Source organism: Huintestinicola butyrica (assembly GCF_025567215.1).
Taxonomy (GTDB): Bacteria; Bacillota; Clostridia; order Oscillospirales; family Ruminococcaceae; genus Huintestinicola; species Huintestinicola butyrica.
On record NZ_JAOQKB010000003.1, the window covers coordinates 241,079 to 296,915 of the forward strand.

At 45.6% G+C, this 55,837-nt stretch carries 62 protein-coding genes and 1 pseudogene (1 of these 63 only partly in view); 39 read left to right on the forward strand and 24 right to left on the reverse strand.

What is annotated here, in order from left to right; genetic code table 11:
• The 5 genes from nusG to OCV68_RS05235 form a co-directional block, all read left to right on the forward strand.
• Positions 1–228 carry the 3' portion of a transcription termination/antitermination protein NusG gene (gene nusG, locus OCV68_RS05215; protein WP_022473982.1) on the forward strand. 309 nt of this gene lie to the left of the window's left edge, so only the last 228 of its 537 coding nucleotides appear in the window; the start codon falls outside the window, past its left edge; the stop codon is at positions 226–228.
• Positions 229–287: 59 nt separating this feature from the next.
• Positions 288–713 (forward strand): 50S ribosomal protein L11, encoded by a 426-nt coding sequence (gene rplK / locus OCV68_RS05220; RefSeq protein ID WP_022473981.1) that lies wholly within the window; start codon positions 288–290, stop codon positions 711–713.
• Between the two features lie 62 nt (positions 714–775).
• Positions 776–1,471 (forward strand): 50S ribosomal protein L1, encoded by a 696-nt coding sequence (gene rplA, locus OCV68_RS05225; RefSeq protein ID WP_022473980.1) that lies wholly within the window; start codon positions 776–778, stop codon positions 1,469–1,471.
• A 219-nt stretch (positions 1,472–1,690) separates the two neighbouring features.
• Complete coding sequence (locus tag OCV68_RS05230; protein WP_262571247.1) at positions 1,691–3,274, forward strand: alkaline phosphatase; 1,584 nt, start codon at positions 1,691–1,693, stop codon at positions 3,272–3,274.
• Between the two features lie 109 nt (positions 3,275–3,383).
• A complete protein-coding gene (locus OCV68_RS05235) occupies positions 3,384–4,523 on the forward strand; it encodes a YibE/F family protein (RefSeq protein ID WP_022473977.1) in 1,140 nt (379 codons plus the stop codon).
• Positions 4,524–4,562: 39 nt separating this feature from the next.
• Here the strand turns inward: OCV68_RS05235 and OCV68_RS05240 are convergent, their stop codons facing one another.
• From OCV68_RS05240 to OCV68_RS05255, 4 genes are all read right to left on the reverse strand, one after another.
• Positions 4,563–5,309, reverse strand: a complete 747-nt coding sequence (locus tag OCV68_RS05240) for a sporulation initiation factor Spo0A C-terminal domain-containing protein (protein WP_262571249.1) — start codon at positions 5,307–5,309, stop codon at positions 4,563–4,565.
• A gap of 625 nt (positions 5,310–5,934) precedes the next feature.
• A complete protein-coding gene (locus OCV68_RS05245; RefSeq protein ID WP_262571251.1) occupies positions 5,935–7,086 on the reverse strand; it encodes an aminotransferase class V-fold PLP-dependent enzyme in 1,152 nt (383 codons plus the stop codon).
• A 28-nt stretch (positions 7,087–7,114) separates the two neighbouring features.
• Positions 7,115–7,333, reverse strand: a complete 219-nt coding sequence (locus OCV68_RS05250) for a DUF3343 domain-containing protein (protein ID WP_022474651.1) — start codon at positions 7,331–7,333, stop codon at positions 7,115–7,117.
• A gap of 152 nt (positions 7,334–7,485) precedes the next feature.
• Entirely contained in the window at positions 7,486–7,713 is a 228-nt protein-coding gene (locus OCV68_RS05255) for a FeoA family protein (RefSeq protein WP_147622978.1), read from the reverse strand.
• Positions 7,714–7,878: 165 nt separating this feature from the next.
• Here OCV68_RS05255 and OCV68_RS05260 point away from each other — a divergent pair, with 165 nt between their 5' ends.
• Positions 7,879–8,604: an RsmE family RNA methyltransferase gene (locus OCV68_RS05260; protein WP_022474649.1), complete on the forward strand. Its 726-nt coding sequence runs from the start codon at positions 7,879–7,881 to the stop codon at positions 8,602–8,604.
• 397 nt (positions 8,605–9,001) lie between these two features.
• Here the strand turns inward: OCV68_RS05260 and OCV68_RS05265 are convergent, their stop codons facing one another.
• The 14 genes from OCV68_RS05265 to dnaA all read right to left on the reverse strand — a co-directional run bounded on the left by OCV68_RS05265 (position 9,002) and on the right by dnaA (position 25,047).
• Complete coding sequence (locus OCV68_RS05265; protein WP_262571255.1) at positions 9,002–9,796, reverse strand: glycoside hydrolase family 16 protein; 795 nt, start codon at positions 9,794–9,796, stop codon at positions 9,002–9,004.
• Positions 9,797–9,800: 4 nt separating this feature from the next.
• On the reverse strand, positions 9,801–11,699 hold the full coding sequence (gene mnmG / locus OCV68_RS05270; protein ID WP_262571257.1) for a tRNA uridine-5-carboxymethylaminomethyl(34) synthesis enzyme MnmG: 1,899 nt from the start codon (positions 11,697–11,699) through the stop codon (positions 9,801–9,803).
• Between the two features lie 49 nt (positions 11,700–11,748).
• Complete coding sequence (locus tag OCV68_RS05275; protein ID WP_022474646.1) at positions 11,749–12,141, reverse strand: cytidine deaminase family protein; 393 nt, start codon at positions 12,139–12,141, stop codon at positions 11,749–11,751.
• Positions 12,142–12,327: 186 nt separating this feature from the next.
• Positions 12,328–13,710: a tRNA uridine-5-carboxymethylaminomethyl(34) synthesis GTPase MnmE gene (mnmE, locus tag OCV68_RS05280; protein WP_262571259.1), complete on the reverse strand. Its 1,383-nt coding sequence runs from the start codon at positions 13,708–13,710 to the stop codon at positions 12,328–12,330.
• On the reverse strand, positions 13,707–14,627 hold the full coding sequence (locus tag OCV68_RS05285) for a putative ABC transporter permease (RefSeq protein ID WP_262571261.1): 921 nt from the start codon (positions 14,625–14,627) through the stop codon (positions 13,707–13,709). The genes mnmE and OCV68_RS05285 overlap by 4 nt, the downstream gene beginning before the upstream one ends.
• A gap of 1 nt (position 14,628) precedes the next feature.
• Positions 14,629–14,859 carry a hypothetical protein gene (locus OCV68_RS05290; RefSeq protein ID WP_262571263.1) on the reverse strand — a complete coding sequence of 77 codons (231 nt, stop codon included), beginning with the start codon at positions 14,857–14,859 and terminating at the stop codon, positions 14,629–14,631.
• Positions 14,860–14,921: 62 nt separating this feature from the next.
• The gene (gene gyrA / locus OCV68_RS05295) at positions 14,922–17,507 is read right to left on the reverse strand and encodes a DNA gyrase subunit A (protein ID WP_262571265.1); all 2,586 of its coding nucleotides are present in this window, start codon (positions 17,505–17,507) and stop codon (positions 14,922–14,924) included.
• Between the two features lie 46 nt (positions 17,508–17,553).
• The gene (locus OCV68_RS05300; protein ID WP_147622985.1) at positions 17,554–18,192 is read right to left on the reverse strand and encodes a YcxB family protein; all 639 of its coding nucleotides are present in this window, start codon (positions 18,190–18,192) and stop codon (positions 17,554–17,556) included.
• A 51-nt stretch (positions 18,193–18,243) separates the two neighbouring features.
• Positions 18,244–20,214 carry a DNA topoisomerase (ATP-hydrolyzing) subunit B gene (gyrB, locus tag OCV68_RS05305; protein WP_262571267.1) on the reverse strand — a complete coding sequence of 657 codons (1,971 nt, stop codon included), beginning with the start codon at positions 20,212–20,214 and terminating at the stop codon, positions 18,244–18,246.
• A gap of 71 nt (positions 20,215–20,285) precedes the next feature.
• Entirely contained in the window at positions 20,286–20,531 is a 246-nt protein-coding gene (gene remB, locus OCV68_RS05310; protein WP_262571269.1) for an extracellular matrix regulator RemB, read from the reverse strand.
• 11 nt (positions 20,532–20,542) lie between these two features.
• Positions 20,543–21,664 carry a DNA replication/repair protein RecF gene (recF, locus tag OCV68_RS05315; RefSeq protein ID WP_262571271.1) on the reverse strand — a complete coding sequence of 374 codons (1,122 nt, stop codon included), beginning with the start codon at positions 21,662–21,664 and terminating at the stop codon, positions 20,543–20,545.
• A complete protein-coding gene (locus OCV68_RS05320; protein ID WP_022474637.1) occupies positions 21,661–21,897 on the reverse strand; it encodes an RNA-binding S4 domain-containing protein in 237 nt (78 codons plus the stop codon). The genes recF and OCV68_RS05320 overlap by 4 nt, the downstream gene beginning before the upstream one ends.
• A gap of 15 nt (positions 21,898–21,912) precedes the next feature.
• A complete protein-coding gene (dnaN, locus tag OCV68_RS05325) occupies positions 21,913–23,019 on the reverse strand; it encodes a DNA polymerase III subunit beta (RefSeq protein ID WP_262571273.1) in 1,107 nt (368 codons plus the stop codon).
• 681 nt (positions 23,020–23,700) lie between these two features.
• The gene (gene dnaA, locus OCV68_RS05330; protein WP_022474635.1) at positions 23,701–25,047 is read right to left on the reverse strand and encodes a chromosomal replication initiator protein DnaA; all 1,347 of its coding nucleotides are present in this window, start codon (positions 25,045–25,047) and stop codon (positions 23,701–23,703) included.
• A gap of 500 nt (positions 25,048–25,547) precedes the next feature.
• Between dnaA and OCV68_RS05335 the strand changes: the two genes are divergently transcribed.
• The 11 genes and pseudogenes from OCV68_RS05335 (at position 25,548) to OCV68_RS05385 (ending at position 33,011) form a co-directional block, all read left to right on the forward strand.
• Positions 25,548–25,865 (forward strand): hypothetical protein, encoded by a 318-nt coding sequence (locus OCV68_RS05335; protein ID WP_262571275.1) that lies wholly within the window; start codon positions 25,548–25,550, stop codon positions 25,863–25,865.
• Between the two features lie 161 nt (positions 25,866–26,026).
• Positions 26,027–26,161 (forward strand): 50S ribosomal protein L34, encoded by a 135-nt coding sequence (gene rpmH, locus OCV68_RS05340; protein WP_022474633.1) that lies wholly within the window; start codon positions 26,027–26,029, stop codon positions 26,159–26,161.
• 142 nt (positions 26,162–26,303) lie between these two features.
• On the forward strand, positions 26,304–26,666 hold the full coding sequence (rnpA, locus tag OCV68_RS05345) for a ribonuclease P protein component (protein WP_147622992.1): 363 nt from the start codon (positions 26,304–26,306) through the stop codon (positions 26,664–26,666).
• Complete coding sequence (gene yidD / locus OCV68_RS05350; RefSeq protein WP_262571278.1) at positions 26,663–26,971, forward strand: membrane protein insertion efficiency factor YidD; 309 nt, start codon at positions 26,663–26,665, stop codon at positions 26,969–26,971. Before rnpA ends, yidD begins: the two co-directional genes overlap by 4 nt.
• Positions 26,972–27,017: 46 nt before the next feature.
• Positions 27,018–28,199 carry a YidC/Oxa1 family membrane protein insertase gene (locus OCV68_RS05355; RefSeq protein ID WP_262571280.1) on the forward strand — a complete coding sequence of 394 codons (1,182 nt, stop codon included), beginning with the start codon at positions 27,018–27,020 and terminating at the stop codon, positions 28,197–28,199.
• Positions 28,200–28,227: 28 nt separating this feature from the next.
• Entirely contained in the window at positions 28,228–29,013 is a 786-nt protein-coding gene (gene jag, locus OCV68_RS05360; RefSeq protein ID WP_262571282.1) for an RNA-binding cell elongation regulator Jag/EloR, read from the forward strand.
• Positions 29,014–29,096: 83 nt separating this feature from the next.
• Positions 29,097–29,349, forward strand: a pseudogene (locus OCV68_RS05365) (TfoX/Sxy family protein).
• A gap of 14 nt (positions 29,350–29,363) precedes the next feature.
• Complete coding sequence (rsmG, locus tag OCV68_RS05370; RefSeq protein WP_022474627.1) at positions 29,364–30,071, forward strand: 16S rRNA (guanine(527)-N(7))-methyltransferase RsmG; 708 nt, start codon at positions 29,364–29,366, stop codon at positions 30,069–30,071.
• A 120-nt stretch (positions 30,072–30,191) separates the two neighbouring features.
• Positions 30,192–31,031 carry a ParB/RepB/Spo0J family partition protein gene (locus OCV68_RS05375; protein ID WP_262571284.1) on the forward strand — a complete coding sequence of 280 codons (840 nt, stop codon included), beginning with the start codon at positions 30,192–30,194 and terminating at the stop codon, positions 31,029–31,031.
• 248 nt (positions 31,032–31,279) lie between these two features.
• Complete coding sequence (locus tag OCV68_RS05380) at positions 31,280–32,101, forward strand: ParA family protein (RefSeq protein ID WP_022474625.1); 822 nt, start codon at positions 31,280–31,282, stop codon at positions 32,099–32,101.
• A gap of 25 nt (positions 32,102–32,126) precedes the next feature.
• Positions 32,127–33,011 carry a ParB/RepB/Spo0J family partition protein gene (locus OCV68_RS05385; protein WP_262571286.1) on the forward strand — a complete coding sequence of 295 codons (885 nt, stop codon included), beginning with the start codon at positions 32,127–32,129 and terminating at the stop codon, positions 33,009–33,011.
• Between the two features lie 59 nt (positions 33,012–33,070).
• Here the strand turns inward: OCV68_RS05385 and gpr are convergent, their stop codons facing one another.
• Positions 33,071–33,940 (reverse strand): GPR endopeptidase, encoded by an 870-nt coding sequence (gpr, locus tag OCV68_RS05390; protein ID WP_262571289.1) that lies wholly within the window; start codon positions 33,938–33,940, stop codon positions 33,071–33,073.
• 345 nt (positions 33,941–34,285) lie between these two features.
• Between gpr and rpsT the strand changes: the two genes are divergently transcribed.
• Complete coding sequence (rpsT, locus tag OCV68_RS05395) at positions 34,286–34,522, forward strand: 30S ribosomal protein S20 (RefSeq protein WP_022474622.1); 237 nt, start codon at positions 34,286–34,288, stop codon at positions 34,520–34,522.
• 275 nt (positions 34,523–34,797) lie between these two features.
• On the opposite strand, the gene serS is transcribed toward rpsT, so the two are convergent.
• Positions 34,798–36,087 carry a serine--tRNA ligase gene (serS, locus tag OCV68_RS05400; protein ID WP_022474621.1) on the reverse strand — a complete coding sequence of 430 codons (1,290 nt, stop codon included), beginning with the start codon at positions 36,085–36,087 and terminating at the stop codon, positions 34,798–34,800.
• 162 nt (positions 36,088–36,249) lie between these two features.
• Positions 36,250–36,960, reverse strand: a complete 711-nt coding sequence (locus tag OCV68_RS05405) for a DUF6796 family protein (protein WP_262571292.1) — start codon at positions 36,958–36,960, stop codon at positions 36,250–36,252.
• 138 nt (positions 36,961–37,098) lie between these two features.
• Here OCV68_RS05405 and OCV68_RS05410 point away from each other — a divergent pair, with 138 nt between their 5' ends.
• From OCV68_RS05410 to OCV68_RS05420, 3 genes are all read left to right on the forward strand, one after another.
• A complete protein-coding gene (locus OCV68_RS05410; RefSeq protein ID WP_022474619.1) occupies positions 37,099–37,635 on the forward strand; it encodes a cysteine hydrolase family protein in 537 nt (178 codons plus the stop codon).
• Positions 37,636–37,722: 87 nt separating this feature from the next.
• A complete protein-coding gene (locus OCV68_RS05415) occupies positions 37,723–37,890 on the forward strand; it encodes a hypothetical protein (RefSeq protein WP_262571295.1) in 168 nt (55 codons plus the stop codon).
• 61 nt (positions 37,891–37,951) lie between these two features.
• The gene (locus tag OCV68_RS05420) at positions 37,952–38,752 is read left to right on the forward strand and encodes a class I SAM-dependent methyltransferase (RefSeq protein WP_262571297.1); all 801 of its coding nucleotides are present in this window, start codon (positions 37,952–37,954) and stop codon (positions 38,750–38,752) included.
• 80 nt (positions 38,753–38,832) lie between these two features.
• Here OCV68_RS05420 and OCV68_RS05425 read toward each other — a convergent pair whose 3' ends face one another.
• On the reverse strand, positions 38,833–39,174 hold the full coding sequence (locus OCV68_RS05425; RefSeq protein ID WP_262571299.1) for a helix-turn-helix domain-containing protein: 342 nt from the start codon (positions 39,172–39,174) through the stop codon (positions 38,833–38,835).
• A 182-nt stretch (positions 39,175–39,356) separates the two neighbouring features.
• Here OCV68_RS05425 and OCV68_RS05430 point away from each other — a divergent pair, with 182 nt between their 5' ends.
• From OCV68_RS05430 to OCV68_RS05440, 3 genes are all read left to right on the forward strand, one after another.
• On the forward strand, positions 39,357–40,079 hold the full coding sequence (locus OCV68_RS05430; protein WP_262571301.1) for a zinc ribbon domain-containing protein: 723 nt from the start codon (positions 39,357–39,359) through the stop codon (positions 40,077–40,079).
• A 65-nt stretch (positions 40,080–40,144) separates the two neighbouring features.
• Positions 40,145–40,372, forward strand: a complete 228-nt coding sequence (locus OCV68_RS05435; RefSeq protein WP_262571303.1) for a hypothetical protein — start codon at positions 40,145–40,147, stop codon at positions 40,370–40,372.
• Positions 40,373–40,401: 29 nt separating this feature from the next.
• Positions 40,402–40,602, forward strand: coding sequence for a hypothetical protein (locus OCV68_RS05440; RefSeq protein ID WP_262571304.1), 201 nt, complete (start codon positions 40,402–40,404; stop codon positions 40,600–40,602).
• Positions 40,603–40,669: 67 nt separating this feature from the next.
• Here the strand turns inward: OCV68_RS05440 and OCV68_RS05445 are convergent, their stop codons facing one another.
• Positions 40,670–41,290, reverse strand: a complete 621-nt coding sequence (locus OCV68_RS05445) for a cytidylate kinase-like family protein (RefSeq protein ID WP_022474611.1) — start codon at positions 41,288–41,290, stop codon at positions 40,670–40,672.
• A gap of 120 nt (positions 41,291–41,410) precedes the next feature.
• Positions 41,411–42,781, reverse strand: a complete 1,371-nt coding sequence (locus OCV68_RS05450) for an MATE family efflux transporter (RefSeq protein WP_317259202.1) — start codon at positions 42,779–42,781, stop codon at positions 41,411–41,413.
• A 451-nt stretch (positions 42,782–43,232) separates the two neighbouring features.
• Here OCV68_RS05450 and OCV68_RS05455 point away from each other — a divergent pair, with 451 nt between their 5' ends.
• The 15 genes from OCV68_RS05455 to OCV68_RS05525 all read left to right on the forward strand — a co-directional run bounded on the left by OCV68_RS05455 (position 43,233) and on the right by OCV68_RS05525 (position 55,554).
• Positions 43,233–43,520: a hypothetical protein gene (locus OCV68_RS05455; RefSeq protein WP_022474609.1), complete on the forward strand. Its 288-nt coding sequence runs from the start codon at positions 43,233–43,235 to the stop codon at positions 43,518–43,520.
• Positions 43,521–43,810: 290 nt separating this feature from the next.
• Positions 43,811–44,518, forward strand: coding sequence for a hypothetical protein (locus OCV68_RS05460; RefSeq protein WP_262571305.1), 708 nt, complete (start codon positions 43,811–43,813; stop codon positions 44,516–44,518).
• A gap of 368 nt (positions 44,519–44,886) precedes the next feature.
• Positions 44,887–45,747: a hypothetical protein gene (locus OCV68_RS05465; protein ID WP_022474607.1), complete on the forward strand. Its 861-nt coding sequence runs from the start codon at positions 44,887–44,889 to the stop codon at positions 45,745–45,747.
• Positions 45,748–45,832: 85 nt separating this feature from the next.
• Positions 45,833–45,988, forward strand: coding sequence for a hypothetical protein (locus OCV68_RS05470; RefSeq protein ID WP_262571307.1), 156 nt, complete (start codon positions 45,833–45,835; stop codon positions 45,986–45,988).
• A gap of 149 nt (positions 45,989–46,137) precedes the next feature.
• Positions 46,138–47,136 (forward strand): hypothetical protein, encoded by a 999-nt coding sequence (locus tag OCV68_RS05475; RefSeq protein ID WP_262571309.1) that lies wholly within the window; start codon positions 46,138–46,140, stop codon positions 47,134–47,136.
• Positions 47,137–47,243: 107 nt separating this feature from the next.
• A complete protein-coding gene (locus OCV68_RS05480; RefSeq protein ID WP_262571311.1) occupies positions 47,244–48,065 on the forward strand; it encodes a hypothetical protein in 822 nt (273 codons plus the stop codon).
• 212 nt (positions 48,066–48,277) lie between these two features.
• Positions 48,278–48,472: a hypothetical protein gene (locus OCV68_RS05485; RefSeq protein ID WP_147623006.1), complete on the forward strand. Its 195-nt coding sequence runs from the start codon at positions 48,278–48,280 to the stop codon at positions 48,470–48,472.
• Between the two features lie 30 nt (positions 48,473–48,502).
• Positions 48,503–49,774: an SPFH domain-containing protein gene (locus OCV68_RS05490; RefSeq protein ID WP_022474603.1), complete on the forward strand. Its 1,272-nt coding sequence runs from the start codon at positions 48,503–48,505 to the stop codon at positions 49,772–49,774.
• A 90-nt stretch (positions 49,775–49,864) separates the two neighbouring features.
• Positions 49,865–50,923 carry a TFIIB-type zinc ribbon-containing protein gene (locus OCV68_RS05495; protein ID WP_262571313.1) on the forward strand — a complete coding sequence of 353 codons (1,059 nt, stop codon included), beginning with the start codon at positions 49,865–49,867 and terminating at the stop codon, positions 50,921–50,923.
• Positions 50,917–51,654 carry a TPM domain-containing protein gene (locus tag OCV68_RS05500; protein WP_262571314.1) on the forward strand — a complete coding sequence of 246 codons (738 nt, stop codon included), beginning with the start codon at positions 50,917–50,919 and terminating at the stop codon, positions 51,652–51,654. The genes OCV68_RS05495 and OCV68_RS05500 overlap by 7 nt, the downstream gene beginning before the upstream one ends.
• Before the next feature lie 29 nt (positions 51,655–51,683).
• Positions 51,684–52,331 (forward strand): Crp/Fnr family transcriptional regulator, encoded by a 648-nt coding sequence (locus OCV68_RS05505; protein ID WP_262571315.1) that lies wholly within the window; start codon positions 51,684–51,686, stop codon positions 52,329–52,331.
• A gap of 22 nt (positions 52,332–52,353) precedes the next feature.
• Positions 52,354–53,166, forward strand: a complete 813-nt coding sequence (locus OCV68_RS14685; protein ID WP_317259203.1) for a YkvA family protein — start codon at positions 52,354–52,356, stop codon at positions 53,164–53,166.
• Positions 53,167–53,285: 119 nt separating this feature from the next.
• Entirely contained in the window at positions 53,286–54,497 is a 1,212-nt protein-coding gene (gene recA, locus OCV68_RS05515) for a recombinase RecA (protein WP_022474598.1), read from the forward strand.
• Entirely contained in the window at positions 54,497–55,126 is a 630-nt protein-coding gene (locus OCV68_RS05520) for a regulatory protein RecX (protein WP_262571317.1), read from the forward strand. The genes recA and OCV68_RS05520 overlap by 1 nt, the downstream gene beginning before the upstream one ends.
• Before the next feature lie 77 nt (positions 55,127–55,203).
• Positions 55,204–55,554, forward strand: coding sequence for a ComEA family DNA-binding protein (locus tag OCV68_RS05525; RefSeq protein ID WP_262571319.1), 351 nt, complete (start codon positions 55,204–55,206; stop codon positions 55,552–55,554).
• Positions 55,555–55,837 lie beyond the last annotated feature (283 nt).

The following is a 55,837-nucleotide window of genomic DNA, read 5'->3' on the forward strand; positions in this document are numbered from 1 at the left end:
AAAGAGGTTGCGGCTCTCGGCGTAGATCACGGCGTAAAGGCTGCAGAGGCAGATTTCAAGATCGGAGACAGGGTGAAGATCACCACGGGTCCTATGGAGGGCTTTATCGGAGAGGTAAAGGCTATCAGCTCCGAGGACAACACCGTAGATGTTTCCGTTTCAATGTTCGGAAGAGAAACTCTTGCTACACTGGATATTTCCCAGGTCAGGGTTTCGGACGAATTCTAATTTAAAAGTTCTGGTCCGTATGGATATCATGCGGCATACGATTTATGGAGGTGTGCATTATGGCACAGAAAGTAGTTGGCTTAATCAAGCTTCAGATCGCAGCAGGTAAGGCTACACCTGCTCCCCCTGTTGGCCCTGCACTCGGTCAGCACGGTGTAAATATCATGGCATTCACCAAGGAATTCAATGAGAGAACCAAGAACGATATCGGTCTTATCATTCCTGTAGTTATCACAGTTTATGCAGACCGTTCCTTCTCCTTCATCACTAAGACTCCTCCGGCTGCTGTTCTCATCAAGAAGGCAATCAACCTTCAGAGCGGTTCCGGCGTTCCCAACAAGACCAAGGTCGGCAAGATCACCAAGGAGCAGATCAGAAAGATCGCTGAGACCAAGATGCCTGACCTCAACGCTGCTAACATTGACAGCGCAATGAGCATGATCGCAGGTACTGCACGCTCCATGGGCGTAGAGGTTGTTGACTGAGTTAAGCTTGAGTAAAGTGGGAGGATATTTCCGATTGACCACTGATAGGAGGAAAATAAATAATGAAACACGGTAAGAAATATATTGAAAGCGCAAAGCTTGTTGACAGAAACAAGCTCTACGAAAGCAATGAAGCTCTTGACCTCGCTTGCAAGGCTGCTAAGGCTAAGTTTGACGAGACCATCGAAGTTCACGTTCGTCTCGGCGTTGACTCCCGTCACGCTGACCAGCAGGTTAGAGGCGCAGTTGTTCTTCCCAACGGTACCGGTAAGAACGTAAGAGTATGCGTATTCTGCAAGGAAGACAAGTACGAGGCTGCTAAGGCTGCAGGCGCTGAGTTCGTTGGCGGTCAGGATCTCGTTGATAAGATCATGAAGGAAAACTGGATGGATTTCGACGTTGTAATCGCATCCCCCGATATGATGGGTCTTGTAGGCCGTCTCGGTAAGGTTCTCGGTCCCCGTGGACTCATGCCTAACCCCAAGGCCGGTACAGTTGCTCCCGACGTTGCAAAGGCTGTAACTGAGGCTAAGGCAGGTAAGATCGAGTACCGTCTCGACAAGACCAACATCATTCACTGCCCCATCGGCAAGGCATCTTTCGGTGCTGAGAAGCTCACCGAGAACTTTGAGACTCTTCTCGAAGCTATCGTTAAGGCTAAACCCGCTGCTGCAAAGGGTACTTACATCAAGTCCTGCACAGTTGCTTCCACTATGGGCGTAGGCGTTCCCGTTTCTACTTCCAAGTATGGTGTCTGATTCATTCAGAAAATAATTTCAAAAGCCGTCTGATTTTTTCAGGCGGCTTTTTTACTGCCCTTTTCACGGAAATAACATTCATTTTACAGCCATATCACACTGTCTGCAAACAACTGATGATTTACGTTGATTTTACTGTATTTTCTCCTGAGTATGATAGATACAAAATCCGTTTTGATATATAATAGGCTCATAAACCAATACAAAGGAGTAAAATGAATGAAAACTATCGCTAAAAGACTGTCCGCAGCGGCGGCAGCACTGGTCATCGCAGCAGGTTCCGTTTACACAGGCGTATGTCTTACTCAGAACGGCACCGTATCGGCAGCAGAAACAACAGCTGCATCTTCCGCCTACAAGGGTAAAAAGCCCAAGTACATCTTCATGTTCATCGGCGACGGAATGAGCTATCCTCAGATCCAGGTGACACAGGACTACTATTCGGCAATGCGTGACGACAACAACAACGATATCCTCGAGGCAAATTCGTATCTTAACTTCACCCACTTTGAAGCAACAGGCTCTGCGGTCACATACGATTCATCTTCATTCTGCCCCGATTCCGCTTCCACCGCAACTTCTCTTTCCACAGGCTACAAGACCTACAGCGGAACAATAAACATGGACGAGACCTATACCACATCTTATGAAACTATCGCTGAAAAGCTTAAGGATCAGATGGGCTACAAGGTGGGCATCGTTTCCAGCGTTAACCTTAACCATGCAACTCCTGCCGCATACTATGCACATCAGGCAAGCAGAAACAGCTACTATGAGATCGGTCTGGAGCTTATTGATTCCGATTTCGACTACTTTGCAGGCGGCGGACTTAAGCAGGCAGACGGTAAGAACGGCGACCGGAAGAATCTTTACGACCTTGCTGAAAAGAATGGCTACAACGTTATCATGACACAGGACGAGGCTGAAAAGCTCACTGCAAAGGACGGCAAGGCTATCATCATCGGCGAAACTCTGGCAGACTCCGACGCACTTTCCTATGCAAATGACCGCAAGACTGACGAATGGGCACTTTCCGATTACGTTGAAAAGGGCATCGAGGTTCTTGACAACGACAAGGGCTTCTTTATGATGGTAGAAGGCGGAAAGATCGACTGGGCTTGCCACGCAAATGACGCAGGCTCCACCATTGCCGACACAGTTGCTCTCGGCGGTGCGGTAAACAAGGCTATCGAATTCTACAATCAGCACCCCGATGAGACCCTTATCGTTGTAACAGGCGACCACGAGACAGGAGGTCTTACCATCGGCTACGCAGGCACAAACTACGATACATTCCTTACAAACCTCAAAAATCAGAAGCTTTCCTACGCTAAGTTTGACAGCGACTATGTTGCAAAGTACAAGGAAAACAACACAAGCTTTGAAGATGTAATGAAGGATATCACCCGTCTCTTCGGTATTAAAGCTCCCGCAGGCTCCGCTGAAAGAGAAGTTCAGAAGGACAGCGCCGACAAGCACCCCGAATCCAACAATGACGGTACTCTTGAGCTTACCGAGTATGAATATCAACTCCTCAAAGACGCTTACACCGCTACAATGACAAGAACAGGCGATGAAGAGCTGAGCCAGGCAGAATATGTTCTCTACGGCTCCTACGAGCCCCTCAGCGTTACTATCACACATCTGCTCAACAACAAGTCAGGCGTAAACTTCGCTTCCTATGCACACACAGGTCTCCCCGTAGGAGTATTCGCACAGGGCGCAGGCAGCGAGCTGTTCAACGGCTACTATAACAACACCGACATCTACAACAAGCTTGCAGAGCTTACAAACGTCAAGTAATAACAACGCCATAAGTCTTACTTCTTCATAATTGCTTCCACTCCTTAATATATGAAAAAGGCGGAGCCTGAAAGGGTTTCGCCTTATCTTTAATAATAAAGAGGAAAACATGAAAAACAAATTAAAGGAAATAATGCCCGTTATCGCAGGGCTTATCGTAATACTTATTCTGATAATCATTCCCACGGGCTTTGAGGGCGCTCAGATATTCAAAGGCACCGAACGTGTTCCCGCAAAGGTACTTTCAACAGATAACTCACAAATTGTTGATAACGGACTTATCAGAACAGGCGAACAGAGCTGCTCCGTAGAAGTGCTCAAAGGAAAATTCAAGGGAGCAGTTATAGGCAGCGCCGTTAATATGCTGACAGGCTCCTATGAAAATGACAAGATTTTTGCTGAGGGGGACAAGGCACTTATCATCATCAGCTACAGGGACAGCGAGATACTCTCCGCTGCAATGATAGACCACTACAGGCTCAATTATGAGATAATTCTTGCTGTGATATTTGCCGCTCTGCTCATAATCACCGCAGGAAAAACAGGCTTCCGCTCCCTGCTTTCCTTTATAATCACTATACTTGCAGTGTGGAAAGCAGTTGTTCCATTGTATCTCAAAGGCATTGACCCCATAGTCAGCGGTGCGGTGTTCATCACACTGCTTTCCGTAATAATAATCGCCATGGTCTATGGCTTTGACAGGCGGTGCTTTGCGGCAACTGCGGGAGTAATGTCGGGCGTGATGGTTGCGCTGGTATTCGGTGCAGTGTTCACCAACATTTTCAAGATACACGGCGCAGTAATGTCCATGTCCGAAAGTCTTCTGTACTGCGGATATGGCAATCTGAATCTCACAAGCATATTTACCGCCAGCATTTTCATCGGCTCCTCGGGAGCTATGATGGACCTTGCTGTGGATATAACCTCGGCTATGTACGAGATAACTCAGAAAAAGCCCGACATAACCGCCAAGGAGCTTATCCTTTCGGGTATGAACATAGGCAGGGCTGCCATGGGAACTATAAGCACGACCCTGCTGCTGGCTTACACGGGAAGCTGCATTGCTATGCTCATGGTATTTATGGCGCAGGGCACTCCTCTTGTGAATATCCTCAACTACAAATACGTTGCGGCTGAGATAGTCCACACCGTTGCAGGAAGCATTGGTCTTACGGCAGTTGCTCCCCTTACGGCAGTGCTTGGCGGAACTGTTCTGACCTACGGAACAAAAGCTGCAAAAAGCGAATAGAAAAAATGCTTCCTTATCAGACGATAGGGAAGCATTTTGTTATACTTTATATTCCGACAGCCTGAGGCAGTCGCTTATAAGTGCGATAAGCTCGGAATTGGTGGGCTTGTCGCCGTCAAAGCTTATCTTACAGTGAAGCTTGTCCTCAATGAACTTGCTGTCTCCGTTCTGCCTGTCCCATGCGGTGGTTATGGCATGGCGTATGGCTCTCTCCACACGGGTGGGTGTGGTCTGATTGGTCTGGGCAACGGTAGGGTAGAGCCTCTTTGTTATGCTGTCAAGGACGGTCATATCCTCGGTAGCGAGCATTACTGCCGAACGCAGATATCTGTAACCCTTTACATTGGGTGGTACTCCCATTTTCTGGATTATCTCCGTAACTGTTCTTTCAAGGCCGCTTTGGCTGCCTGTCCACAAAGAAGGCTTTTTAGTGTAAGATGCCGTTCTGTGGCCAAAATATTTCTGCAAAAGCTCTTCAAATTCCCATTCCCTGCGGCAGCAATGGACAAAGCCAAATTCGTCAAATGCAGAAGGTTCAGATGTGATAATAAAACATGGCGCATAATGCTCGATGTTCTTGAAAAAGCAGAATACCTTTAAAAGTTCATCCTTTCCTATTGATCCGGTATCTGCTGCAAATGCTGAAAAGTCAGAGTTGAGCATCGCTGACGTTATCGAGACAGCGTCAGGTCGGGTACGGACGCAGCTGTATCCAAGCTCGGTGAGAGTATCATACAGTGAACAGTATTTACTGTCGCAAACTGCTATTTTGTCAAATGAAGACATTTTATCATCCTTTCGATATTGGCTCCTTTGCCAACATATTTAATGTACATGAATATTGTCTCACTCATCCTTATAATGCGTCTCTATATGCACAATTTACGGCCGTTAATTTATGACAATATGATAACATTTATTACAATTTCTGTCAACGTGTGCACTAAGCGACAAAAGTCCCTTTTCAATGACTATGGAAGGACAAAATTATTTATTATAATAATATTACTGATTTATATCATATAAATATTATTTTTATATAATATATTTTCAATTTAAATTCAATTTTCATATTATTTGTCTCTAAATGGCTATAATACGTCATTTGGCAAGATACGCATATATGTATCGCAGCAAAAGGCATCAGTCCCCATAAGATAAACTTTTTATAAACACAGCTGTGCAGATGTTTTTTTACCGTCAAGACATATTTTTCGGATTAACGATATCTTAACCATCAGGTTTACATTTTCTGTATTCACATTCACTTTTTGATTGATTATCTCTGCTTTTTATTTTCAGTTAAGTTACAAATACTGCTAAAGGATAAGTTTTACACCGAAATTATTAACAAGTCATTGTTTATTATATTCAAACACAAAGGTCGGAAGCTTGTTCCGACCTTTGATAATTATCTTTTGCTGCAAATTTCTCCGATAGCTCTGCACAGCATATCCGTTTCAACGGTTGTGTTGAAGCATGAGGGGGAAAACCTGATAGCGCCGTTTGGGAGCGTACCTGCCGCCTTATGGGCAAGACCCGAGCAGTGCAGTCCTCCACGGAGGGCAAAGCCCCTGTCGCTGAGCAGTGATGTTGCTTCTTCGGGCAAAATGCCGTCCAGATTGAAAAGGACTATGGGAAGATATTTTGCCCTGTCACGCCTGTATATCCGCACGCCGTCCAGCCTTTCAAGTCCTGCTATGAACCTGCTGCAAAGGGCGTTCTCGTGATCGGATATCCTGTCATGACCATACCTGTTTATAAAGTCGATGCCTGCGCCTACGGAAACTATGCCCACGGTGTTTACCGTGCCGCTTTCCAGTCCCTCGGGGAGGAATGGGGTCTGCTCCAGCTCAAGGGAAGTGCTGCCAGTTCCGCCCTCCATGATATGATAGATAGGGAACTTGCCGTCGGTTATCATCAGTCCTGTGCCGGAGATTCCGAAAAGTCCCTTGTGTCCCGGCATACAAAGGATATTTATATTATCCTCCTGCATATTTACAGGCAGCACGCCGCAGACCTGTGCACCGTCCGCTATGAAGCATATGCCATGGCGGCGGCACATCTCTCCGATGCGCCTGAACGGAAGCAGCTGACCTGTTACGTTGCTGCCCAGAGTACAGACAACGGCAGCTGTTTTTGGCGTGATGAGCCTTTCAAAGTTCATCACGGTAACATCGTCATCGGGGTGCACCTCGGCAATGCTGTAGGTAAGCCCCCGCTTTGTCATTTCATAAACAGGGCGTACAACGGAGTTATGCTCTAAGTTTGAGATTATTACGTGAAAATCACGCTTTTCCCTGAGAGCCTCCTCCGCAATGCCCTTGACGGCAATATTTATACTATGTGTGCAGTTTGAGGTGAATACCACGTTCTGCGGCTCTGCGCCGAACATTTGTGCTGCCTTTTCCCTTACGCTGTAAACGGCAGACGAAGCGCTTATGGACAGCTTATGTCCGCTGCGCCCGGGATTTCCGCCGTATCTTACAATGGCATCGGCAGCGGCTCTTCTTACAGAAGCAGGCTTTGGATAGGTAGTTGCGGCGCTGTCAAAATATATCACATAAGATCATTCCCTCCGGATAATATGTTTATTTAACTTCACTTACGGTCTTATAGGGGATCTTGTTATCCTCCATAAGCTTTATAAGCTCAGCTGACGGCGCATCGGTGAGGACGCTGTAGCCGCAGCCATGTGCGATATTGGCGGGTGTACGTCTTATCTCTGCGGAATGTCCCGCTTTATTCAGAACAGTCTTTGCCTTGTTTGCAAAGGTCACTGAGGCAAAGGCTATGATATGCTTCTGCACATTATCACCCTTTCGTGATCAGCTTACCGAGCCGTATATCAATGCCTATACGCAGCTCAGTATAAGTATTATATTCACCTGACGGGCGAAGTGTCACTGTGAAGCAATATCGGGATTGACCTTTTCCCGTGAATGTGATATTATAAGTATTGTCAGGTCTCTACCATTATTTTTCCCGTGTCTTCGCTTCTGAGGGCTATGACTGCCCCTCGGATAAGATAGGCGGTAGGGTCGCCTGCGGGGCTTCTGTGGAGGCATATAACTCTCGTCCCCTCAATAAGTCCCATGTCCATCAGCCTGCGGCGCATACTGCCGCTGCTGTTCATTGCCCTGACCGTGGCTGTTGTGCCCTCGGCAAGGCTGGAAAGTGTTGTATTCATAAGTACAAGACCTCTGTTATGTTAGTTATTATATGTTATACTAAGCACCAATTAAAAACTACAAAAAATCGAGCATGATCTATGCGATGATTTTTTGTATATAGTCTTATTGGCGATTAGTATTATAATATGTTGAAATATGTTACTGTGTTAATCGGAGGAAATATGCCAAGATTTTTTATTGATGAGGACGCTCTCAGGGGCGATGAAATTGTTATCACAGGCGGTGATGCCGTTCACATCGGCAGGTCGCTTAGAATGAAAACAGGCGATGAGATAACCTTTTGCCGCATGGGGATTGAATACAAAACTGTCATCGAAAAGATGACTTCCGACGAGGTTTACTGTAAGATAACTGAGCAGTCCCCCTCCTCGTCCGAGCCGAGATTAAGGCTGTCCTTATATCAGGCTTTGCCAAAGCAGGATAAGGCGGAGCTTATCATTCAGAAATGCACGGAGCTTGGTGCGGCGGAGATAGTTTTCTTTCTCTCCCGCAGATGCGTATCACGCCCCGATGAAAAATCCGCACAGAAAAAGCTTATCCGCTGGCAGAAGATCGCTGAGGAAGCCGCAAAGCAGTCCGGCAGGGGAGAGATACCTGTTATCAGGGGCATTTTGTCCTTTGATGAAGCTGTAAACTCCTTTGCGGACAAGGATATAAGTCTTTTCTGCTATGAAAACGGCGGACAGAGGCTTTCGGAGGCTGACATATCCTCTGCCAATACCTGCGGAGTTATGATAGGCGCAGAGGGCGGCTTTGACAGGGACGAGGAAGAAAAAGCCTGTGCTGCGGGAGCAACCCCCATATGGCTCGGCAAGCGCATTCTCCGCTGCGAGACCTGCCCCATTGCAGTGACTGCTATTATTATGAATATTGCTGGGGAAATGTGAGGTTTATTGTTTGTGCTGACCTGTAAAAATGTTAATTTGTCCGTACCTGCGCCTTACGGCGGAAACTGAATTGCAATTTCTGCGAAATTGCTCTCAGTTTCAAAGCCGCCTGCACTTTAAAGATTTTGATTTATTTGAAGTAAACTTCTTACTTTGCTTGATTTTGAATTTTCAGTGCAGGCGGCTTTAGACTTTTTCTTTTGTCGATTATCAGCTCGATTGTCTTAACCGTCAGCAAACGGATTTCGCTGCTTGCGAGCAGCGACCAGATGGCTCTGCCCTCAGTGGACTTCCTAAACCCTTTGCCTTGCGCTTATTTACAAGGATTTGCTTGTTTTCCTTTTTACCCTTTTAATAAAATAACCGTCTCGGATTTTTTCCGAAACGGTTATTTTTATTATTTCACTTCTCCATAGACCCTTACATAATCCACCTTGATACTGTCGGGCAGATCTTCGGGGCTTGGTGCGCCTGTCCAGCCGCCTGTTTCTGCGGAAACTATGACATACAGCGGAACCTCACAAGTTCCTCTTGCTTTCTTTGCGTCTGTACGCCAGCTTTCCTTGCCGTCGATATAATAAACATACTCATCTTCCGTCCAGAGCAGTCCGAATGTATGATAATTGCCGTCATACACATTTGCGCTGACCACCTGTCCCGATGACTTATGTGCTTTTCCGTAGCCGTCCCAGTTAAGTGTATGCTGTATCTTTTTTTCATTATGAAACGGTGACTCATAAATGTCTATCTCTGTGCCGTCCTTTCCGCCGTTATTTTCGCTCAGGACGCTGTCGCCCATGAGCCAGAAGGCTGTCCAATAGCCGGGCTTTGAATTAAGAGTGCATCGCACCTCAAAATACCCGTATGCCTGCTCGAAAAGTCCCTTTGTTTCCACCGCTCCCGAATTGAAGCGGTCTGTTTCCTCGTCGTAAGACATTTCAAGGACAAGGCTGCCCTCTCCGTCAAGATATGACATTTCATCACACCAATAGTTGTTAAGGTCCTGCCGTCTCTGCTCGTCTGCCCTTTTCCACTTTGATGTATCAAGCTCTGTTCCGTCAAAGTTGTCCTCAAAGGTAATGGCATAATGCCTGCCGTCGATGAACTTATCGTTTCCGTCAGTACCCAGTCCCACAACGCCTGTTACGGCGGTCTGGACGGCTGTGAGGAACGCAAGAAGCTTTGATGTCATATTATCACTCCCTATCAATTCCGCCTGTTTTTCTGAGCTTGGAGAGCCATATTATAAGCACGCTCACATCGGCAGGGGACACGCCCGAAATTCTGCTTGCCTGACCGATATTCTCAGGCTTTACCTTATTGAGCTTTTCTATCGCTTCAAGGCTCAGTCCGCCGATATCCTTGTAATCCACATTATCGGGGAGCTTTTTCTCTTCAAGCTTTCTTACATGATCTACTTCCATAAGCTGACGGGCAATGTAGCCGTCATACTCTATCCTGAGACCCACCTGCTCCTTTACCTCGTATGAAAGCTCAGGGCGTTCATCGTCAAAGGGTGCAAGGTCGTCATATGATATCTGGGGGCGCTTTATAAGCTCGGACATTTTAAGTCCTGTTGAGATAGCCGCTGTGCCCTTGCTCATAAGCATTTCATTAAGCTCGGGTGAGGGGCTGACGGATTTTTTCTTTACACGCTTTATCTCCGCTTCTATCTGAGCCTGCTTTTCAAGGAATTTTTCATATCTCTCATCGGAGATAAGTCCTACCTCGTGACCGATAGGCGTAAGGCGCTCGTCGGCATTGTCCTGCCTGAGTATGAGTCTGTATTCGCTGCGGCTGGTCATCATTCTGTAGGGGTCGGTGCAGCCCTTGATAACAAGGTCATCGATAAGCGTGCCGATGTAGGAAGATGAACGGGGGAGAGATATCTGCTCTCTGCCGTGGACTGCAAGGGCGGCGTTTATTCCTGCGATAAGTCCCTGTGCGGCAGCCTCTTCATAGCCTGATGTTCCGTTGAACTGACCTGCGCCGTAAAGTCCGCTTATTTTCTTGAATTCAAGGGTGTGCTTCAGGTCCTGCGGGTCGCAGCAGTCGTATTCGATGGCATATGCGTTTCGCATTACCTCAACGTGCTCCAGTCCCTTTATGGTGTGCAGAAATTTCAGCTGAACGTCCTCGGGAAGAGAGGAGGACATTCCCTGCAGATAATATTCATCGGTGGTAAGACCCATTGGCTCGATAAAAAGCTGGTGACGGGGTCTGTCGGGAAAGCGCATTATCTTATCCTCAATAGAGGGGCAATATCTGGGGCCTATGCCGTGTATCCTGCCCGAATAAAGAGGTGAACGGTGGATATTCTCACGTATAGTCTTGTGGGTCTCATCATTTGTGTAAGCCACATAGCAGGAAACTATATTTTTAAGACCCTCTCTGGGAGTTTCAAAGGAAAATGGCTGGATATCCTCATCGCCGTCCTGGCGTTCGAGAAGGTCAAAGTTAATGCTTCTCTTATGCACACGGGAGGGTGTGCCTGTCTTGAATCGCCTGAGATGAACTCCTATCTTTTCAAGGCTTGCGGAAAGATATCTTGCGGGGAGGGTGGCATCAGGCCCGCTTTCGTAGCTCACATCTCCCACATGGATAACGCCTTTTAGATATGTTCCCGTTGCGATGATGACCTTTTTCACATTGTACCTTGCGCCAAGGGCTGTGACAATGCCTGTTACTGTGCCGTTCTCAGCCAGTACCTCTGTTACCTCAGCCTGCTTTATGTACAGATTTTCCTGATCCTCGCATACCTTTTTCATATACTCATGGTACTTCACCCTGTCTGCCTGAACACGCAGGCTGTGAACGGCAGGGCCTTTTCCACGGTTGAGCATTCTGCTCTGGATAAAGCATTTGTCGGCAGATTTGCCCATCTGACCGCCCAGCGCATCTATCTCACGGACAAGATGACCCTTAGCCGTTCCGCCGATAGAGGGGTTGCAGGGCATATTTGCAATGCCGTCAAGGGTGATCGTGAAAAGAGCCGTCTTTACCCCCAGACGTGCGCAGGCAAGAGCAGCTTCCACTCCCGCATGACCCGCTCCCACAACGGCAACGTCAAAATCATCTACATAGTAATTATCCATATTTATTCTTCCAATCCTAAAATTTTCCTGTTGAGCCCTTGAATAAATGTCATATCCACCATTCGGGCGTAAGGTCGCCCAAGGTAACTATCCTTTCATTCTCATAGTCAATCATTATCTCAATGTTCCTGTATTCATCTGGCATGAACTGAGCCATAAGCTCACGGCAGGCACCGCAGGGAGACATTGCTTTTCCGTCCGACCCAATAGCAATAACACGCTTTATCTTGTTTTCGCCATTGGTTATCATGTTGAAAATCGCATTTCTTTCGGCACAGATGCCCAGAGTGCAGGCACAGTCAACGCACACGCCTGTATATAGCTTTCCCGAACCTGCTTCGATAGCGGCAGCAACACCGCCTGCTTCCACAATATCGGATATTTTTCTTGGGTCAAGAACTGCCTTTGCGGCAGAATACATTTCGTTCCATATATTTTCCATATCCTACCTCCGATTATAAAAATTTATATTTCAAGTTATTTTATAAATCAATTATCATATGGATAATCAATGATACCATATTCATCAAACAATTTGTCAAGTCTTTTATCTAAATAATCTTTCGCTTTTCCAGATAAAAGTAAGTGCGCCTTTTGATAATGCTTTTTTGAAATCTCTTTTACTGCGTTATTTTCCTACACAGAAATGTGAGAATACTTCATTTACAACGGATTCCGTGGTGCGCTCTCCCGTAAGTTCAGTCAAAGCATTTTCAGCTTCGTCAAGAACAATGTTAACAGCATCAAGAGTAATGCCGCCCTTAACCGCATCAAGCGCTTCGGAAATGCAGCTTATCGCCTTGTCAAGACACTGCTTCTGGCGCTCATTTACGGAAAGCTCCTCACATACATTACTATCTGTAATAAGCAAATTATATAATACTTCTTGTAATTTATCTGTACCCTCACCCTTTGCGGCAGAGATTTCAACAACATTATCAAAATTGTTGAAAACCTCCTGCCTGTCAAGAACGCCCTCACAATCGCTTTTGTTTATGCAGGCAATTTTCTTGGCAGAGGCATTTTTGCAGGCTCTTATAAGGCTCTTGTCATCATCATCAAGAGGAATGCTGTTGTCAAAGACAGCAATGATAAGGTCAGCGGAGGAAAGCTTTTTCACTGCCTTTTCAATGCCTGCTCCCTCAATGATGTCTTCCGTTTCACGTATTCCCGCAGTGTCGGAAAGGCGCAAGACAATGTCTCCCAGACGGACGGACTCTTCAACAATATCCCTTGTGGTGCCTGCAATATCCGTGACAATGCTCCTGTCACAGCCACTGAGCAGATTCATAAGGGTGCTTTTGCCCACGTTGGGCTTTCCTGCAATTACCGTGTCTATGCCTGCCTTTAAGATGCGGGTGTTGTCATATGCACGGCGGATTTTTTCAAGCTCGCTGAGGATATCGGAAAGCTCTGCGCACATATTGTCGTCATCGACCTCGGGAATATCATCTTCGGGGTAATCTATCCATGCGCCGATCTCTCCCAGCAGATGCAACAGCCTTTCGGAGCAGCCGTGTATCTTTTTGTAAAGCATTCCCTCACGGACGTTGAGCGCACGCCTGTGGGAAGCATTGCCCTCGGCGGATATGATATCCATTACCGCCTCCGCCTGAGTAAGAGAAAGCTTGCCGTTTATGAACGCTCGCTTTGTAAATTCTCCCCCGGGAGCTGGCACTGCTCCACAGTCGTATATGGCTCTTAGCACCTTTTCGGTGATGAAAATGCCGCCGTGGCATGATATTTCAGCCACATCTTCGCCTGTGTATGACCTTGGCGCTCTGAAAATTGTGATAACTCCGTCGTCCAGCTCATCGCCATCGGAGGTGTGTATCTTGCCGTATGCGCAGGTGTAACCCTCCATTTCTGAGGGCTTTTTCTTTGATGAAAGGGGAGTAAATATCCTGTCAGCAATATCAAAAGCATTATCCCCCGATATCCTTATGACGGAAATTCCGCCTGCCGCACGGGGAGTTGAAACTGCGGCTACGGTGCTGTCGGAAATTATCATGCCCTGTCTTTCCTTTCTGAGGCTCTTTCTCTCAGCTTTGCACGGATATTTTCAAATTCCTTTCTGTACTTTACAGAGTGCATACTTGGGAAAGCCTTAATCATTCTTTCAACGTTCTTATCGCTGAACGCCACAAGAGCGTCATATCTTGCACGGAGCTTTTCAACAGTTTCGTCCTTCATATCGGTAATATTTTCCTTGATGTCATTTCTAAGCTCGGCAGCTTTTTCCTCGCCCTCCATCCTCTTGACATAGATAGCGGCAGCGGCTTCACTGCCCTTGTCAACGGCAGTAAGTGCGGTATCCGCAAGAGCTTTGCCAAGCTTCTGGGAGCTGTTGTACATTTTCTCCGATATTTCGGAAATCTCTTTCAGTCTCAGGTTCAGCTTATATACAGCCGCTACGGAATTGGAGCAGTCAATGATTATAAGCACTCCCATAACGCCGATGAAAACAGTTCCCGCAGTTGTGGGAATACTGTCAACCAGCCATTCTATCTGCGGCTCTGCGCAGTATTCAACGATAAGACAGCCCATTCCCCAGAGGATACTGGTTTTAAGGCAGATATACCCCTTGAAATTAAAATGCTCGTCCGAATAATCCCACCAGACATTGTGGAATATCATCTTCATGGTAACGCCCACAAAAAGCTCAAACGCCGTACATATGAGCGACGAACAGATGAACATAAGTATTGGGATATCCATGAACGGGTGGAGCAGTATGGTTATTATCAGCACACCGAAGCCGTATATGGGGCATATGGGCATACTTAAAAATCCACGGTTTGAATACTCGCCCATTTTAAGCGCATGGGCGCACACCTCTATTGCCCAGCCGATAAACGACCACACAATAAACAAAAGGCACATTTCGTACAGGCTGAAACCTAAAATATCAATTTTCTCGTAAAACATATCACTTATTCAGCTTCTCTTTCAGTTCCTTTGCTATCTTTTCGTATTCCAGCTTGTCGATCTCCATGGCGTTTGCTACCATCATTTTCTTGGCCGCCTTGAGATTTTCGGCTGTGTATTTGGTATTCATTCTGTCTTTCCACTGCTTTTCGATCTTCTTGTCCTGCTTATTCTTTTCTTTGATAAGCTCCTTGAATGTGTTAGGTTCTTTTTTCCCGAAAAGTAATCCCATGTCGATTCTCCTGTCTGATAATATACCGAAAAGGGGTAAGAAAAACTTACCCCTTTATGAAATTATTCTTCAGTATCTTCCTGATCGTCCTCGTCATCATCGGGAGCTTCGTCAATAACGACCTCGTTCTGCTCTTCTGCGGCAGCCTCAGCCATTTCCTTTTCAAGCTCTTCCTCGGAGGGCTGCTCTATCTTTTCTGTCTCGGCGCTGTCGTCATGCTCGGCACGGGTGAATGCAACCACTCTGTCCTCGCCGCTTACTCTCATAAGCTTAACGCCCGTTGCATATCTGCCCATGATGCGGATATCGCAGGCACGTATTCTTATGATAACGCCGTCTGTTGCTATCATGATAATATCGTCTCCCTCGTCAACTATCTTTATGCCGCATACATAGCCCTTATCATCGGACACCTTGTAGTTGAGCATACCATAGCCGCCTCTGTTCTGGATACGGTAATCATCAAGCTTTACACGTCTTCCCAGACCCTTATCGGTAACGGTGAGAACGCTTGCGCCCTCTCTAACTCTTGCAATGGAAACAACATAGTCGCCGTCTCTGAGCTTTATTGCCTTTACGCCGTGAGCGGTCCTGCTCATAGGTCTCATCTGGGTCTCGTCGATTCTGATAGCGTAGCCGTTTCTGGTGGCAACTATTACCTGAGCGCTGCCGTCGGTAAGTCTTACGCCTGCTATCTCATCACCATCGTCAAGACCAACGGCTCTCAGACCGTTCTTTCTCACATTCTTGTATGCGGAAAGGGGAGTTCTCTTTATCTTGCCGTTCTTTGTGACCATGATAAGGAACTTGCCGTCTTCATAGTCTGTGGTCTTTATCATTGCGGCGATCTTTTCATCTTCCGCAAGGGGAAGCATATTGATAACATTCACTCCTCTTGACTGCTTGGAGCCTTCTGCTATCTCGTAGCATCTGAGCTTGTACATAATACCCTTGCTGGTAATGAACAGCACATCATCGTGAGTGGAGGAGATGAACATTTCCTGAATGAAGTCCTCGTCCCTCTGCTTGATGGCGGAAACGCCCTTGCCGCCTCTCTTCTGGGTCTTGTACTCGCTTATGGGCTGCCTCTTGATGTAGCCGATATTTGTAAGAGTTACAACACAGTCCTCAACGGGGATAAGGTCTTCAACATCGACCTCACCGCTGACGTTTTCGATGGAAGTTCTTCTTTCATCGCCGTATTTTCTCTTTATCTCTTCAAGCTCATTGCAGATTATTTCAAGCACTCTTTCGTGGCTTGCAAGTATCTCGGTGAGATCCTTTATCTTTGCATTAAGCTCAGCCAGCTCATCATCTATCTTCTTTCTTTCCATATTGGAAAGCTGATACATCCTCATCTGGGCAATAGCGTCTGCCTGAATTTCGGTAAGGCTGAAGCGTGCCATAAGTCTCTGCTTTATCTCGGTGATATTTTCCGAGGTGCGGCATATCCGGATAACTTCCTCGATATTTTCCGCTGCAATTACCATACCTTCAAGGATATGTGCCCTTGCCTGAGCCTTGTCAAGGTCAAACTTGGTTCTTCTGCGGATAACTTCTACCTGGAAGTCGATGTATTCTGTAAGCATCTGCTTGAGGGAAAGTATCTTAGGCTCGCCCTTAACAAGCGCCAGCATAATAACGCCCACAGTGTCCTGGAGCTGTGTATATTGATAAAGATGATTGAGCACTACCTGTGCGATAGCGTCCTTTTTCAGCTCGATAACTATACGAACATCATGATCCTTGTCGGACTCATCACGGATAGTGTGGATCCCGTCGATCCTCTTATCCTTTGCAAGGTCAGCAATGTTCTCGATAAGGCGCTTCTTGTTGACCATGTAAGGAATTTCTTCGATGATGATGCAGGTACGGTTCTTTATGTCCTCTATCTTTGCACGGCCTCTGAGGGTAATGCGTCCTCTTCCTGTTGCATAGGCTGCACGAATGCCCGCACGGCCCATGATTATGCCGCCTGTGGGGAAATCGGGGCCCTTTATGTGCTGCATAAGCTCATCAAGAGTGCAGTCGGGGTTCTTTATAAGGGTCTGAACAGCGTCGATAGTCTCGGTAAGGTTGTGGGGAGGTATATTTGTTGCCATACCTACCGCAATACCTACGGAGCCGTTTACCAGAAGGTTGGGGAAACGGGAGGGAAGCACAACAGGCTCTTTGAGTCTGTCATCGTAGTTGGACATATAGTCGATGGTGTCCTTGTTGATATCCGTAAGCATATCAAGAGCCATCTTGTCCATTCTTGCCTCAGTATAACGGTAAGCAGCAGGGGGGTCGCCGTCCAGCGAACCGAAGTTTCCGTGACCGTCAACAAGGGGATATCTCATAGAGAAATCCTGGGCAAGTCTTACCATGGCATCATATACAGATGCGTCGCCGTGGGGGTGATAACGACCCAGCACTGTACCTACGGTATCGGCGCACTTTCTGTACTCCTTATCGGGAGTAAGTCCGTTTTCATACATTGTGTAAAGGATACGTCTGTGAACGGGCTTAAGACCGTCTCTTACGTCGGGCAGAGCACGGGAAACTATAACTGACATGGAATATGCAAGGAAGGACTCCCTCATTTCCTTTTCAATGTCCCTGTGGACGACTCTGTTATTGTTCAAGCTGAAATTCTCATCTGACAAATCTAACAACTCCCTCTGAAATCAGGTTATTAGCATAAGCTCTGATTTAATTTTCCTTATAGCGTACTCCCATTATATTTGAGAGCCTGTTTTTTATCTCTGTATTCTCTTCGGGCGTGAAAGCTGATTTGGGAATAACAAAAACATTTATCTTCTTGACATATACGATGTACATATCGGAGCAGTCGGTTATCTCAACGGAGCTGTTGTCAAGGTGGATAATGGTTGCGGGGGGAGTATCATCTTCCTCACCCTCTGCCTCGCTTTCTTCCTCGGCTTCCTTTTCTGCTTCTTCGCTTATATACGTATCGTGTATTGTTGATATTTTTAAACTGTCTGTATAAACTTCTGCTTTATATACAGCACCCTCAAGCTCGCCAAGGCTGGAATCAAGCTTCCTGTAAACATTCTTGGGTCTCATAAGCAGATATCCGCCCAGAATCACGCAGAATACCACAAGCATCCAGGAGAACGAAACATCTCTGTCCGCTCCCATTACTATATTGACCAGCTGGGTTATTATTGCAAGCACCACAAGGGTCATCTGAACAGCAACGCTTTTATAAACATATTTCTTCTGAAATATCTTAAAGCCTCTGAGAATTTCTTCCTTGCTGCTCTTATATTCGCCCTCGGCTATAAGCTCGCTTACTTTTCTGCCGTCATAAACATCATCAATATTCAAGAGTTATCATTCCTTTAAATAAATTCCCCTGATCTTCTCCCTGCAATAATATCAGATATCAAGATTCTGAACGTACTTTGCGTTTTTCTCTATAAAATCACGTCTCGGCTCGACCTTGTCGCCCATGAGGATAGTGAATATCTCATCAGCCTTTGCAGCGTCTTCAAGCTCAACACGGAGCATTGTTCTTGTCTCGGGATTCATTGTGGTCTCCCAGAGCTGCTCGGGGTCCATCTCACCAAGACCTTTGTATCGCTGAACGTTCAGCTTGCCGTCGCCCTCGGCGGAAAGCTCGGAAATGTACATATCTCTTTCTTCATCGGAGAAAGCATACTTTGCGATCTCCCTCTTTCCCTTTTTCTTCGATACCTTGAAAAGAGGAGGCTGGGCAATGTAGATATTGCCGTTGGTGATAAGGGGACGCATATATCTGAAGAAGAATGTGAGCAGCAGTGTTCTGATGTGAGAACCATCAACATCGGCATCGGCCATAATGATTATCTTGCCGTAGCGGAGCTTTTCAATGTTGAAATCCTCGCCGATGGAGGTTCCCAGAGCCGCAACGACAGGCATGAGCTTTTCATTGCCGTAAACCTTGTCGATACGTGCCTTTTCAACGTTGAGCATTTTTCCCCAAAGAGGAAGTATCGCCTGATAACGGGCATTTCTTCCCAGCTTTGCGGAACCACCCGCAGAATCTCCCTCGACGATGTAAAGCTCGGTAAGGGTATTGTCCTTATCGTAGCAGTCGGAAAGCTTTCCGGGGAGGGAAGCACTGTCCATGGCGGACTTTCTTCTTGCGGTCTCACGGGCTTTCTTTGCAGCCTCTCTTGCCTTCTGAGCGTTTACAGCCTTATCGAAAACAAGTCTTGCCTGCTCGGGATTTTCTTCCAGATAGCACATAAGTTTTTCGGTAACGATATCTTCAACAAGGGGGCGAACCTCGGGATTTCCCAGTCTGCCCTTTGTCTGTCCCTCAAACTCGCAGTTGGTGAGCTTAACGGAAATGATAGCGGTAAGACCCTCTCTTACATCATCGCCGATAAGCTTATCGGCATTGTCCTTTATAAGATTGAACTTCTTGCCGTACTCGTTTATTACCTTGGTAAGTGCGTTCTTGAAGCCTGTTTCATGAGTACCGCCGTCAACGGTGTGGATATTGTTTGCAAAGGAACGGATATCCTCGTTGTAGGAATCATTCCACTGGAGAGCAATCTCGGCTGTGGAATCTCCCTTTGAACCGCTTACGTATATTACCTTGTCGGAAAGAGGATCAAGACCCTTTACCTTGTGGATATGCTCAACAAACTGCCTGATGCCGCCCTCGTAGTGGAGTATCTCGGACTGGATATTGTCATCGTCTCTCAGGTCGGAGAAAACTATCCTTACGCCTGCGTTAAGGAAAGCCTGCTCACGAAGTCTCTTTAACAGCACCTCATAGTCATATACGGTGGTCTCGGTGAATATCTCGGGGTCAGCCTTGAACTTTACGCTGGTTCCCGTTTCGGTGGTGTCGCCGATTATTTTAAGAGGCTCATCGTAATGTCCTCCGTTGTGGAAGCGCTGAAAATGGATATGCTTTCCGTCCTTTACAGTAAGCTCCAGCCATTCGGACAGAGCATTTACAACAGACGCACCAACGCCGTGGAGACCGCCCGCTACCTTATATCCGCCGCCACCGAACTTTCCGCCTGCGTGAAGAATGGTATAAACAACGGTAGCTGCGGATATGCCCTCCTTGGGGTGGATACCCGTAGGAATACCACGTCCGTTATCCGTTACCTCGATAATATCCCCCTTGAGGATATTTACGGTTATCTCCGTGCAGTAGCCTGCCAGCGCCTCATCAATAGCGTTATCAACTATCTCGTACACCAGATGATGAAGTCCTCTGGGGCCTGTGGAGCCGATGTACATTCCGGGACGCTTTCTTACAGCCTCAAGTCCTTCAAGTACCTGGATCTGGCTTTCATCATATGCGCCTGTGTTCTGCACAACATTTTCGTTCTGAATATCAGACATATTTTAGACCATTCCTTTCTGAGCTTACGTCGTTTCGTTGTTTTCAAAAACTCTTCAAGCCCGAAACATGATTATTTGCATCTTTTTATAAGCGTGGAGGGGGATATGGGAGAAATATAAGTCCTTTCCCTGCCGTCCCTTGTGGAGACCACAAAGCTCTTGGGCATATCGTAGGAAACATAACAGGCGGATTTTCTCTTTCCCGATGCGGAAAGGTATTCCTTTGTGATCTTCCCTACAGAGGTATTTTCTATATCAAAAATGCCTATGATATCGCAGTCCCTTACAACGGTATCACTGCCAAGATGAACGTACATTTTATCTCCTTTCAGCCTTCGGTTATCCTTCCTCCGCTTACGGAGAATATCTTCCCCTCAGTGCCGTCAAGCACTCGGCTGTCGCAGCAGGTGATGAACACCTGCATATCGTCTATATTTCTGAGGATAAACCTCTGCCTGTCACGGTCAAGCTCGCTCAGCACATCGTCAAGGAGCATCACGGGCGCTTCGCCTGTCTGGTCCCTGATTATCTTTGCCTGCGCAAGCTTCATTACAAGGGCTGTGCTTCTCTGCTGCCCCTGGGAGCCGAACTCCCTTACGGAAAGCCCGTTTATGGTAGCAACGATATCGTCACGGTGAACGCCGCAAAGGGTGTATCCCGCTTTTATATCGTCCGCTGCCGAGGCTTTGAGCCTTTGATAATAAATATCCGCCAGCTCTCCCTCGTGGTCGGTCCTGCCGTCAAGAGACCTGTATATAGTTGACTGATAGTATAAATTTAATTTTTCTTTACTTTCAGTAATTTTACTGTATAAACTCTCTGTATATAAATTTAAATTGTTACAATAAGTATCACGTATAACAGAAATATACGCACCTGTTTTGGCAAGCTGAACGTCCCAGATATCAAGGTCATCGGCGCTTCCGCTGCCTGTGAAGTTTATCTTCTTGATGAGAGCATTGCGCTGGCTGAGCAGATTTTCGTACTTGTTAAGGGCATACACAAAGGACTTTTTCAGCTGCGATGATGACAGATCAACAAAGCTTCGCCTGTTATCGGGGGAGCCTTTGGCAATGAAAAGATCCTCGGGAGTAAACACCACGCATTTAAGGCTTCCGAAAAGCCTTGAAAGCAGCGTCACCTTTACTCCGTTGAGAGCGATATTTTTTTCACGGATATTGTTTTTTCTGACTTCAAAGGATATATCCTGACTTCTGAATGAATCCCGGAAAGAAAGACGTATAGATGCCTTTTCCTTTTCAAAGCCGATGAAATCCCTGTCCCTTGTTCCACGGAATGAGCGGCAGCCTGTCATCAGCCACACGGCTTCTATCAGGTTGGTTTTTCCCTGGGCGTTATCGCCGCAGAAAATGTTCATTCTTTCGTGGGGCCTTATATCCACATCGGAAAGGTTTTTATATCCGTCAGCAAAAATGCTTTTTATTATCACTCGCCAACGACCTCAAGTCTTATGATTATATCCTCGCCTGTGATCTCAACAAGGTCGCCGGGACGGATCTTCTTTCCTCTCATAGTGCAGACCTCACCGTTTACTTTAACGATGCCGTCAAGCACCATCTGCTTTGCTTCCGAGCCGATATCGGCAACGCCTGAGAATTTAAGGAGCTGATCCAGCTTGATAAATTCGGTTTTTATGGCTATTTTTTCAGTCTGAGTTTCCATAATACGCTCCTATGATTATTCGGATTTAAGTCTTACGGGAAGAACGAGAAAGGTATAAGCATCGCCGTCGATGGGAACTATCTTCATGGGGGAAAGTCCGCCGTTGAGGAGAAGCTTTACCTTATCGGACTCAGCAGCTTTAAGTGCGTCCAGCAGATATTTGCAGTTGAAGCCGATATCCACCTTGTTGCCTGTGATATCAACAGGGAACTCGTCGGAAAGCTTTCCGAGAGTGGTGGAACAGCTTATCTTTACCTGACCGTCGCCGAAGGAGCACTTTACGGGAGCCTTTGTCTGCTCAACGATAAGGAGTGAGCATCTTTCAAGGCTGGCAATAAGCGCCTTGGTGTTGAGAACTATCTCGGTGGAGTGGTTCTGGGGGATAGAACCCTTGTAGTTGTGGAACTCGCCCTCCAGCAGTCGGGAAATTACCATATATCCGTTGATATCAAAAACGATATGCTTTCTGGAAAGGTACATATTCACAGGATCGTCGCCGTCGTCCTTGAGAAGCTTTGATACCTCGGAAAGCGCCTTTGCCTTTACAACAAAGTGGTGCCTGTCCTCGGTGTTCAGCTTTTCTGTTCTTACAGCCAGCCTGAATCCGTCTATTGCAACAAGATTGAAGATGCCGTTTTCAATGTCGAAAAGCTCTCCTGTAAGTATTGGCTTATTATCAGAAACAGATACGGCAAAAATCGTCTGACCTATCATATTTTTCAGCAATCCCTGAGAAATGGTGATGCTGTCGGAAGTATCATAGTCGGGCATTGAGGGATAATCGTCTGCGGAAAGAGCAAGAATGTTATACTCCGCATCTCCGCCCTTGATGGTAGCCTTCAGCTTGTCGTTTATATCAACGGAAACATCCTCGGAGGGCATTTTTCTGATTATCTCGGCAAAAAGCTTTGCATTTACGGTAAATTCTCCGTGATCCTCGGAATCTACCTGTATCTTTGTCTGGATACCAAGCTCAAGGTCATAGCCTGTCAGCTCCAGAGTGTTTTTATCAAGGTACATCTTGATGCCTTCAAGAGCGCTTACGGGAGATTTCTGCGGAACTGCTCTTGATACATTGTTTACCGCCTCATTGAGAACGGACTGCTTGCAGGTGAACTTCATTTATATCATTCCTTTTTATTATTATCAGTTTTACGGCTATGTATTTTATCGGTAACATTCTGAAACCAAGTTATTACAGTCAGGTTACACAGCACGTTACAAAACAAAACATATAATTACAAAATAGTAACAGTAATAGAGGTGTTGAAATTTATTAAATCGGGGTCAAAGCCTTTTGCAAGGCGGTTTTATGGGTCAACAGCAGCGTGTTGAAATATTTTTGATAGTTTTGAAAATTACAAAGCGATTACAAAACGAAAACATTTCGGTTCAAACCGTTGAATTTCTTACAGTGAAAAGTTGAAACATTTCCTAAAAAACGGTTGAATCAAAAATTCGGGGGATTTTTCACTCGTCAGTTTGTTGAATGTGGGATTTATACATTCTGTAAATCCGAAATGTAACAAGTTGTAACCATTTTGTAATTGGGCTTTTTCACTGAACCGGCTTTTTGACATCACTTTCAACAGCCTGTTGAAAGCTGTTGATATAACTTACTGTAAAATTAAACTAAAAGTATATTTTAAATTTGATTTTACAATAAGTTGTGAAATTTGGGCATCTGAAACGTTTTTTATGTTTTTCACATTCCACAACCCCCTATTTTTCGGCATTGTTGAAAGAAAGTCAAAGGTGTTGAAAAAGTTACATTTTGTAACTATCTGTAACATTTGGTAACTTTTAGCTGGATTCCCTCAGATTTTTGATGATATCATCAATGGTTTCTTTGGTTCTGGGGTCGCTTTCCATGGACTTTACGGCGGATTTGATGTAATAGGAAGCGGTGGAGTGGTTCTTTCCGCCAAGCTCCGCACCGATGCTCTCAAGCGAAAGCTGGGTCATTTCCTTGATAACATACGCTGCAACTATTCTTGCGGTGGATATCTGGGAAGATCTCTTCATGCTCCTGATATCATCGGCGGTAACGCCATATACTGCCGCCACGTCGCTTATGATCCTGTCAACGGTAACGGGGGCGGGGGAATCATCGCTGAGTATCTCCCTGATAGCGTTCTGCGCCTGTGTCATGGTGGGTGGAGTGCCCACAAGGTGCTGATATGCTTTCAGCTTCTTGACGCAGCCCTCCAGCTGCCTGATGTTGGTCTTAAGCCTTGTGGCGATGCAGTCCACCACATCGTCGGAAAGCTTGAGATTCAGCAGGTCGGCTTTTCTTTTTATGATAGCAACTCTCGTTTCAAAGTCGGGAGTTGTGATATCCGCAATAAGGCCCCATTCAAATCTTGTTCTGATACGCTCTTCAAGGGTCTTTATATCCTTTGGTGGGCGGTCGGAGGTGAGGACTATCTGCTTGCCCTGTGAATGAAGCTCGTTGAAGGTATGGAAAAATTCCTCCTGAGTTGACTCTTTGCCCGAAATGAACTGGATATCATCAACAAGAAGCACGTCCGCACTGCGGTACTTTTTCCTGAAAGGCAGGGTGTCCTTTTCCTTGATGGCTGAGATAAGCTCGTTGGTGAACACCTCGCCTGTAACATACACGATATTTGTATCAGGCTCGGAAGCCTTGATAGCGTTGGATATGGCTGTGAGCAGGTGAGTTTTTCCCAGACCCGAGGGTCCGTGGATAAACAAAGGATTATAAGCTCCCCCTCTGTTCTTGGAGACAGCCACGCAGGCAGCGTGGGCAAATTCATTTGACCTGCCTACTATAAATGTATCGAAAGTATAGTCATATTCGGCATTGGAAAATGTAAGCTCCAGCTCTTCCCTGTCCTTTATGGGCTTATAGTCGTTTTCGTCCGAATGTTCATCGGGGACGATGACTATTTCCACCTCGAAGCCCATAACGTGCATGAAAGCTTCTTTGAGCAGCTCACTGTAGTTTTTGAGAATGATCTCCTTCTGGAAGGAGGACTGCACCTTGATATAAGCTACATTGCCGTCCAGCCTGTCGGGTATCATTGATTTGAGCCACATATCATAGGCTACTTTTGTAAGCTCGTTATTGAGCACCTTCTGATGAATGTATTCGAGGACTTTATCGAATACCTCGGCAAAAGATTTCATAGAAAACCTCTTTCCCAAGCGTGAAAAACGCTGAAAAAATAAAAGAAATGCGCAGCAGCCCGCAATTTTAGCTTCAAGAGGGCATAAACACACTATTCTAATAAATTATACCATAAACCCGCCCAAATTGCAAGGGGTACGGGCATTTTTTTCGCTGAGTTAAGGTATATTTAATAATAGAATAGGGTGAAAAGTGAAAATTGAGCTTTTCAACAGGTTTTTAAAAATTGTTGAAAGAGAATTTTGTTGTATGTAATGATGGCAAGAAACTGTTAAATGAAAAGTGAATTTGACCGTACCTGTGCCTTACGGCAGAAACTGAGAGCAATTTTTGCGAAATTGCTCTCAGTTTCAAGCCGCCTGCATTTTAATAGCTTTTATTTATTTTGAGAAATAATATTCATTTGGAATACTAATCTTCAATCAACCTACAGACAAATCCTCGGCTTTGCCTATAGAGCGATTAAAGATTAGTATCAGACGGCGTTTTCCTGAGGGTAGTGGGCAACAGTTCTTCCCGTAGCTGGGGAAAGAGCGGAGAGAACGGCGGAGATGTGAAAATGTCCCTCACCGACCAGACTGTTGAGGGCGATATTGTTGTTGACGAGATATCTACCCTTGATCTTGATATGAGCGGCTCTGTACTTACGGGAGCCATAAATGCCGATAATTCGGGCGGAAATATCAGCGTTTCGCTTGATGAAAACAGCACATGGAACCTCACATCGGACTGCTATATATCTTCCTTTGACGGTGTTATCTCAAACATAAATGCAGGTGAATTTCATCTTTATGTAAACGGAGAAATGGTTGTGTGATAAAAAAAGTCTGAAAAATTCTGAAAATTTCAAAAAAACACTTGACAGAGGGCATTGGTTTGAGTTATACTATATCATTGATGGGGTATTCCCCGATGGCGTGTATATCTATGCGCCTTTGAATATGAAATCAAGTAATAAAAAGCGAGGAGGAAAGAATAGTGAAAAGAACATATCAGCCTAAGAAGCTCCACAGAAAAAAAGAGCACGGCTTTATGAAGAGAATGTCCACAAAGAACGGCCGCAAGGTGCTGTCCCGCAGAAGAGCAAAGGGCAGAAAGATGCTCTCTTACTGATTTACGATTATGCCTTTCTGTGAATATGACTTTACGGGACAGGTATAGCTGTAATACGGCTAAAGGTATCTTATGACCACAAATTTAACGGTTTGTGGTCATATTTTTTAGCTGTAAGAATTTTTTATGAGGCGGAGTTGCCATGCTTTTTACTGTCAGACTTAAAGATAACAAGGAATTTGTCAGGCTCTACGGCAAGGGCGCTTTCGTTTCCTGCGGAATGTGTACGGTATATTACCGCCGCAACGGCAGAAAAGAAAACAGGATAGGCATTTCCACAGGCAAGAAAATCGGAAATGCTGTCATGAGGAGCCGTGCCAGAAGAGTTATCAGGCAGGCTTACAGGGAAAATGAAGCTGATTTCCCCAAGGGTTACGATATTGTGATAACCGCAAGGCAGGGCAGCACCGAGTGCAAGTCCTATCACATCAGCACATTTTTCAAAAAAAAGGTCATTCCTGCCATGAAAGACCCTCAGAGGCAGAAGAGGACTGTTAAAAAATGACACCTCTTGACAGGCTGGAGTGGCTTTTTAAGGAGCTTTTCAAGCTTCCCATAAGATTTTACAAAAGGTTTATTTCAAAATATACCCCTGCGGTATGCAGATATTATCCCTCATGCTCCACATATTTCATGCAGGCTATAGAAAAGCATGGAGTTATAAAAGGAACTATTCTCGGAATGTGGAGGATACTCAGGTGCAATCCCTTTGCCAGAGGCGGAGTGGATCATGTGCCGGATAAATTTGATCTGCTTTACTGCTTTAAAAAAGAAAATAACGGTGTTCATTATCGCAATCGCAGGAAATGACCCGTAATATACATCATCAATCGAAAAACGGAGGAACATTAAAAGTATGGGTTTTATTTCTGAGTTGATAGGTTATCCTCTTGGCTGGATAATGTGGGCGGTCTATGCTCTGGTCAAAAACTATGGCGTAGCAATTCTTATCTTCACATTTATTGTCCGCCTTATCCTTTTCCCGCTGTCCGTAAAGCAGCAGAAATCGACCGCTGCAATGGCAGCCTTTCAGCCTAAGCTCGATAAGCTGAAAAAGCAGTATGCCAACAATCCCAACAAGCTCCAGGAAGAGCAGATGAAGCTCTATGCCGAGGAGAACATAAACCCCATGGCTTCCTGCCTGCCTATGTTTTTACAGCTGTTTTTCCTGTACGGCGTGTTCGACGTTGTATATCGTCCCCTTTATCACATTCTCCGAATCAGCAAGCAGGGCATTGAGGCTCTCAAGACTGTTGCGGCTCCCATGTTTGAGGGAGTAAATTACTTTAATTCCCGTCCCGAGCTTTATATCCTCCAGGCTGTAAAGGATAATCCTGCGGCATTTGAGGGCGCTGAGGGCGTTACTCCCGAAATGCTGGAAAAGATCTCCGGATTCAACAACAAACTTTTCGGCATCATTGACCTTGGCTCTATCCCTAAGACTATATTTGATGAGGGCACTGTATGGAACGCAGCTGCTATCGGTCTGCTGCTCATACCCATTATCTCAGGTGTTATCCAGCTGGCAATGACCATTTACAGCACCGCTAAGCAGAAGAAGCTCAATCCCGAGGCTTCCGCTCAGATGGGCAGCATGAACATGATGCTTTACATCATGCCCCTGTTCTCTGTATGGATCGCATTCTCCTATCCCGCAGGTATCGGTTTCTACTGGATATGCTCCTCTCTCGTTGGTCTTATCCAGATGTTCGTTCTCAACAAGATATATACTCCCGAGTATGTTGCAAAGCTGGTTGAGAAAGACAAGCTCAAAAAGAAAAATCAGAAAAAATCAGGCATTATGCAGAAATACAATGATATGCTCCAGGAGCAGCTCAAGCAGCAGAACGGCGGAACTTCAAATAACGGCAGAATGACATCGGCTCCTGTTGTAAGAGATGAAGAAACAGGCGAAGAAATCAAGCTTTCCAAGTCTCAGGCAAAGGATTACGAGAGAAAAATTATTGCCGAGGCAAGAAGAAAACAGGCTGAAATGTACGGCGACGGCAGCGTAAGCAGCGATAACGACGATGAATAAAAATCCGATACAGAAAGGATGTTTCAATATGAAAAAGGAATTTACCGCAAATACCGTAGAAGAAGCTAAGAAGCTTGCAGCAGCAGAATTCGGCGTTGATATCAGCAAGCTTATCGTAACAGTTGTTGAGGAAGAGAAGAAGGGCTTTCTCGGAATCGGCAGAAGCGATGCAAAGATAGTTGCAGAGTATGAACCCAGCAAGGCTGAGATCGCTGCCGACTATATCAAGGAAATTCTCAAGTGCATGAACATTGACGCTGAACTGGATATCACTGAAAATGAGGACGGCGCAGTTATTGATATCAAGGGCGACACCACAGGCGCTGTTATCGGCAGAAGAGGCGAGACTCTGGACGCTATCCAGTACCTTGCTTCCATGACCGCAAACAGAGGCGACAAGGAATACTACAGAATAAGCCTTGACTCCTGCGGATACAGAGAGAAGAGAAAAGCTATTCTTGAAGAGCTTGCAAAGAAGATCGCCAAGAGCGTTCTCAGAAGCGGCAGAACCTCCACTCTGGAGCCTATGAATCCTTACGAGAGAAGAATTATTCATGCGGCTGTAAGCGAGATAGAGGGTGTTACCTCCAAGAGCATCGGTGAGGAACCTTACAGAAGAGTTGTTATTTCTTCCGTAAACGGCAGACCTGAGCGCAAGGGCAATTCTCAGAGAAGAGGAAACGGAAAGCCCCGCCAGAAGAGAGAGCCTTATTCCATGGATCTTATGAAGACTTCTTTTGAAAAGGACTACAAAAAGCCCAAGCCTGAGGACAGTATGTTCGACGGAGAGCTTTACGGAAAGATTGATCTTTAATTAAATTCAAGAAAAAGTCGGTTGCGTGCCGACTTTTTTTATAGGCATTGTTCCACGTGGAACATTTGACAGGAGATGACAAAATGGGCGAACTTTCAAAGCTTCCGAATACAGGAAAGGCAGTTGAGAAGCAGCTCAACGGTGCAGGCTTTTTTACATATGACGAACTTAAAGCGACAGGTGCGGAAAAGGCATGGCTGAAACATTCAGGAGAATGACAGCTCTGCTTGTATTCACAGACTGCTTGCTTTGGAGGGTGCGATACAATAACCGAGCTGCCGCAGTACAGAAAAGACGAGCTTAAAAAAATTCTATGAGCTTCACAAATTATATTGAAAAGGAAAAACAATATGAATATTATCTCTTTTGAAGAGTTTGAAAAGATGTTTGCAGAGCAGGGCATTGAGATTAGCCAAAGTCAGTATGATATGCTTGACAAATATGCTCATATTCTGGTGGAATATAACAAGGTGATGAATCTTACGGGAATAACCGACCCTATGGGTATATCAGAAAAGCATTTTCTGGACAGTCTGCTTATTTTCAAATACTGCGATATTCCTCAGAACGGCAGGGTGATTGATGTGGGAACGGGCGCAGGCTTCCCAGGAGTGCCGATGAAGATATATCGCCATGACCTTGATGTAACTCTCCTTGACAGCCTTATGAAGCGTGTGAAGTTCCTTGAAGCAGTGGCTGCGGAGACACTTCCTATGACCTGTATCCATGCCCGTGCAGAGGATGGGGGACGTGACAAGTCACTTCGTGAGAGCTATGATGTGGCAGCTGCAAGAGCTGTGGCGGCTCTCCCTGTGCTGGCTGAATACTGCCTGCCTTTTGTTAAGGTTGGTGGCAGCTTCATTGCCATGAAGGGTCCAAATGAAAATATCAGCGAGGGCAATAATGCTGTAAAGACACTGGGCGGAGAAATATCCAATGTGTATGAATATGCGCTTCCGTGCGGCGACAAGAGGGTTATCGTTGAGATAAAAAAAATATCAGCCACACCGACAAAATATCCACGAGTAGGCGCTCAGATTTCAAAGAAGCATCTGTGATTTGCTGAATTAACCTTGGAATAGAATAATAAATGTCGCAGGGCGGCGAAATATTAAGCTTTATTTTAGGCATAAAGGGCATTACAATTATATCATCAACAAAAGAAAGGATGATATGTAATGCCCTTTAAAATTAACTTATTAGAAAATATAGGCGGCGTTATAATGAACGAAAAGCCTGCGGGCAAGGTTGTTGAGGTGGATATTGACAGAATATATCCTAACCCGAATCAGCCCAGAAGAAAATTTACTGAAGAGGACTTAAAAGAGCTGGCTGCAAGCATCAAGACAAACGGACTTATACAGCCTATAATCGTCCGTCGGCTTGATATTGGCTATGAACTTGTGGCAGGGGAAAGGAGACTTCGTGCGGCACGTCTCTGCGGTATGACGATGATTGCCTGCATTATTGTGGAGACCACAGAAAGAGGTTCTGCCATAATGGCTCTCACGGAGAATATGCAGCGTAAGGATCTTAACTTTTTTGAAGAAGCGGAAGCTATCAGTGTGATGATCGAACTGTTTGGCTACACTCAGGAAGATGTGGCTGTGAGACTGGGAAAATCACAGTCAACGGTGGCAAATAAGATACGTCTGCTGAAATATACCCGCCCTGAACGAAAAGCTATGCTTGAATACGGCTTTACTGAAAGACACGCCAGAGCTTTACTGTGCGTCAATGATGTTACTCTCAGAACTCAGCTTATTGAGGAAATATACCGCCGCAGGCTCAATGTGGAAAGTACGGAAAAACTTATTGAAATGAGAATGAAAGAAAACAAGGAAATGGTCAGAATAAAGAAGTGCCGAGGGGCTTTCAAGGATGTGAGACTTTTTGTGAATACCATAAATCATGCTGTAGAGGTGATGAAAGCAGCAGGCATTGAAGCTGAAATGCGCAAGAGCAAGCAGAAAGAATACACTGAATATGTTGTTCGTATTCCTAACAAGAGTGCATAGCAGATATATTACATAATACAAATTGTTCCACGTGGAACATCTGATTCCAGAAATTTATTTGATTTATCATAATTGGAGAATGTTCCACGTGGAACATTCTTTTTTTATTACCTTTGCCAGTTGCAAATAGTCTCCATCAATGCTATAATATTATAGTAATGAGAAAATACTCCTGAAAAGGAAATGAATTTTGCTCAAAACAGTGGCTTTGAGCTATTTTTTGCTTTATTGGAAAGGAAATTCATATAATGACTAAAATTATTGCGGTCGCCAATCAGAAAGGCGGCGTTGGTAAATCAACTACTGTGGTAAATGTGGCTGCATCTATCGGAATAAGGGGTCAGAGGGTGCTTTGCATTGACATGGACCCTCAAGGCAACACTACCAGCGGCTTTGGAATAAGAAAAAAATCAGTCTCGGTGACTGTTTATGACATTCTTATGGGCAAAAGACGTATTACCGAGGGAATAATCGAGACGGCTTATAAGAATGTATCTGTAATTTGCAGCACATCTGCTCTTGCAGGCGCTGATATTGAACTTGTTAATCTGGATAACCGCTCAAACCGCCTTAAAATGCAGCTGCTGACGGTGAAAAATGACTATGACTACATATTTATCGACTGTCCGCCCTCACTTTCACTGCTGACTATAAACGCACTTTGTGCATCTGACTCAGTGCTTATCCCGCTTCAGTGTGAGTATTATTCACTGGAGGGACTTTCTCAGCTGGTGGAGTCTATCAGGCGTGTAAAGCAGCATTATAATCCCAATATTGATATTGACGGCATTGTGTTCACCATGTTTGATGCGAGACTTAACCTTACAAATCAGGTAGTTGCTGAGGTTCAAAAGCATTTTCCAAAGAAAGTTTATCGCACAGTTATTCCAAGAAATGTTAAGCTTTCGGAGGCTCCCAGCTTTGGCAAGCCTGTCATTTATTATGACAAGTCATCCAGAGGTGCAGAGGCGTATGAACATCTGGCAGAGGAAATGCTCACCCGTCACGGTATTAAGGACATCACTCCAAAGCCTGTGAAGAAAAAGCTGCTTGGCGGCATAAAAGTCTGATTTTACAATGAAAGGAACGATTTAAATGGCTCTCGGCTCAGGTCTTGACGCTCTTTTTGAAGATAATGCAATAGAAAACAAGGAATCTCAGACATTACGTATGTCGGAGATCGAACCAAACAAATCCCAGCCCCGTAAGGCTTTTGATGAAGAAGAGATAAGGGGATTGGCTGAATCTATCCGTGAACATGGTCTTATTCAGCCTATTGTTGTGCGCCCTATGCCAAACGGCATTACCTACCAGATAATCGCAGGCGAGCGAAGATGGCGTGCCTGCCGTGTGCTGGGTCTCACAGAAGTGCCTGTTATCATTCGTGAGATGGACGACTTTGAGGCATCTCAGCTGGCTATAATCGAGAATGTTCAGCGATCTGACCTGAATCCTGTTGAAGAAGCTGCGGCTTATAAGGAACTTATTGATAAGTATGGCATGACACAGGAGTCACTTTCGAAGACAATGGGTAAATCCCGCCCATATATTGCAAACTTCATGCGTTTGTTGGCACTTCCCGATGAAGTGCTTGAAATGCTGAGAAACGGGGACATTACCACAGGTCACGCCAAGGTACTTATGTCTATCAATGATAAGATGAAGATGATAATGGCAGCCGAGACGGTTGTAAAGGACAAGCTCAGTGTTCGTGACACTGAAAAGCTGGCTGCACGTTTCAATGGCGAGGGTGATGACGACGCTGTCATCAAGACAGAGCCTAAGGATAAGCAGATGAAGAATTTCTTTACTGAAATGGAGCTTAGTTTAAAGGACAGGCTTAACCGTGGTGTTAAGATAAGCGGCAACGGAAACGGCAAGGGCAAGATCGTTCTCACTTTTGAGGACAAGGACGACCTTTGCAGGCTGACAAATGAGCTTATAAGCATTGAAAACGGCAATTATAATAGTGAAAATTAAAACACAATAGCCGCAGTGTTCCACGTGGAACATTGCGGCTGTTTTTATCACATCAGTTATCACATTAAAGAAAGTATATCTTCGTTTGAAAGCTTCGGCTGTGCGGTACGGTTAATGGAAAATGCCAGCAGGTGAGCTGCCCGCTCAATGAGCTTGTCAATATCACGGGGAGTTACCATCATATTCGGCAGGTGTTTATCGGGGGCTGTGCCTGTGATGCTGTGGACGATGCTGTGCATATCAACTACGGTGGGCACGCCTATTGCAATGACAGGGATACCCAGAGTTTCCTTTGAAAGCTCCTTGCGGCGATTCTGAACGCCTGAGCCGGGGGAGATACCTGAGTCGGTTATCTGAATGGTCGTGCCAAGACGTGAGATATCGCTGCAGGCAAGGGCATCAATGGCGATTATGCAGGTGGGCTGAACCTTTTCACAGACGGCATATATCATCTCCGAGGATTCAATGCCTGTCTGCCCCATAACACCTGCGGAGAGCACCGAGACAGAATTAAGCTGCAGACCCGAAAGTTCAGAACCTACGTTTTCTTTTGTGACATGACGTGTGGCGATAATGCGTGATGCACTGAGAGGACCGAGAGCGTCGGGGGTTATGCTCTTATTGCCAAGACCTACCACAAGCAAACGTTCCTTGTCGGGGATAAGTGCGGACAACTCATCGGAGATGTTTGAGGACTGCTCCGCAAAATCCTGTGGGTGAGCGGAAAGACGGTCTGTTTCAATAGTAATGTATCTGCCCTTGCTTTTGCCTATGCGAATGCCTGCGACCATGTCATCAACGATTATTTCGGTAATGGAGCAGACGGAGCTTTTCCTCAGCTTGCGGCGTATGCCTTTTGGAAGCTGGTTTGAGTCGGGGTCAAAAAGCTCCACTGCCAGATCGGTACGTGAATACTTTGATGAAAGCATTTTTATTACACCTTTCTTGATTTATATAGCTGATTGTATTATGTACAAAATAACTAAAAATACCCGTGATGTGTATTAGAAAATTTTACATTAAATTCTATTGAAATTACTGCCGTAAGATGGTATAATATTATAGTGTCCGAAAATATTTGGCCGACAATAAATGTTTTCGAGGCAGGATTTTATAAGCGTGATTGGAACGATGTCATTACGCTCCGCAAAAGCCAGCACCGTGTCGATGGCTTTATTCACGGCTGTTAATCCGTTTACAGATAAAACAGATAAATATGTTAATGGCTGTGGGTGTTATCATTCACAGAAAACTTTTGATGGAGGTTCAACATTATGCCTAATATTAAATCCGCTAAGAAGAGAGTAAAGGTTATCAACGCTAAGACACTTCAGAACAAGATGGTTAAGTCCAACCTTAAGACTGTTATCAAGGCTGCTGACGCTGAGAAGTCCCCTGAGGCTATCAAGCTTGCTATCAAGAAGGTTGACCAGGCTTGCGCTAAGGGTATCATGCACAAGAACCAGGCTGCAAGAAAGAAGAGCCAGCTCGCTAAGAAGCTCAACGGCTAATTTTTTCAGCAACTTAAAGTAAATATACTTAAAGCCATTTTCGGGAATACTCGGAAATGGCTTTTTTATTTGTTTCATTAAAAATAAAAATGACTTTCAACAATTTTCTAATGAGTGTTGAAAGTCATTTTGTTTTCTGAAAACAGAGTTTGTTATAAAGTTCCACGTGGAACAAAAACTGAGATTGATAAAAAAGATTTATCCGTTTCCTTTTTTACTGCAAAAAAAAATGCTGCCCCAGTGTAAACTGCTGCAGCATTTTGCATATTCTATGATTACTTGGAAGGAGTGATGATTGTCTTTCCGCCCATGTAAGGCTGGAGAGACTTGGGGATATTTACGGAACCGTCTGCATTGAGATTGTTTTCAAGCAGAGCGATAAGCATTCTGGGAGGTGCGGCAACGGTGTTGTTAAGAGTATGGGCAAAATACTTTCTGCCGTCCTCTGCCTTTACTCTGATGCCAAGTCTTCTTGCCTGAGCGTCACCAAGATTGGAGCAGCTTCCTACCTCAAAGTACTTCTTCTGACGGGGGCTCCATGCCTCAACGTCGTAGGACTTGACCTTCAGGTCTGCAAGGTCACCGGAGCAGCACTCGATGGTTCTTACGGGAACGTCCATGGAACGGAAAAGCTCAACGGTGTAGTGCCACATCTTGTGGAACCACTCCATGCTGTCCTCGGGCTTGGAGATAACTATCATCTCCTGCTTTTCAAACTGGTGGATACGGTAAACGCCTCTTTCCTCGATGCCGTGAGCGCCCTTTTCCTTACGGAAGCAGGGGGAGTAGCTGGTGAGGGTATGAGGAAGTGTGGATTCATCAACAACTGTATCAATGTACTTACCGATCATGGAGTGCTCACTTGTACCGATGAGGTAAAGATCCTCGCCCTCGATCTTGTACATCATAGCATCCATTTCGGCAAAGCTCATAACGCCTGTTACAACGCTTGAACGGATCATGAAAGGAGGAATACAGTAAGTAAAACCCTTGCCGATCATGAAGTCTCTTGCGTAAGCGGTAACTGCGGAGTGGAGACGTGCAATGTCGCCCATGAGATAATAGAAGCCGTTTCCTGCAACCTTTCTTGCAGCGTCAAGGTCGATGCCGTTAAGACGCTCCATGATATCGGTGTGATAGGGAACCTCGAAGTCGGGAACTACAGGCTCACCGAAACGTTCAAGCTCAACATTTTCGCTGTCGTCCTTACCAACGGGAACGGAGGGGTCAATGATGTTGGGAATAGTCATCATTATCTTCTTGATCTTTTCAGCAAGCTCGGTCTCCTGAACTTCAAGCTCAGCAAGACGATCGCCGAAGCGTGTTACCTGAGCCTTGACTTCCTCAGCCTCTTCCTTCTTGCCCTGACCCATAAGAGCGCCGATCTGCTTGGAAAGCTTGTTTCTCTGAGCTCTCAGCTCATCAGCCTCCTGCTTTGCAGCACGGGACTTAGCGTCCAGGTCGATTACCTCGTCAACAAGAGGAAGCTTGCTGTCCTGAAACTTCTTCTTGATATTTTCTTTTACGATGTCGGGATTTTCTCTGACAAATTTGATATCCAGCATTTTTTTCATTCCTTTTATAAATATGATATCGCATTTTGCGAAATATACAACTATATAATTATAGCAATATAAGCGAAAAAAATCAAGAGGATTTAAGTAAATATGAGGGATTTTTAATATTATTGGGTGACAAAATATAAATTATATAAATTTACGGCAGAATTATTGCTCAAGTTTCTTTTCATTCCTTGTAAGCCATATGAACTGGGATACGAACATGATAACTGCCGCAAGATTTCCCGATGACTGGCTCATTACGTAATCCATGGTGGTGATGTTTGGAGATATCATCTGATGGATATCGGGGACAAGCACAAGTATCAGCTGCCATGGGAGTATGTTGAACAGAAGCATTTTTCTGGGAAGAATAGTGCGGTTTGAAACTATCGAAATGAAACTGCCCAGCAGTAGAAGAGCGATGAAAGGATATGCGATAGAGGCGGCGGGCATAAATCGGCTGTAGTAGTCATCAACCAGACGTACTGCTGTTTCTCTGCCGAACTCAGCGGAAAAAACGGTCATCCAGTAGGAAAGTGTGCCGATGAAAAAGTGGAGCGCTGCGCCTGTGCATATGTATGCAAGTCCGCCGTATTTCATAACTGCACGCAGCTTGCGGCACTTGGGGTCTATCTGGTCTAACATGGCTTTTATGCCGAATGAATAGAAAAACATTCCTACCAATCCCGTTGCAAAAAGCAGCACGGGCCGCCACAGCTGATAAGAGCCGATCATGTAGGCTTCACGGACATATAGTCCCCTGTCGGATTTGTCAGAATGTATTATGCTGAGGGCGAGGTCGCCTACGACCATGAGCAGTGCACCCAATGCGCCCAGCATCAGGTCAAGCTTCATTTTTTTTGCGTTGATTTTCATATTTCTCCTCCGATATCTTGTTTTATTATAATTAGCATATGCTAATTATAACATTGAAAAATAAGGGTGTCAATATATGATTGACAGGCTTTTTACAGACTGTTATAATATTTACATAAACTTTTATGGGGTGATAATATGGTTCTTTTAGTTGTAGATGCGCAGGAACTTATAACGACTGACAAGCTGTATATGGCAGACAGGTTCATTGCCAATGTAAAGCAGCTTATCGGAGAGGCAAGGGCAAATGGCGTTGAGGTCATATATGTCCGCCATGATGACGGTGAAGGGTGTGAGCTGACAAAAGGCAAGGCAGGGTATGAGATATACAGCGGCTTTGCTCCGGCTAAGGGTGAAAAGATTTTTGACAAGCGGGTGAACAGTCCGTTCAGAGACACGGGGCTGCTTGAATATCTGCATTCAAAGGGGGAGAATGATATTATCATTACGGGACTGCAAACGGATTATTGCATTGATGCGTCGGTAAAATGCGGCTTTGAACATGGTTTCAGGGTAATTGTGCCGAATTTTGCAAACTCGACTTTTGACAACGAATATATGTCCGCCGAAAACAGTTATATATATTATAATGAATTTATGTGGAATGGCAGGTATGCTGAGTGCATTTCAGTTGAAGCTACAATAAGTCTTATGAAAAAAAGCAAAAACGGCTGAAATTTTACTGCGGTCTTACACAGCCATCATTCAGACTTCCCAATGATATGATAATATAGAGATATAATAACATTGAGGGGGATCATAATGAATGTGGTATTGTTGGCTGTGGCATTTTATGGGGGCATTTTTCTGCTGTTCACGCTTCCCGTCATAATATTTATTGTGAGAAATGCTCGGAAAAACGGCAGGCTCAATGATATCACCCAAAGTGCGGAAATAATGTGCAGGCTGGCGGATATCCTCTATCAGTAAAATAGTTCGAATTGACTTACCAATATCTGCTCTGATATAATTATGTCGGAGGGGAAATAATATGGAAAATATCAAACCTACGCTTAACGGAGCTGCGGAAACAATGCTCCAGAGCTTTTATGCACGTGCAAAATACTCGAAAAGCAAGAACTGCAAGTTTTATGACGCAAAGGCTGTTGAAATTGTTGACAAGCTGGATTATGATTTTGATGACGCTCACAGCGACTCTACCATGGGTAACGGAGTTATTGCAAGGTCTATAGTTCTGGACGAGCTGGTGGGGGATTTTATCAAGAAAAATCCCGACTGCGTTGTTGTGAACATTGCCTGCGGTCTTGATACGAGATTTTACCGCATGGATAACGGCAGGATAACATGGTACAATCTTGATCTGCCCGAGACCATTGAGGTCCGTGACCAGATATACAACGAGCATGGACGTGTTTCCACTATCGGTGCATCTGCTTTTGACACGTCATGGCCCGAAAAGGTCACTGTAAGAGGAAAAATGCTTTTCGTAATCGAAGGTCTTTCCATGTACCTTACAGCGGAGGAAAACGCAAAGATGCTGAGCATTATCCGTGATAATTTTGACAATGCCTATGTTATTATGGAGTGCCTGGCGAAAAAGTGGGTCAACAAGGAAGATCTCGAGAAGTCCATTCAGAAAACAGGTGCGAAATTTGTTTTCGGTGCGGACAGCTTTGATGATCTGGGTGATGTGGCAAAGGGCTTTGAAAAGGTCAAGGACGACAACATTACCCGTGGTATGGTGAAGATATATCCTATACTGAAGCCGTTCCGGAATCTGAAGTTTATCAACAAGTTTGTGCAGAAAATGCTGATTTTCAGGAAGAAGTAACAGTCGGATACGTTTGATATGATAAAAACCATCGCATGATCTTATGATTGTGCGATGGCTTTTTTTGTATGCGTATTGCATTATACGGTAGGCCCGTTTGTTGACCTGAGATATACAGACAATAATTCGAGAGCGGTCTCTTTTTGCTGAACGGTGCAGTGGTCAAGCTGTTCCAGAAGCTCCGCCTGCTTGGCGGCAAGGTTTGGATTGTCATCGGTAAGCACTGCATCGGGGGTGATATGCAGTGCTCCGCATATTTTAAGGATAGTTTCTATTCTCATGTTAACGGTGCCACGTTCAATGTCGGCATATGTTCTGTCGGAAAGATTTGCGGCGTCGGCTACTTCACTTTGTGTAAGTCCCACTTTCTTGCGTATTGCCAGCAGTTTATTGCCTATTGTTCTGAAATCATATACAAGCATTATCTTTCTCCTTTTAAAATTATAATAGGAATAATAGCTCATATTTAATCGTATTTTTACCTATTTATAAGAATTATACTTCCTATTTCACTTGACAAACAGGAAGAATAATAGTATAATTACAGGAAGAATAATTCATATTTATATGAATTAAAATTATTATCTTCAGGGGGAAAGATGATATGAGAGCTTGTAAATGTCCCGGCTGCGGTGCTGAACTGAATATTGATGACAACAACAGGGATTTTGCATTTTGTCAGTACTGCGGTGCAAAAATCATGCTTGATGATTACAGAAGCACGCAAAGAATTGTTGATGAAGCAAGGTTAAAAGAAGCTGAAATAAAAATGCGTCAGCTTGAAATGGAAGAACGAAAGCAGGCACAGGCAATAGAAGAACGGGAAAAGGCACGCCGACAGGAGCAGGAACGTGAGCTAAGTGAAAAAAATGAGAAAAAGCGTTTTCTCCTGATATCTGTTATAACATTTTTGGTTTCTCTGTTTTTTATAGTTATAGGAGTTGTTTTATGCGCAGGCTCTGATACAGATAATTCAATTATTGCAGGATTTTTCCTTTTGAGCATAGGAATTATAATTATGGCAGTCCTTTTTCTGATATTGAAGTGGCGCAATGATGCAGAAAATGCCCGCAACGGAATGGTCAAACTAACGTTTAGTGGAAATCAGGATGAAAATTATCAGGTGGTTCAGTCTAATTATGCCAAAATGGGGTTTAAAAATATTATGGCTGTTAATCTCCAAGATCTTTTTCTGGGTGTGTTGGATAAGCCGGGAAAGGTTGAATCAATAACGATTGATGGACTTTCTCCTATTTATGGAAAATGGTATTCCCCGGATGCACAGGTAATTATAAAATATCATGGCTTTGCAAATAGAAGAGGGTGATAAAAAAGTATAGTAATTTTATTTAAGAAATTTATTGAAGCCGAGAAATGAAAGGAGAAAATGATATGTTATTTGGTTTATTCAAAAACAGTGATGATGACAGAGTGGCAGAGCTTGAAGAGGAGAATGAGGCGCTTCATAACCGCATTGATGAGCTTAAAGATTTGTGCGAGGAAAAGGATTCTTATTTTACGGAAATGATATCTGACGGGCTGCGGCATGGCAGCAAGCTTGCGGCTAAGCATATGTCAGACAGAAAAAAGTACCTTAACGGCGAATACGATGATGAGTAAGGATGAAAATTTGAAAGGAGAAAATAATAATGGGTCTGCTTGACTTATTTAAAAACAGGAAAAATAATGATGATGATAAAAGAGAAGCTGAGTATGACGATTATGATGACGATGAAGATGATGAGTCGTTAGATGTTTACGATGCTGCTCTTATCTGGATGTCAAATGGAAAGGATGAAGATTACACCTTTGGATATACAGAGGAAGAGTTGGAAGAAGCTTTGCGCTAAAATTTAAACAAAAATCCCCCGTCAAATCCAAACGATTTGACGAGGGATAAGTTTTTATGCAGGAAAATTACTCCTCAGGAGCCTTCCTGTTATCAATATAGAACTTGATAAGATCAGCTGCCTGTTCGGTGGTGAGCTTTTCGCTGTTGATGCACAGCTCGTAGCTGTCGCTGGCACCCCACTTGGTCTCGGCATGGTAGTTGTGGTAAGACGCTCTTGCCTTGTCCATGCGGTTGAGCTTTGCCTGAGCTTCCTTTATGGAGATGTTCTCAAGCTTTGCGGCTCTGGCTGCTCTGTATTCGGGGGAAGCGGTGATGAACACGCTTACTACATCGTAGTCGTCCTTGAGGATATAATCGGCGCATCTTCCGACGATAACGCAGGGACCGTTCTTTGCTGCTTCACGGACTGCGTTTATCTGTGCTTCGTATGCCACCAGCTCAATGGGCTTGCCCATATAGAAGCCGCCGTTCTGGGCGTTCATTACCAGTGAATACATAAGGCTGGAAGTGGGTGTCTCCTCGAAATTCTGCAAAAAGCTGTCGCACAGACCGCTCTGCTTTGCTGCTGCGGTTATCAGCTCCTTGTCATAGAAGGGAATGCCAAGCTTTTCTGCCAGGCACTTGCCTATCACTCTTCCTCCGCTGCCAAAACGTCTTCCGATAGTGATTATCTGTGTTTTTGCCATATGGACCATCCTTTCCGATGATTTATTTTAAGCGTGACCCGTTAAACTGTAATTTTAAGACAATTTGATTGCGGCATTTAAAAATACCAAAATAAGTTTATGGGACTGCTTTTGTTTCACTTATTTCATTTTTCTGAGGTTAATGGTAAGAAGTGTAATTGCCAGAATAAATGCCATTCCGTCTGCCACGGGACCTGCCCACAGAACGCCCTCAACTCCCATGAATGTGGGAAGTATGAACATTGCGGGGATAAGGAAAAGTACCTGACGGGAAAGGCTGAGTATTGCCGAGAACGCAGGCTTGCCTATTGCCTGGAAGAATATGCCGCTTACCAGCTGGAAGCCATTTATGCAGCAGAGCATAAGGAATGTGCGCATACATTTTACGGCAAACTCATTGTAAAGCTGCGACTCGCTTCCGAAGATGCTTACTACCGACATGGGAGCAAACTGGAAAAGCAGGAATGCGCATATGAGCACCGATTCTGCAATGATAAGGGTTATTTTCAGAGTTTTCTTTACTCTGTCGGTCTGACCGCTGCCGTAGTTGAAGCCGAATATGGGCTGTGCGCCTGTGGCAAGACCTATTACAACGGCTATCATTATCTGGTTGACCTTCATGGTGATACCCATGGTGGTCATGGGTATCTCGGCACCGTATATGCTCATTGCGCCGTACTTTACCAGCAGGTTGTTGGAAACTGCCATTACCAGCACTATGGACATCTGGGTGATAAAGCTTGAAACGCCCATGGAGCATATCTTTTCAATGGCTTTGAGACGGGGTCTGAGATATTCTTTTTTCAGCCTGATGTGACGGAGTCTGAATATGTAATACCAAACGCACATTGCGGCGTTTACGAACTGACCCAGGATAGTTGCTATGGCTGCGCCCTTGATGCCCCACTTGAACACGAAGATGAACAGGGGGTCGCAGATGAGGTTGATGACGCTTCCTGCCAGCAGGCCTGCCATGCTGAACTTGGGGCTGCCGTCTGCACGGATAACGCCTGAATAGCCAACGCTGATACATGAGAAGGGAAGACCGATGGCAATTATCCTGCCGTAGTCCAGCGCATAGGGGAGAGTTTCGGAGGTAGCTCCGAAAAGCATACAAAGTGGCTTTGTAAAGATAAGGTATATGGCTGCCAGTATCACGCCCACTATTACCAGAAAGACGGACGCTCCGCCAACGCCCTCTGCGGCGTGTTCGGGTTCGTTTGCACCCAGCTTCAGGCTCAGATATGCGGCTGCACCGTCGCCAAGCATAAGGGCAAGCGCCAGTGCGATGACGGTCATTGGCATAATTACGTTTGTGGCACCGTTGCCAAGGTAGCCTATTCCTCTGCCGATGAATACCTGATCTACTATATTATATAGTGCATTCACCACCATGCAGATTATTCCGGGGACGGAGAACTGCAAAAGCAGCTTGCCTACAGGTTCGGTGCCCAGGGGATTTTTTGATTCTATTGTCTGTTCCATTTTCATTTATACGGAACTTTCCGCATTCCTTTCATCTTCTTATTTTAGGTAATTATAACATATTTTTATTTAAATTGCAAGCTGAATGTTTGGGCAGATGAAAAATCAAACTTGCAAAGATGACTTCTTAGTACCACTATTATTATAGTATATGATATCCCGATCGGGGAGTGGATATCATGGGCATGTTGCGGATATGTCCCAAAAATCAGGGGTGTCACGCCGCAGAGCCGCAATATGCGGTAAATAGACGTTTTTCAAATGTTACGTCTGTTACCGTTTTGTGATAAGTTAAGAGATTTTGCGGTGGATTTTGTGGAAATTGTGCAAGTTGCCGTGAAAATCCTCAGGAAAATTTGTTATAATAATGGTTGTAGTGCATTTTGAATTGTGCTATAATAAAACCATGCTAAAAGCACCAATTACCAATTATTAAAGAATTTGGAGGAAAACAATTATGAAGAAGTTTCTTGCCGCTCTTGCAGCTTCTGCAATGGCACTTTCTATGATGAGCATTTCCGCAATGGCTGAGGGTATCGACGGTGAAGGCGATGAGATCGATGACGATGAAGAAATCGTTGAGGAAGTAACTACCGAAGAGGTTGTTGAGGAAGTTACCGAGGCTACCGAAGAGGAAGTTCCTGCTCCCGCTCCTTCTCCTGCAACAGGCAACTCTCCCGTTGCTATGGCAGTTATCCCTGTAGCTCTTGCTGCAGCTGCTGTTGTTGCTAAGAAGGCTAAGTAATCTGAGTTTATACTCAAATCAAAAACTTCAAAAAAGTCCGTTCCATTTTCGGGACGGACTTTTTCTTTTGCCTTTAAGCAATCACTATTGCTTAAAAATCAGGCTTCGGCTTAAACGATTACAGGCCAAATGTAATCGTTTAGCTAAAATGTATAAGGAAAATATGCGCAAATTCGGCAATATTGATATAGCTTTTTTTATGCAATAGGTGTATAATTACAATATGAATAATCAGACGGAAAATCCGTCAGCAAGTTTATTAACTGTATAAAAAATTGGAGGAGATTATAATGAAATTCAGAAGAATTGCTTCTGTAGCTGCTGCTTCCGCTATGGCTCTTTCTGTTATGGCAGTAAGCGCATCCGCTGCTGATTACAACGCATTCCTTATGTACGCTGATAATGACTGGGCTTGGTCTCATATGTCCGAGGGCATTTCCGGTGATACTACTGTAAGCGGTTACGGTACATACACTGTTTCTGCTGACTGCGAAGCTATGCAGGGCGCAAACGCTAACGGCGCACTCGTATTCTGCGTAGATATCGTAGGCGGCGGCGCTGAGTTTACTGTTGACAACACTGTTGCTACTATCGACAGCATCCTCGTTGACGGCGTTTCTCTCGATGTTGACAACTCCAAGATCGTTTACGGCGATATCGAGGAGAACGGCAACTTCAGAATCGAGATCAAGAACGCTTACGGTCAGACCGGTGACCTCACCGATGAGCACTACTGCCCTATCGATTCCGATAAGTGCAACCCCGCTAACCTCATTGAAGTAACCTTCACACTTGCTGATCCCAACGCTGCTGCTGAGGCTCCCGCTGAGGATGAGGCTGTTGCTGAAGCTCCTGCTGAAGAGACTGTAGCTGAGACTCCCGCAGCTGACACTGCTGCTACTACTCCCGCTGCAACAGGCAACACTTCCGCTGCTGCTCTTGCCGGTGTTATGGCTGTAGCTGCTGCTGCTGCGATCGCAGTTAAGAAGTCCAAGTAATCAATAACAACTCACAAATTTACTCCTTTTCTGAAAGAGTCCGTACCCGTCGGTGCGGACTCTTTTACTTTATACTAAGCACCAATTAAAAGCTATACAAAAAATCATCGCATAATCTTGCGTATATGGATTATGCGATGATTTTTTGTCTATAGTTTTATTGGTGATTAGTATTATCTGCATGATACTGCAAAATAGTTGTGATTTATAAGGAATCGTCTTGGTAACAATGTAGTAACAACGTACAAAGCAATGGTTACAAAATCGTTACAATGCCTATTGAAAATCATACCGATTTGTAATATAATAAAATGTAGATAAATAGGGATAGCTGTCTCAGTGTCCCGAAAAGGTGAGGAGAAATAAAAATGAAAAAAATGAGAGTTATGACCGCAGGTGCGGCTGCACTTCTGGCTGTATGCTCAGCTTCTGTAAGTGCTTATGCTCAGTCTGTAATTGATTTTGAGGACGGAAACTACAGCTTCGTATCCATGAAAACAGATGACGGCGGAGATGCTTCCGTTCTTTCTGTAGTGGATTTCAACGGCTCAAAGCAGCTGAAAGTCGATGTTCAGGACTGTGCAAACGTTCCTAAGGTAAATTTCAGTATAAATCAGCTTCTTGCTTCCGATGATTTTGACAAGGTAAAGACCATTGAAATGGAAATTACCTTTGAATCAAAGGACGGAGCTACTCCCATTGGCTGGGCAGGCGGTGCCATAGGCACTCAGGGCGGCGAAAAGTCACCTGCATGGGCACAGACCTCATGGGAATGCGGAGAATATGAAAATCCTGTTTCTGAGGTAACTGTTATCCAGAGAAAGTTCCTGCTTCCCTCCGAGAAATTCGTGAACGGCACCGAAAACACCGATATGCTCCTTATGAGATGGGGTGCTGACGTGGCATATAATATGTATGTTGATAATATCAGATTCCTTGATGACAGCGGAAATGAGATTGAGCTTGCTATCGAAGATACGGCTGATGTTGCTCCCACTGTGACCGAGGCTGCTGAAGCTCCTGCGGAGACAGCTGCGGAAGATACTGCCGAGGAAGCTGCTCCCGAAGAAACAACTGCTTCAACAGAAAATACAGACGGTGCCGAAGTACCCGAGTCCGATGAAAAGACAACATCTACCACCACCGGAAACACCGCTGCGGCTGCGGCTGCAACTGCTGTTGTTATCTCCGGCTATGCGGTCGCTATGACAAGAAAAAAGAATAAGTGATTTTGTGCATAATCAACAAATTACCCCTTTTAACATTGTTTAAAGGGGTAATTGTTTTTATTGTATAAAAAATGGTATAATTACGGTGTGGTTTTGTATATTTGAGACTGAGATGCTGAAAATATACGGAACAGGTACGGGCACAGGAATTATGACGGCCGTAGGGCTGAGAACTGCATATCTGCGGCATACGATATGTGCGGCGGACAGGGCAGGCAAATACAATATCTGCACGAAATGACGTTTTTCTTTGTGGAAAATTGTACATAATGTGAGACATTGGCTTGCAAATTTGTGAGATATGTATCTTGAATTTAGCCTGATGTAATGTTATAATTACTGTACAAATAAATATTTGGTACCAAAGTGTACCAAGGAGGAGATAAAATCATGAAAATGAAAAAGGCACTTGCTTCTGTTGCTGCTGTAGCAATGGCTGCATCAATGGTTTCTGCATTTTCTGTAAGCACCTCTGCTCTTACAGAAGGCACTAAGATCGACTTTGAGGACGGAGATTATTCTTTCGTTTATCTGAACCTCGATGACGGTTCCGATAACTCTGTACTTTCCGTTGAGGACTACGACGGTTCCAAGCAGCTGAAGGTTGACGTTCAGCAGACCGGTAAGGTTCCCAAGGTTTGGTTCGACCTCGACAAGATCACTGCAAGAGAAAACACCGTTCAGATCTCTACTATCGAGATGGATCTTACTTTCGTTCCCAAGAGCGAAACTGAGATGGTAGGCTGGGCAGGCGGCGTTATCGCTTCCGCAGGCGGATTCGATCAGAACGACACGAAGGGTTCTCAGGTTAACCCCAACTGGACTCAGACTGACTGGGCTTCCGAGGACGAGAACGCTTACACTGAGGGTATGCCCGCTAAGGTTCACGCTACCAAGAAGTTCCTTCTTCCTGCTTCCAAGTACACTGCCGAGGGTACCAATCCTTTCTTCGGTATCATGAGATGGGCTGCTGATACTAACTATGTAATGTACGTTGATAACATCGTTCTTAAGGATAAGGACGGCAATGCTCTTCCTGTTGGCGTAACTGCTGCTGCTACCGAAGAGGCTGCTACCACTGAGGAAGCTGCTGCTGAGGAAACAACTGCTGCTGTTGAAGAGACCACCGCTGAAGTAACAGAGGCTGCTACTGAGGCTGAGGTTGTTGAAGACACTGCTGCTGAAGAGGTTGTTGAGGATACCGCTGCTGAGGAAGTTGCTGCTCCTGCTGAGGAAGTAACTGAGGCTGCTGCTGAAGAGGTTACCGAGGCTCCCGCTGCTGATACTGCTGCTACTCCCGTAGCTGCTACAGGCAATGCTGCTGTTGCATCTATCGCTGCTGTAATGGCTGTTGCAGGCGCTGCTGCTGTTATCTCCAAGAGAAAGTAATCTTACTAAACTAAATAATTGACGGAACGGTTGATTGATCTGCTTCTAAGCAGATCTGATCGTTACATAAATTTATCGGCTTTATGCCAACAAAGGAGTAAAATATTATGAACATGAAGAAACTTATGGCTGCTTTCACCGCAGCTGCTATGGCTGTAACAATGTCCGCAGTTAGCGCATTTGCTGCTACTGTAACACTCGACGACGGTTATGTTGGTTCTTGGGGTGCAGGTGCTTGCATTCCTAAGACTGAGCTCGAGGCAATCGGCGGCGACGTTAAGGTAACTCTCGACATCGAGACCAAGAACCTTGCTAACACTGCTGACCAGTTCCTCCTCGCTCCCATGGATTACGATAACAGCTGGACAAGAGTTACCGACCAGCTCACTTCCGATACTATGGTTGCTAAGGCTGATGGCTTCATCGTTGTAAAGGAAAATCAGACTTCTGTAGAGTTCGTTATCACTGCTGATACCATTTCTACTCTCGGCGACAGCGGTCTGGGCTTCCAGGTTCAGAACGTAATCGTTAAGTCTGCTAACCTCGAGGCTGGTGCTCCTGAGGCTGCTTACACCATCATTGATGAGGATAAGGTTTACGACTACTGCTTCGGCACCGATGAGGCTGCTGCTGAGGACGAGGCTGCTACCGAAGAAGAGGCTGCTACCGAAGAAGAGGCTGCTCCTGCAGAGGACGAAGCTGCTGCTGACGAGGCTACTGAGGAAGTAGTTGAGGACGCTGCTGCTGACGAGACTGTTGCTGATGACGCTGCTGTTGAGGAAGTTACTGAGGCTGCTGCTGAGGTTACTGAGGCTCCCGCTGCTGACACCACTACTGCTCCTGCTGCTACAGGCAACACTGCTGCTGCTACCATCGCTGTTGTAATGGTTGCTGCCGGCGCTGCTGCTCTTATCTCCAAGAGAAAGTAATTTGAGCTTGAATCTGATTTAAGCCAAACAGCTAAGTAATTAAAGCCGCTCGGATTTTCCGGGCGGCTTTTTTATATCTGTTAGAGCAAAATTAAAAATTATGGTGAGATGTTACAGTAAATATAATCAGATTTTAATGAAAAAATATGTAGATTTTTTCATCACACTATGTTATAATAATTTCAACAGAAAATTTGAAAGGAAAATATCAAATGAATTTTCTAAAAAAAATAAGTGCGGCGATGGTTTCGGCTGCTGTATGTTTAAGCGGCAATCCCGTTGCTGCGGCTGCCTCACCTGCTACGGGCAACACTGAGAGCAGTACCTATATCATCGTTCTGGTGGTTGCGGGTATCCTTATAATCGGTGCTGTTGTGGCCGGCATTATCACAAAAAAGAAAAAGTAATATTTTTAACATTCAAGGAGGATCATTATTATGGGTCTTATTTCAGCTGCTGTTTCATCCGTTTCAGGCGTACTTTCCGATTCCTGGAAGGAAGTTATCGAACCCGATGATATGAGCGACAGCACCCTGCTTGTAAAGGGCGTTGCTGTTAAGAAAGGTTCCAACAAGAAGGGAACCGACAACTATGTTTCCAATGGTTCTGTTATACACGTTTATCCCAACACTCTTATGCTCCTTATGGACGGCGGCAAGATCGTTGACTACAGTGCTCAGGAGGGCTACTATGAGGTAAATAACTCCTCTGCTCCTTCCATCTTCAACGGTGAGCTGAAGGATTCCGTTAAGGAAACATGGAAGAGATTCCAGTTTGGCGGAGTTCCCTCTCAGAAGCAGTATGTTTATTACATCAACACCGCTGAGATCAAGGGCATCAAGTTCGGCACACGCAACCCCGTAAACTATTTCGATAATTTCTACAATGCTGAGCTTTTTCTCCGTGCTCACGGTTCATACTCCATCAAGATCACTGACCCTATCAAGTTCTTTACCGAATTTGCTCCCAAGGGCACTGACAGGATCGAGATAAAGGACCTTTCAGAGCAGCTCTTCAATGAGTTTATGGACGCTCTCCAGTCTGCTATCAATCAGATGTCTGTTGACGGCGTGAGAATTTCCGCTATCACATCAAAGTCCAGAGAGCTTTCAAAGTACATGGCTGACGTGCTGGATGCTGACTGGAACGACCTGAGAGGTATCGAGGTATGCTCCGTTGGTCTGGCAAGCATCTCCTATGACGATGAGTCCAAGGCTCTTATCAACATGAGAAACAAGGGCGCTATGATGAGCGACCCCACTATCAGAGAGGGATTTGTTCAGTCCTCCGTGGCTCAGGGAATGCAGGCAGCAGGCTCCAACACAAGCGGTGCTGCAAATGCTTTCATGGGTATGGGTATGGGTATGAACGCAGCGGGCGGATTTATGAGCGCTGCTTCCCAGACAAATGCGGCTCAGATGGCACAACAGCAGGCAGCTCAGCAGGCAGCTCAGCAGGCTGCACAGCAGAATCAGGCAGCTAACGGGTGGAAGTGCTCCTGCGGAACTGTAAATACAGGCAACTTCTGTTCCGGCTGCGGCTCCAAGAAGCCTGAGAACACAAGCTGGACCTGCTCCTGCGGTACGACAAATACGGGCAGATTCTGCTCCAACTGCGGCTCTCCCAAGCCTGCAGGCGAGTGGGTATGCTCCTGCGGCACAAAGAACACAGGCAACTTCTGCTCAGGCTGCGGCGCAAAGAGACAGTAACCGTAAGGCAATGCCGAATAGTATAGAAAGGGCGCCTTCGGGCGTCCTTTTTTAAAGCTTCTGATATTGAAAGAAAGGTTATAACACAAAATGGACAACTCCACCGTTTCGTACAAATGCCCTAACTGCGGCGGCGAGCTGGTGTTTGACGCTGACAGGCAGAAATTTATATGCGGCTGGTGCTGCTCGGATTTCAGCGCTGATGAGATAACGTCATGCGCTCATGCTGACGCTCAGGACAGCGAAAAGGCGGCTGCTGCGGAGCAGTTTGCACAGGATACGGACGTTTACATATGCTCCAGCTGCGGTGCGGAGATCATCTGCGACCACAACACGGCGGCAAGCTTCTGCTACTACTGCCACAATCCTGTTACTCTGAAAGGCAGGCTTGAGGGGGATTATCGTCCCGAAAAGCTTATCCCTTTCAAGATCGCCCGTGAAAAGGCGGAGGAGATATTCAGAAAGCAGTGCTCGCACAAGTGGTTTTTGCCCTTTGATTTTGTGAGCAGCGGACAGATCGAGAAAATGGTGGGACTGTATGTTCCTTTCTGGCTGGCGGACTGCGATGCAGAGGCACGTCTCACGGCTGAGGGAGTGAATGTCAGCAGCTATACAAGCGGCAGAACTACATATACTACCACAAAAATATATGACGTTGAGCGTGAGGGCAAGTTCCATTATGACGGCATTCCCGCTGATGGCTCTAAGAAGATAGACGACCAGATAATGGACGCTATCGAGCCGTTTGACTACAATGGTCTGGTGGATTTCGACATGGCATATCTGTCGGGATTTTTTTGCGACAAGTATGACGTTGGCAAGGTCGATGTGCTTCTGCGCATAAAGGAAAAGGTGGAGGCGGCTGCTATCAACGTGCTGAGAGCTGATATAAGCGGCTATACGACGGTCAGGGTAAAGAGAAAGGTCGTAAGAATGCTTGGCACAGACTGGCATTATATGACGCTGCCTGTGTGGTTTATGAACTACAGGCACGGCGGCAAAAACTACAACTTTGCAATAAACGGCCAGACGGGCAAGGTGGCAGGCATATATCCCGTTTCGGGGGGGAAGCTTGCCGTATTTATGGCTCTTATGGCGGCCATTGTGGGCATTGCAGGCTATTTTCTGGGGGTGTATATGGGTTGGTAACGGTAAGGTATTTGGCGGCGCTTCTGCTGGCTGCTGCGGCTGTTATATTGTGTGCTCCCGCTGCTTATGGCCAGGTGCTTTTGAACGACAAGGCAGACTTGTATTCCGATGAGCAGGAGACTTCCATTATCTCCATGATGGAGGACGCTTCGGAGAAAACGGGCTGGAACTTCGGCATTGTTACGCTTAACGTTGACTACAGCTCGGGCGAGGCTGCTCGGAGCAGGGCTGAGAAGATCTATGACGAAACATTCGGACGTGATTCCTCGGGCGTATTGTTTTTGTGCGATGTGGGCTACCGTCACTTTGTTATCGCAGGTGATGCGGAAAAATACGTCAGCGGCAGACGGTTTGACAAAATGGTCAGCAGGATAAAAACGCTTTATTTTGACTATGACGACATGGGCTGCGCCAGAACGTTTGTAAATTCCGTTGTGGACTGCTACAACATGGGCGAGTTGAAGGCATCGGAAAAAATATCGGGAACGGCTGTCATAACGGCGGTGTTCATTGGTCTGGTGGCTGCGGGCGTGACGTGCTGCATTGTTATACACATATATAAGACCTACCCCAAGACGGACGCAGGCGTTTATATGGACGCAAAAAAATCAGATATTTACACGAGAAGCGACATTTTTCTGAGGCAGTTTACCACCTCCCATACCAACTCGTCCTCGGGCGGTGGAGGCGGCGGTCATCACGGAGGCGGCGGCTTCGGCGGTCACAGATAATAATACGGAAATACGGAGAGAAATGGGCTATGACGGAAATTCTTGCTTCGGAGCTGTTTTGCGGCATTGACGAAAAGGCTGCGGAGGATATTATCGGCGAACTTGGCGCATACGAACGTGAGTATGCGCCGGGGGAACGGATATTTTCAGGCGGCGACAAAACGACTGCGGCAGGCATTGTTATAAGCGGTATTGTCTGCATTGAAAATGTTGACTTCAGGGGTAATACCAACCTTATCGCACGGCTTGGCAGGGGAGATATCTTCGGCGAGGCTTTTGCTGCGGCATCAGTTCCAATGCGTGTTGATGTTACGGCGGCGGAGCAGAGCCGTATTCTTTTTGTGCCTGTAAACGGGCTGTTTTTATCGTCTGAGCTGCCCCTTATGGGCAGAATGAGAGAGAATTTCATCAGGCTGCTGGCGGAGAAAAATGTTATGCTTTCCGCAAAGCTTGAATGTATCTCCAAGCGGACTGTGCGTGAAAAGGTCATGACATTTCTTTCCATGCAGGCGGCAAGGGGCAGAGAATTTGACATTCCCTTTGACCGTCAGCAGATGGCGGATTACCTCTGCACCGACCGCAGCGCACTTTCGGCGGAGCTTTCACGGCTGAAAAAAGAGGGCATCATCGACTTCAGGAAAAATCATTTTGTACTTATGGACGCAGAGAATAAATAATGAAAGGTTCGGGGCGTGGAAAATGGGTTATTCATCGGACAGAATGATTTTTGATCTATCTTATGCGCAGATAGATGAGGTGCGTTTTGACGGCGATGATATGATAATGCTGGTCAGCGGGGCTTCTGCCGAAAATGAGGATAATGAAAAGAAATGCGTCATTCCAAGGCTTGAAATGAGGTTCATTGGATATTCCTTCGGCAAAATCGTCAGCATCGGCAGGAAACTGCTGAGGGACGGAAAGGTATATGAAAATAAGGACAAGTCCCTTTACCGCAGCGAGGTAGAGGATTTTAAGCATATGCTTGAAACAGAAACCGGGGAGGCGATTTCTCTCAAAGTTTCCGACGGAAAGGCTCTGGCGGAGATATTCTTTGAGGACGGAATCTCTATATATTCTGCGGAGATATTCGGCAGATTTTATGCCTGCTGGGACTGCTTCGGCGATGAGGTAAAGAAAAAGCGCAGGACACTAAGGGAGATAGCCGAGCAGATAATGACAGAGATACCTGCGGCGGCACTTGCCATCGGGCACAAGGATACGCCAAGGCTTGCGAAGATGATTTGCGCGGTGGCGGTGGGCTATGCCCTGTCACCCATTGACCTTATCCCCGATTTTGTGCCTGTTATAGGGTACATTGATGATATAATCGTGCTGTGGGGACTTATATACATGGCGGTGCGGCTTATCCCCGACGATGTTATGGAGGAATGCCGTGAAAAATCACGGGGAATGTGGGATAACGGAAAGCCAAAGAAATGGTATTACGGACTGCCTGTAATAATCATCTGGCTTATAATTATCGCTCTCATAATTTCGGCAATAATCAAGTAAACTGCTGGGCGGATTTGCGGACAGGTGCTGTGCTATAATAAAATTAAGATAAGGCTTATTGAAATCATCGGGCGGATATGATATAATTATCCTTATGATATGCTTTAGGAGGAGTTACCATGGCTGAAAAGAAAAAAGAAGCTAAACAGGTGCCTGTGAGACTTGCTACCGCTGAGGAGAAGAAAAAGGCACTTGACGCTGCGATCGCACATATAGAAAAGACCTACGGAAAGGGCGCTGTAATGAAGCTGGGCAAGGCTCCCGATTACAACGTTGACGTTATCCCCACAGGCTCTATGACGCTGGATATGGCGCTGGGCATCGGCGGCGTTCCCAGAGGACGTATCGTTGAGATATACGGCCCCGAAAGCTCAGGTAAGACTACTGTTGCCCTGCACGTTGCGGCTCAGGCGCAGAAACTTGGCGGCGAGGTGGCTTTCATCGACGTTGAGCACGCTCTTGACCCTGTATATGCAAAGGCTCTGGGCGTTGATATAGACAATCTGCTGGTATCACAGCCTGACAGCGGCGAGCAGGCTCTGGAAATTGCCGAGGCCCTGGTACGTTCGGGCGCTATCGACTGCATCGTGCTGGACTCCGTTGCGGCTATGGTAACAAAGGCTGAGATCGAGGGCGACATGGGCGACACTCATGTGGGTCTGCTGGCACGCCTTATGTCACAGGCTATGAGAAAGCTTACTTCCGTTATTTCAAAATCAAACTGCGTTGCTATCTTCATCAATCAGGTTCGTGAGAAGATAGGCGTTGTATATGGCAACCCTGAGACCACCCCCGGCGGACGTGCGCTGAAATTCTACAGCTCCGTAAGAATCGAGGTTAGAAAGGGCGAGCCTATCAAGAACGGCGCTGAGATAATCGGCGCAAGGACAAAGTGCAAGGTCGTTAAGAACAAGGTGGCTCCTCCCTTTAAGGAGTGCGAGTTCGATATGATGTTCGGTCAGGGTATCGACCGTGTGGGCGAGGTGTGCGACCTGGCTGTTGATCTTGATATCATCAAGAAGAGCGGCGCATGGTTCTCCTACAATGGTCAGAAGATCGGTCAGGGTCGTGAGAATGCCAAGGAATATCTGCGCTCCAATCCCGATATCATGAAGGAGATCGAGGAGAAGGTCAAGGAAAACAGCGCAAATATTGTTATGGTATCAAAGAAGAGCAAGAAGGCTGCTGCAAAGAATGCGGCTTCCCAGAGTGCTGCCGATAATACAGATGAGGTTGAGGCTGCTGAGGCTTCTGAGCCAACTGCGGCTATCGACATCGACATTGACGCCGATGACGATTACGAGGAGTTCACTCCCGTGGATACTGACTGATGAAAATAGTGGATATTTCCCCGTTTAAGGGGAGCACTGTCTGCATTGAGCTGAGCGGCGGCGGACTGGCGCAGAATATGAAGATATATCTGCACAGGGACATTGCCGCCGAAGTGAGCAAGGGCATGGACATCACGGAAGAGCAGGCGGATATGCTCATACATAAAAATGACGTGCGCAAGGCCCGTGAGAGGGCGTTGTATCTTATGGAGAGCCGTGACCATTCCTACAGCGAGCTGTTTGACAAGCTGGAGAAAAACTATCCCGAGGATGTGTGCTTTGAGGTATGCTCTAGGCTGGCGGAGCTTGGCATCATCAACGACAGGCGGTATGCGGAGAAGCTGTGCAGGCAGCTTTTTGAAGTAAAGAAGCTTGGGAAATACCGTGTGCGGCAGGAAATGCGCATGAAAGGTATCCCCGGCGACATAATTGACGAGACCCTAGAGGAATTTGCGGAGGAGGACGATTCCTTTGCACGCCTTGAGGAGCTGGTGGAAAAGAAGTATGAGCGTTACCTTGTTGACCGCAAGGGTGTGGAGAAGGTAAAGGCGGCGCTGGCGAGAAAGGGCTATTCCTACGGTGAGATAAGAGAAGTTCTGGATCTTTATGACCTTGATTTTGAGGAGTGAGGATAACGGACAAGAATAAAATTTTTGCGGCGGTGATAATTTGTATGCTTATCGCTGCCGTTTCCGTAACAGGCGGCATGATAGCACAGAGGAGGGCTTACATTCCTGAGATAGAGGTAATAGACGCTGAGGAGGAGACGGCTGAAACTGTAAAGGCTGAAGTTACTGCTGCTGTGACATATATCGAAAGCATAAGTACAGCTGAGGCAAGTGCTTTAAGTGAAGCAGGCAGTGAAGTAAATATAGTAAATATAAACACGGCATCGGCGGAAGAACTTATGAGCTTGAACGGAATTGGAGAAAAGACGGCTGAGGCTATAATAGAATACAGAAAAAGCACTCCTTTTGAAAAGCCTGAGGAGATTATGAATGTTAAGGGAATAGGGGAGAAAAAGTACGAAAACATCAAAAACAGCATATGTGTTTAATACATTTGCACAATCAAGTTGCTTTTAGAGACTGTTTGATTGTGCAAATGCACAAACCGTAAAAAAGCACTTGACAAACGAAGAAAAGTATGGTATTATAATTAAGCTGTCTCGAAGAGATGCGAAAAACCTCGAAAAGAACAGCTTGTTTCTCTATGGGAAACAAAATCACATCGAAAAAGAATTTGAAAAAAGTTGAAAAAAGTACTTGACAAACTCAAAAAGATGTGATATAATAAATAAGCTGTCTCGCAAGAGAGGCTTGGCTCAAAAGAAAGCTTTT

Bases quoted from the DNA above. Each gene is read 5' to 3' on its own strand.
- OCV68_RS14685 (WP_317259203.1), top strand. From the start codon at position 52,354: ATGGGTTATTCATCGGACAGAATGATTTTTGATCTATCTTATGCGCAG.
- dnaN (WP_262571273.1), bottom strand. From the start codon at position 23,019: ATGAAGTTCACCTGCAAGCAGTCCGTTCTCAATGAGGCGGTAAACAAT.
- OCV68_RS05425 (WP_262571299.1), bottom strand. From the start codon at position 39,174: ATGCTTGTATATGATTTCAGAACAATAGGCAATAAACTGCTGGCAATA.
- recA (WP_022474598.1), top strand. From the start codon at position 53,286: ATGGCTGAAAAGAAAAAAGAAGCTAAACAGGTGCCTGTGAGACTTGCT.
- dnaA (WP_022474635.1), bottom strand. From the start codon at position 25,047: ATGAAATCTTTTGCCGAGGTATTCGATAAAGTCCTCGAATACATTCAT.
- OCV68_RS05440 (WP_262571304.1), top strand. From the start codon at position 40,402: ATGGGTCTGCTTGACTTATTTAAAAACAGGAAAAATAATGATGATGAT.
- rplK (WP_022473981.1), top strand. From the start codon at position 288: ATGGCACAGAAAGTAGTTGGCTTAATCAAGCTTCAGATCGCAGCAGGT.
- OCV68_RS05375 (WP_262571284.1), top strand. From the start codon at position 30,192: ATGCCCTTTAAAATTAACTTATTAGAAAATATAGGCGGCGTTATAATG.
- OCV68_RS05290 (WP_262571263.1), bottom strand. From the start codon at position 14,859: ATGGGATTACTTTTCGGGAAAAAAGAACCTAACACATTCAAGGAGCTT.
- OCV68_RS05420 (WP_262571297.1), top strand. From the start codon at position 37,952: ATGGAAAATATCAAACCTACGCTTAACGGAGCTGCGGAAACAATGCTC.
- OCV68_RS05385 (WP_262571286.1), top strand. From the start codon at position 32,127: ATGGCTCTCGGCTCAGGTCTTGACGCTCTTTTTGAAGATAATGCAATA.
- rpsT (WP_022474622.1), top strand. From the start codon at position 34,286: ATGCCTAATATTAAATCCGCTAAGAAGAGAGTAAAGGTTATCAACGCT.
- yidD (WP_262571278.1), top strand. From the start codon at position 26,663: ATGACACCTCTTGACAGGCTGGAGTGGCTTTTTAAGGAGCTTTTCAAG.
- OCV68_RS05485 (WP_147623006.1), top strand. From the start codon at position 48,278: ATGAATTTTCTAAAAAAAATAAGTGCGGCGATGGTTTCGGCTGCTGTA.
- OCV68_RS05460 (WP_262571305.1), top strand. From the start codon at position 43,811: ATGAAATTCAGAAGAATTGCTTCTGTAGCTGCTGCTTCCGCTATGGCT.
- rplA (WP_022473980.1), top strand. From the start codon at position 776: ATGAAACACGGTAAGAAATATATTGAAAGCGCAAAGCTTGTTGACAGA.
- OCV68_RS05415 (WP_262571295.1), top strand. From the start codon at position 37,723: ATGAATGTGGTATTGTTGGCTGTGGCATTTTATGGGGGCATTTTTCTG.
- OCV68_RS05490 (WP_022474603.1), top strand. From the start codon at position 48,503: ATGGGTCTTATTTCAGCTGCTGTTTCATCCGTTTCAGGCGTACTTTCC.
- OCV68_RS05405 (WP_262571292.1), bottom strand. From the start codon at position 36,960: ATGAAAATCAACGCAAAAAAAATGAAGCTTGACCTGATGCTGGGCGCA.
- OCV68_RS05380 (WP_022474625.1), top strand. From the start codon at position 31,280: ATGACTAAAATTATTGCGGTCGCCAATCAGAAAGGCGGCGTTGGTAAA.
- OCV68_RS05240 (WP_262571249.1), bottom strand. From the start codon at position 5,309: ATGTCTTCATTTGACAAAATAGCAGTTTGCGACAGTAAATACTGTTCA.
- OCV68_RS05480 (WP_262571311.1), top strand. From the start codon at position 47,244: ATGAACATGAAGAAACTTATGGCTGCTTTCACCGCAGCTGCTATGGCT.
- OCV68_RS05465 (WP_022474607.1), top strand. From the start codon at position 44,887: ATGAAAAAAATGAGAGTTATGACCGCAGGTGCGGCTGCACTTCTGGCT.
- OCV68_RS05495 (WP_262571313.1), top strand. From the start codon at position 49,865: ATGGACAACTCCACCGTTTCGTACAAATGCCCTAACTGCGGCGGCGAG.
- OCV68_RS05505 (WP_262571315.1), top strand. From the start codon at position 51,684: ATGACGGAAATTCTTGCTTCGGAGCTGTTTTGCGGCATTGACGAAAAG.
- OCV68_RS05230 (WP_262571247.1), top strand. From the start codon at position 1,691: ATGAAAACTATCGCTAAAAGACTGTCCGCAGCGGCGGCAGCACTGGTC.
- OCV68_RS05255 (WP_147622978.1), bottom strand. From the start codon at position 7,713: ATGAATACAACACTTTCCAGCCTTGCCGAGGGCACAACAGCCACGGTC.
- gyrB (WP_262571267.1), bottom strand. From the start codon at position 20,214: ATGTCTGATATTCAGAACGAAAATGTTGTGCAGAACACAGGCGCATAT.
- OCV68_RS05410 (WP_022474619.1), top strand. From the start codon at position 37,099: ATGGTTCTTTTAGTTGTAGATGCGCAGGAACTTATAACGACTGACAAG.
- serS (WP_022474621.1), bottom strand. From the start codon at position 36,087: ATGCTGGATATCAAATTTGTCAGAGAAAATCCCGACATCGTAAAAGAA.
- OCV68_RS05445 (WP_022474611.1), bottom strand. From the start codon at position 41,290: ATGGCAAAAACACAGATAATCACTATCGGAAGACGTTTTGGCAGCGGA.
- OCV68_RS05265 (WP_262571255.1), bottom strand. From the start codon at position 9,796: ATGACATCAAAGCTTCTTGCGTTCCTCACAGCCGTCCAGACCGCCGTA.
- mnmG (WP_262571257.1), bottom strand. From the start codon at position 11,699: ATGGATAATTACTATGTAGATGATTTTGACGTTGCCGTTGTGGGAGCG.
- OCV68_RS05320 (WP_022474637.1), bottom strand. From the start codon at position 21,897: ATGGAAACTCAGACTGAAAAAATAGCCATAAAAACCGAATTTATCAAG.
- OCV68_RS05285 (WP_262571261.1), bottom strand. From the start codon at position 14,627: ATGTTTTACGAGAAAATTGATATTTTAGGTTTCAGCCTGTACGAAATG.
- rsmG (WP_022474627.1), top strand. From the start codon at position 29,364: ATGAATATTATCTCTTTTGAAGAGTTTGAAAAGATGTTTGCAGAGCAG.
- OCV68_RS05525 (WP_262571319.1), top strand. From the start codon at position 55,204: ATGATAGCACAGAGGAGGGCTTACATTCCTGAGATAGAGGTAATAGAC.
- remB (WP_262571269.1), bottom strand. From the start codon at position 20,531: ATGTACGTTCATCTTGGCAGTGATACCGTTGTAAGGGACTGCGATATC.
- gpr (WP_262571289.1), bottom strand. From the start codon at position 33,940: ATGCTTTCATCAAAGTATTCACGTACCGATCTGGCAGTGGAGCTTTTT.
- OCV68_RS05475 (WP_262571309.1), top strand. From the start codon at position 46,138: ATGAAAATGAAAAAGGCACTTGCTTCTGTTGCTGCTGTAGCAATGGCT.
- jag (WP_262571282.1), top strand. From the start codon at position 28,228: ATGAAAAAGGAATTTACCGCAAATACCGTAGAAGAAGCTAAGAAGCTT.
- rnpA (WP_147622992.1), top strand. From the start codon at position 26,304: ATGCTTTTTACTGTCAGACTTAAAGATAACAAGGAATTTGTCAGGCTC.
- OCV68_RS05260 (WP_022474649.1), top strand. From the start codon at position 7,879: ATGCCAAGATTTTTTATTGATGAGGACGCTCTCAGGGGCGATGAAATT.
- OCV68_RS05450 (WP_317259202.1), bottom strand. From the start codon at position 42,781: ATGAAAATGGAACAGACAATAGAATCAAAAAATCCCCTGGGCACCGAA.
- OCV68_RS05435 (WP_262571303.1), top strand. From the start codon at position 40,145: ATGTTATTTGGTTTATTCAAAAACAGTGATGATGACAGAGTGGCAGAG.
- OCV68_RS05355 (WP_262571280.1), top strand. From the start codon at position 27,018: ATGGGTTTTATTTCTGAGTTGATAGGTTATCCTCTTGGCTGGATAATG.
- mnmE (WP_262571259.1), bottom strand. From the start codon at position 13,710: ATGATAATTTCCGACAGCACCGTAGCCGCAGTTTCAACTCCCCGTGCG.
- OCV68_RS05235 (WP_022473977.1), top strand. From the start codon at position 3,384: ATGAAAAACAAATTAAAGGAAATAATGCCCGTTATCGCAGGGCTTATC.
- OCV68_RS05275 (WP_022474646.1), bottom strand. From the start codon at position 12,141: ATGGAAAATATATGGAACGAAATGTATTCTGCCGCAAAGGCAGTTCTT.
- OCV68_RS05455 (WP_022474609.1), top strand. From the start codon at position 43,233: ATGAAGAAGTTTCTTGCCGCTCTTGCAGCTTCTGCAATGGCACTTTCT.
- OCV68_RS05430 (WP_262571301.1), top strand. From the start codon at position 39,357: ATGAGAGCTTGTAAATGTCCCGGCTGCGGTGCTGAACTGAATATTGAT.
- OCV68_RS05520 (WP_262571317.1), top strand. From the start codon at position 54,497: ATGAAAATAGTGGATATTTCCCCGTTTAAGGGGAGCACTGTCTGCATT.